The sequence below is a fragment of the Streptomyces ureilyticus genome (assembly GCF_011045025.1).
Lineage (GTDB): Bacteria > Actinomycetota > Actinomycetes > Streptomycetales > Streptomycetaceae > Streptomyces > Streptomyces ureilyticus.
This window is the reverse complement of the sequence record NZ_JAAKZX010000072.1, coordinates 1-42,023: the sequence shown is the minus strand read 5'-3', so window position 1 is coordinate 42,023 and position 42,023 is coordinate 1. Positions and strand designations below refer to the sequence as shown.

Sequence of the window (42,023 nt, the reverse complement as noted above, 5' to 3'; positions counted from 1 at the left end):
CCACGTGTTACTCACCCGTTCGCCACTAATCCCCACCGAAGTGGTTCATCGTTCGACTTGCATGTGTTAAGCACGCCGCCAGCGTTCGTCCTGAGCCAGGATCAAACTCTCCGTGAATGTATTCCCGACTGCGCCTAATTAAAGACTGCGGGATGACACCACGAGAGCGGAACCCCCCGCGGAATGAACGGAAGGGTTCACAGCGTCCTCGCTGTGTTTTCTTCAAAGGAACCTCCACCCACCACATTGCGTGATGGACGGGGTATCAACATATCTGGCGTTGATTTTTGGCACGCTGTTGAGTTCTCAAGGAACGGACGCTTCCTTTGTACTCACCCTCGCAGGCTTTCCTCCGGGCTTCCCTTCGGTGTTTCCAAACTCTATCAGGGTTTTACCGTCTCACTGACCATGGTACTGCGGGCATGCAGAACCAAACCCCGAGATAGGATCTGACAAGTTGGGTGCTGCCGGGCAAGGACGCTTGGCCGCGTCGCCCGCCTCAAGCAGGTGTACGACTCTACAGCGGGCTCAGGAGCGTGCGCAAATCGTTTGCGCGGTGTCCTACGGTCGCCAACCGGGACCGCTCCGGCGGACCGGGACTTCTCATGACTTAGGCTGCTGAACAGTGCGTCGGCCTGTACAAGCAGTGAAGACCCATACGAATCTCCACCCCTGGGAGGCCTCCCCATGACCACCGTGACGTCCCCGCTTGCAGGACGTGCCATCGGGCTCGCAGCCGTGCCTGATCCCGTCTTCTCGGGAGCGATGGTTGGGCCCGGCACTGCGATCGATCCCGTACGTGAGCCCTCCGAGGCCGTCGCCCCCATCGACGGCGTTGTTGTCTCGCTTCATCCGCACGCCTTCGTCGTGCTCGACGAGCAGGGCCACGGCGTACTCACGCACCTTGGTATCGACACCGTCCAGCTGAATGGCGAGGGCTTCGAGCTGTTGATCAGCAAGGGCGACACGGTGCAGCGCGGTCAGGCCATGGTCCGCTGGAACCCGGCTGCCGTCGAAGCGGCCGGCAAGTCCCCGGTCTGCCCCATCGTGGCGCTCGAAGCTGCGGCCGAGTCCCTCTCCGACCTCAACGTTGACGGCGACGTGAAGGCTGGCGACGCTCTCTTCAGCTGGCACTGACTTCAGTGCTCTCATGAACGACAGGCAGGACGACCACCGCGGTGGCGGGACCCGCCGCTCTATCGGAGACAGGTGACATGGAGACAACGCTGCGAGGGGTCGGCGTGAGCCACGGTGTGGCGATCGGCGAGGTTCGGCACATGGGGACGGCGGTTCTCGAGCCGCCTGCCAGGCAGATTCCGGCGGAGGACGCGGAGCGCGAACAGGGGCGCGCTCGTAAAGCCGTGGAGGCCGTGGCGGCCGATCTGATGGCGCGCGGCAATCTCGCGGGCGGCGAAGCCCAGGCGGTGCTCGAGGCCCAGGCCATGATGGCTCAGGACCCGGAGCTCATGGCCGATGTCGAGCGGCGTATCGCTGTCGGGAGCACGGCGGAACGCGCGGTGTACGACGCCTTCGCCGCGTATCGCGCTCTGCTTGCGGGTGCTGGTGAGTACCTCGCCGGTCGTGTGGCGGACCTCGACGATGTGCGGAACCGTATCGTCGCCCGTCTGCTCGGTGTTCCGATGCCGGGTGTCCCGGACAGTGACGAGCCGTACGTCCTTATTGCGCGTGACCTTGCGCCTGCTGACACCGCCCTGCTGGATCCGGCCCTGGTCCTCGGCTTCGTCACCGAGGAGGGCGGGCCGACCAGCCACAGCGCGATTCTTGCCCGCGCGCTCGGCGTGCCCGCCGTGGTCGCGTTGCCGGGAGCGGGTGAGCTCGCCGAGGGAACGATGATCGCGGTGGACGGCAGCACCGGTGAGATCTTCGTGAACCCGAGTGCCGAGAAGAAGGCCGCCATGGAGGCGGCGGCCGCCGGGCGCAAGGCGGCGCTTGCTGCGTCGACTGGACCTGGGGCCACCTCGGACGGGCATAAGGTGCCGCTGCTGGCCAATGTCGGTGGTCCTGCGGATGTGCCGGCGGCGGTCGCGGCCGGTGCGGAGGGTGTCGGTCTGTTCCGTACCGAGTTCCTCTTCCTTGACGACAGCAAGAATGCGCCGTCTGAGAGCAAGCAGGTAGAGGCGTATCGCAAGGTCCTTGAGGCCTTTCCTGAGGGTCGTGTCGTGGTGCGTGTGCTCGACGCGGGTGCTGACAAACCGCTCGACTTCCTGACGCCGGCCGACGAGCCGAACCCGGCGCTGGGCGTGCGTGGTCTGCGGACGCTGCTCGATCACCCGGAGGTGCTGCGGACGCAGCTGACGGCGCTTGCGAAGGCCTCCGAGGGCCTGCCGGTCTATCTCGAGGTAATGGCGCCGATGGTCGCGGACCGTATCGATGCGAAGGCGTTCGCGGATGCGTGCCGTGAGGCCGGGCTGCAGGCGAAGTTCGGTGCCATGGTCGAGATTCCGTCAGCCGCTCTGCGGGCGCGGTCGATCCTGCAGGAGGTCGAGTTCCTGTCGTTGGGGACCAACGATCTCGCTCAGTACACCTTCGCCGCCGACCGTCAGGTGGGCGCGGTGTCCCGTCTTCAGGACCCGTGGCAGCCCGCGCTGCTCGACCTGGTCGCGCTGTCCGCCGAGGCGGCGAAGGCCGAGGGCAAGAGCTGTGGTGTCTGTGGCGAGGCCGCGTCGGACCCGCTGCTCGCGTGTGTGCTGACCGGTTTGGGGGTCACCTCCCTTTCCATGGGTGCGGCGTCGATTCCGTACGTCCGGGCGACGCTGGCCAAGTACACGCTGGCGCAGTGCGAGCGTGCCGCGGCGGCGGCGCGCGCCTCGGACACTGCCGAAGAGGCGCGCAAGGCAGCTCAGGCGGTGCTGTCCGGCGAGTAGGTCGGACCGCGCCGTTGAGCAGAACGGTGATCGAGGGGTGCCCCGCCTGCGGTGGGGCGCCCCTCGCCGCGTTCAGTGCGTGTGCGCCGTCGTGGGGCCGTCGTCCCTCAGGTCCGGTGGCACGCAGTAGTCGACGCCCGACTCCGGGGAGACGAGGTCGCCGGATTCGATGTCGGTGCAGTAGGCGTCGAAGACCTCTCCGGCGGTCAGCGGTTCCAGGCCTTCGCCGCGCAGGCGCCAGCCGAAGACGCGGTCGGTGGTGTCGGGGGCGCTGGTGCGCATGACGAGGCCGCCGGCGCTCTGGGTGGCGATGCCGACGGCCAGGACGGTGGTGAATTCGAGGGCCTCGGCCTCGTCGAGCTGGGGTGTGCCCTTATCGTCGTCGTCGGCATGGAGGACGGCGATGAGTGTTTCCGGCGCGGTCGAGACGCTGCACACGAGGTGGCGCTCGCCGGGGCCCGTGCTTTCGAGGATGCGCACGAGCAGGTCAGAGGCTCGGATGAAGGCCGCACGGCCGATGTCCTCGCCGCAGGACGCGCAGTTCCCGATGCGGGACAGGAGCGTGGTCGCGTACTCCCAAGTGGCTTGTCGGACGGCCTCGTCGACGAGGTCCGGGACGAGCTCGGCGAGGTGCTGTCCCTCGTACGGGAGGGTGGCGCCTGTCGAGGCGAGCTCTGCTGTGAAGCGGGTGCGGCTCGTCGGGGCGTCGGGTTCCAGGCCGTGCTCGGCGCAGAACTCGGCATACTCCTCGGGGTCGAAGAGTGCCACTGTGGTGTGGCCGCCTTGGGAGGCCAGTGTCCTGAGCAGGGCTTCCACCTGCTGGAGGTAGCTCGCGTGGTCGGCGAAGGTGAACGTGCGATAGCGCCGCATCGCCGTGAAGTCCTGTTCGTCCGTCAGCAGGCCCATGGTGCCGGAGATTTCGCGACGCAGTACGCGTCGCATGCTGTGGTGCTGGATGTGCGCCATTCTTTCCCCCTGAGTGAGTCGATCAATGCTCACTCACCGTAACCGGCGGCACTGACAACGGCCGTCGGGCGAGGGGTTCACGCACCGGGTTGTGGGATAAATGCGCTGGTCAGTGCCTTGATCAGGCGCGTTTGCGGGCCAAGTCCTGATAGAAGCGCAGCAGCTCCACACTGTCCACCGAGCCCACGTTGACGGCCTTTTCGAGCGGAGCGCCTTGGAGCAGGCGCTTGACCGGAACCTCGATGCGCTTGCCGGTGAGGGTGTGCGGAATGCCGGGCACCTCGATGACCTCGTCGGGGACGTGGCGGGGCGAGAGCTGTTCGCGGATGGTCTGCTTGATACGTCCGAGGAGGGCTTGGTCGAGTACGGCGCCCGGCGCGAGGTGGACGAACAGCGGCATCCAGTAACCGCCGTCGGGCTGTTCGACGCCGATGACCAGGGATTCGCGGATCTCGGGGAGGCGCTCGACGGCTTCGTAGATGTCGGCCGAACCCATGCGCACGCCCTGGCGGTTGAGCGTGGAGTCGGAGCGTCCGTGGATGATCACCGAGCCATGTGAGGTGACGGTGATCCAGTCTCCGTGGCGCCAGGCTCCGGGGTACACGTCGAAGTAACTGTCGTGGTAGCGGCTGCCGTCGGGGTCGTTCCAGAAGTGGATGGGCATGGACGGCATCGGGTTGCTGACGACCAGCTCGCCGACTTCGTCGGTCAGGGGTTTGCCGCTGGGGTCCCAGGACTTGAGGTCGGTGCCGAGGCACGGTGCCTGGAGTTCGCCGATGTACACGGGGAGCGTGGGTACGCAGCCTGCAAAGCAGGAGCAGACGTCGGTGCCGCCGCTGACGGAGGCGACCCACAGGTCGGCCCCGCTCTCCGCGAACTCGTCGTGCAGCCAGCGGAATCCGTCGGGCGGGAGGGGCGAGCCGGTGGTTGCGACGCACTGCACACGGGAGAGGTCGAAGTCGCGGGCGGGGTGCACACCCGCCTTGTTGCAGGCCATGACGTACGCGGCCGAGGTGCCGAAGAGCGTGGTTCCCGTGAGTTCGGCGATGCGCCACTGGGCGGCCGTGCCCGGGTAGCCGGGGCTGCCGTCGTACAGAACGATCGTGGTGCCCGTCAGGAGGCCCGAGACGAGGAAATTCCACATCATCCAGCCGGTGGACGTGTACCAGAAGAAGCGGTCCTCCGGGCCCAAGTCGCAGTGCAGGCCGAGCTGTTTGAGGTGCTCGACGAGGATGCCGCCCTGGGACTGGACGATGGCCTTCGGGAGGCCGGTCGTGCCGGAGGAGTAGAGCACCCACAGGGGATGGTCGAAGGGGACCGCTTCGAAGACGGGTTCCACGTCCGCGGAGGTGAGCGCGGACCACTCCAGTGCGCCTTCGGGAGCCTCAGTGCCGAGTAGCGGGACATGGATCACTGCGCGCAGCGTGGGCAGTTCGCGGCGCAACTCGGCGACGGTGTCGCGGCGGTCGTGTTCCTTGCCGCCATAGCGGTAGCCGTCGACGGTGAACAGGACGACCGGCTCGACCTGTTGGAAGCGGTCGAGCACGCTGCGGGCGCCGAAGTCGGGCGCGCAGGACGTCCAGACGCCGCCCACGGCGGCTGTGGCGAGGAGGGCGACGACGGCCTGCGGAATGTTCGGGAGGTAGCCGCTGACGCGGTCTCCGGGGCGTACGCCGAGGGTGCGCAGCTCGGCGGCCAGGGAGCCGACTTGGCGGCGCAGTTCGGACCAGCTGACGGGGCGCGGTTCGTGGGTTTCGTCGACGTGGAGCAGGGCCGGGGCGTCGGCGCGGGCCTCGGCCGCGCGCAGGGCGTGCTCGGCGTAGTTGAGCGTGGCACCGGGGTACCACTGCGCACCCGGCATCGAGCGGTCGCCGAGCACGCGCGCGTAGGGGGTCGAAAACCGTACGTCGAACCAGTCGGTGACGGCTTTCCAGAAGGTGTCCAGTTCGTCCACGGACCAGCGGTGCAGGGCCGCGTAGCCGCCTTCGGCCGGGGCTCCGTGATACTCGGCCGCCCAGGCCTGGAACTTGGTGATCTGTGCCCGGGCGATGCGTTCTGGGTCGGGTTGCCAGAGCGGTGAGGGGTTCGCGGAGGACATAGGGCGGCTCCCGGACTGTGCGCGTCGTATACGTGTATCACGCACGGGCTGGGGTGTGCGCGTCACGCGGCTGACACGGACGATGCCATGTGATCGACTTCTGCACCAGGGCGCGCCACACATGATCCGGGTCGTGAAGATGTGGTCCCGTCGTGGGTGAACGGCAGTTGAACGACTCACACATGTGGACAGGTCAATGGCAGGCTGATCAGCATGGACGGTCGTGACCTGGTGCGCTCGGTGAAGGCGGTCGGTTCCAACGGGGCGGCCCAGGGGTGGCGTACCGTGCGGGCCGCGTGGCGCAGAAGGCGCGCCGACGCCTCCGGGCTTGTGCCCCGTGGTGCCGAGCGCGCGCGAGTGCCCGGGCCGGTGCTCGACGTGGAGCCGGGGCCCGGCGGCGGACTGGTCCGGTTCACCCGCTCGGAGCTGCGCATCACCGTCGCCGTGAACGGCGCTGTCTTCTGGGGCTGGGACGGGGCCGCTCCCGAGCCCTCGTACGCGCTCGCGGGCCGCTCCCCCAAGCCGGACCCGAGGGCCGTTCTGGAGCCGGACAAGGACGGCGGCTGGCGGGTGGTGGCCGAGCGCGTGACAGTCGTCGTCTCGCGGAACGGCGCCGTGGAGGTGCGTACGCCGGGCGGGGTGACCCTGCGGCGCGATCTGCCGCCCCGGTGGTGGGAGCCGGTCGGCGGGGGCGCTGCGCGGTGGATGCAGCGGTCCGAAGTGGCCGCGGACGCGCGGTTCTTCGGACTGGGCGGGCGCGCGTCGGGACCGCGGCTGCGGGACGGCACGTACCGGCTGTGGAACACCGACCCCGGCCTCTCCTTCGGTCCGGGCGACGATCCGCTGTACATCACCATGCCGGTGCAGATGGTGGTGGCCGATGCCGCCACACATCTCGTGTTCCACGACAGCACGTGGGACGGCACCGTGACCTTGCGCGAAGGTGAGGAGGGCGCGGGATCCGGGCACGACCGGGCCGGGACGAGCGAGCTGCGGATGGACGGCGGGCCGCTGCGCTGCTGGGTGATGGTGGGCACGCCCGCGCGCGTGCTGCGTACCTGGGCGTCGCTCACCGGGGCCGCCGCGCTGCCGCCCACGTGGGCGCTGGGGCACCATCACGCGCGGTGGGGCTTCGGCAGCGAGCAGGAGGTGCGGCGGATCGTCGCCGGATATCAGGAGCGCGGGCTGCCGCTGGACGCGGTCCACCTGGACATCGACCACTTCGACGCGCACCAGGTGTTCACGGTCGACCGGGAGCGCTTCCCCAAGCTGCCGATGCTCGCCAAGGAGCTGCGCCGGGACGGGATCCGGCTGGTGTCGATCGTGGATCCGGCGGTCAAGGCCGAACGGGGCAACGCGGTGTACGACAGCGGGTCCGCGGTGGACGCCTTCGTGCGGGACTCCGCGAGGCGGCCGGTGCACGGTGTCGTCTGGCCCGGCGAGTCGGTGTATCCGGACTTCACGCGCGCGCGGGTGCGCCGGTGGTGGGGCGAGCTCTACGAGGAGCGGCTGGCGCAGGGCTTCGCGGGCTTCTGGCATGACATGAACGAGCCGGTGTCGTTCGCGGCCTTCGGGGAGAACACCCTGCCTCGTTCGGCACGGCACGACCTGGAGGGACGCGGCGGCGACCATCGCGAGGCGCACAACGTGTACGCGCTCTGCATGGCGCAGGCCGGCTACGAAGGGCTGCGTGAACTGACGCCCGAAGAGCGGCCGTTCACGTTCTCGCGCTCCGGGTGGGCCGGAATGCAGCGTTATGGAGGGACCTGGTCCGGGGACGTGGCCACCGGCTGGCCGGGGCTACGGGCGTCGTTGTCGCTGGTGGTGGGGCTCGGGCTGTGCGGGGTGCCGTATTCGGGCCCCGATGTGGGCGGGTTCGAGGGGAGTCCGTCGCCCGAGCTGTATCTGCGCTGGTTCCAACTGGGTGCGTATCTGCCGCTGTTCCGTACTCACGCGAGTCTGCGGGCCGGGCGCCGGGAGCCCTGGGAGTTCGGCGACCAGATCCTGGAGCACGCGCGCGTGGCGCTCGTCGAGCGGCAGCGGCTGCTGCCGTACTTCGTGACGCTGGCGCATCTGGCGCACCGTACAGGGGCGCCGTATGTGCGGCCGGTCTGGTGGGGCGCGCCCGAGGACAGGGCGCTGCGCGACTGCGACGACGCCTTCCTGCTGGGCGACTGCCTCCTGGTGGCGCCGGTGCTGGATCCGGGCACGGACCGGCGCGCGGTGCAGTTGCCGCGGGGGCACTGGTACGACACGGTGACCGAGGAGTGCTACGAAGGGCCCGCTCAGGTGCTGCTCGATGCCCCCTTGTCACGCATTCCGGTCCTCGCGCGCGCGGGTGCGGTGATTCCCGTACGTGGCGCCGACGGCGGCCTGCAGCTGGAGGTGTGGGCGCCCGCCCCTGGGGGTACCGGGGGCGGGCTCGTGGTTCCAGACGCGGGCGATGGCTGGGACGAGCCGGAGATCGAGCGGTATGTGACGCGCTGGGAAGGCAAGCGGGTGATCGTCGAGCGGGACGGGGAGGACGGCGCGAGCGCGCTGTCGTACCCCGTACGGGTTCGCGGGCTGGGTGTCCTGTGACGCAGGCTCCTGAGTGGCCTTCAGGCTCCGTGGACAACGCATCCGCCTGGACGACGCGTCAGACGTACCGACCTTCGAAGAACGCCCGAGCCGCCAAGGTGTGCAGAGGGAAGGCGAGTTCGGTCGCCGTGCGGATCAAGTGCCGGCCCTCGGTCTCGTCCGTCGCGGAGGGCGGCGGCAGTGTGGCGGCCGGGCGCTCCGGAAGCAGGCCGAAGAGGAGGAGGTGGCCGTCGGGAGAGCTCATCGCGTCGGCGAGCCGTACGTCGTGGGCCGCCGCGTCGATGCCCGTCTCCTCCTTGAGTTCGCGGACGACGGCGTGCCGCCAGTCTTCCCGGTGGTCGATGAACCCTCCAGGCAGGGCGATGCCCCCGCGCGCGGGGGCGATGGCTCGGGTGATGACGACCAGGGCGGTACCCCTGACGTCGTACACGGGCTGAAGGGCCACCGCGACGGGCAGCGGATTGCGGTAGGCCGCGGCGCCACAGGAGGCGCAGGTGCGGGGCCAGCCGGAGACGCCCTCTCCGTAGGGCGCTCCGCAGCTCGAACAGTGGGAGTCCGGCGCGGAGTCGGCGGGCGGGTTCTGGGTCGGGGACACGCCGCGGACTGTAGCCGATCACCACATGGGCGACTCCGGAGGGGCGTCTCGGTGCGGTGAGACGAGAGACGGCCGGAACCACCCCCGTAGGCCCCGGCCGCCCCCACCGATACACCGACGCCCAGGAGGGCCGAGCGGTTCTCCCGACGCACAGGCCTGTCCGCCGACGCCCTGCCCAATCGACGCGCCCCGTGCCACACTTCTGACGAGCCGTCAGATAAGCAGCACTGGAGGGATCTTGTCCCGCACCCGCACACCCGTGGTCCCGGGCTGGTTCGCCGGCGAGGGAGACGACTTCCGGCTTCTGGGCACGCGCTGTTCCGCCTGCGCATCGGTGTTCTTCCCCCGTGAGGACGCCTTCTGCCGCAACCCGGGTTGCCCGGGCGGCGAGCTGGCCGAGATCCCGCTGTCCCGGAGGGGTCGCATCTGGTCGTACACCGACAGCCGGTACCGGCCACCGTCACCGTATGTGTCCGACCCGGAACTCGAATGGCAGCCGTACGCGTTGATCGCTGTGGAGCTGGAATCCGAGCGGATCGTGGTGCTCGGACAGACGGTTCCGGGGGTCACCGTCGCCGATCTGACGGTGGGCATGGAGGTGGAGGTCGTCCCGGGCGTGCTGAACGAGGACGCGGAGACGACCTGGACGACCTGGCACTGGCAGCCGACGGGGGTGGGGGCATGACGGGTGAGGTGGCGGTGCTCGGCGCGGGCATGCATCCCTGGGGCAAGTGGGGACGCGGCTTCGTCGAGTACGGGGTGGCGGCGGCGCGCGCGGCACTGGCCGATGCGGGGGTCGACTGGCGGGACGTCGGCTCGATCGTCGGCGCGGACACGGTCCGTGGCGGCTATCCGGGATACGTGGTGGGGGCGACGTTCGCGAAGGCGCTGGGCTGGCAGGGCGCCCGGGTGGCGAGTGTGTACGCGGCGTGCGCGTCGGGTGCGCAGGCCGTCAACACGGCGCGGGCGCAGATCCTTTCGGGTCTCGCTGACGTGGTCCTGGTGGTGGGTGCGGACGCGGCTCCGAAGGGGTTCTTCCGGCCCGCGGGCGGGAATCGGCCCGACGATCCGGACTGGCTGCGGTTCCGTGTCCTGGGGGCGACGAATCCGACGTACTTCGGGCTGTACGCGCGGCGGCGGATGGCCGTGCACGGGGACACTCTGGAGGACTTCGCGCAGGTCAAGGTGAAGAACGCCGCCCTAGGGGCGATGAATCCGAACGCGCGGTACCGCAAGCGGGTCACCGCCGAGGAGGTCGCCGCCTCGGCGGTCGTCGCCGATCCACTGCGGCTGCTCGACATCTGCGCGACCTCGGACGGGGCCGCGGCACTCGTGCTGTCCAGCATGGAGTTCGCGCGGCGTCATGGTGCCGTGGATCCGGTGCGAATCCGTGCGGTGTCCACGGTGACACCGCGCTTCCCGAACACGGTGCTCGATCTGCCGGACATCGCGACGGACTCGGCGGTCGCGGTGGAGCCGGCGCCCGAGACGTTCCGCACGTCGATCGCGCGAGCGGCGTACGAGGAGGCGGGCATCGGCCCGGAGGACCTCTCGATCGCCGAGGTCTACGACCTGTCCACGGCCCTGGAGTTGCAGTGGTACGAGGACCTGGGGCTGTGCGGGGAGGGTGAGGCCGCCAAACTGCTCAGAGAGGGCGCGACGGCCCTTGGCGGGCGCATACCCGTGAACGTCAGCGGCGGACTCGCCTCCTTCGGAGAGGCCGTTCCGGCCCAGGCCATCGCCCAAGTCTGTGAGCTCACCTGGCAGTTGCGCGGTACGGCGGGCGAACGGCAGGTCACCGGCGCGCGGGTGGGGATCACCGCGAACCAGGGGCTGTTCGGGCACGGGTCGTCCGTGATAGCCGTCCGGTGAGGACAGGGTGCCCGTACGGCCGGAGCTGAAGTGGCCTTCCGTACGCTGAGTGATCAGACCGGAATCCTGCGTGAACAGCTCGTGAACTGGGATTGGGCGCACCCCGGAAGCGTCATTATGCTTCCGTGCGCTCCTGGACGGATACTCTCCGCTTCGCCTTCCAGCCGATCGTCAACCTGACGACCGGAGGGGTGGCAGCACTGGAGATACTCGCCCGCCCGGAGGCCGGTGACGTCCTCGCACAGGCCCGCCGCGACCCCGAACTCGACGGTCGGCTGGCCGCGTTGGCGATCCGGGCGGCGGCCCGTCAGGAGACGTTGCTCCCGCTCCACGTCAACGTGTTCGCGGGCACCCTCGCCGACCTGGGAGGGCTCGCCGCGCTGCGGGAGGCCGTGCGCGAGGCGGGGCGCATGCCGTGGGAGGTGACGGTCGATGTCGGACCGCCCTTCACGCATGTGCCGCACCGGGCGCTCATCGAGGCGGTTTCGGCGCTGCGCGGCGAGGGCTTCCGGATCTGCGCGGACGGCATCGGCGACGGCGACGTACCTCTTCGGGTGCTCGCGGATCTCGTGCCCGACCTGGTCAAGCTCGATGCTTCCCTGCTGACGCGTCCCGCGGTCGTGCGGGCGATGCGGACCCTGTGCGAGCAGCTCGGCGCGCTGCTTTCCGTCGAGGGAGTCGAGACGGAACTGCAGTGTTCGGCGGCACTGTCCGCGGGCGCGCAACTCGCTCAGGGCGAGCTGTTCGGTCCCCCGGCACGCCGTCCGGCAGCGGACGTATACGTTCCGGCGCTCTCCCAGGCCACCGCGGCGACACCCTCGTACGGGCCGTCGGTGCGGCAGTTCGTACGCCCTGCGGCGCTGTTGCCCGCAGGCGCGTCCGCGGGGCAGGTGCGGGCGCTGCTGACCGGGTCGCCGGAGGTGTCCGGGGTGCTGCTCGTGGACGCGGCCGGGGTCCCGGTGCGGTCGGTGCACCGTTCCCGGTTCCTGCTCTCGCTGTCGGGCCCCTACGGGCATGCGCTATATGCCGACCGGCCGGCCGCCAAGCTCGGCGATCCGCCGCGTACGGTCGGCGTGGACGCCACCGCGTGGGAGGTCCTCGACGTGGTGGCGGACGGGGACCGTGACCGTACGTCCGACGACGTCGCGGTCGTCGACCGGCTCGGGCGGTGCGTGGGAGTCGTACGACTGGCCGATCTGGTACGGGCGCTGGCCGAGAGCCGCGTCGAGGAGGCGGCCGGGCTGAACCCGCTGACGCGGCTGCCGGGTTCCGACGCGATCACCGCAGAGGTGGACCGGCGGATCGCGCACGGGCGGATCTTCGCGCTGAGCTGGCTGGATGTCGACGGCTTCAAGCAGGTCAATGACGGTGCGGGGTTCGCGGCGGGCGACGAGCTGATCCGCGGAGTGGGGCGTGCGCTGCAGGCGACGGCGTCCGAAGCCACGCGCGTGGGGCACATCGGCGGCGACGACTTTCTCGTACTGACAGATCCGGAGGGGCTCGATCCGCTGGCCATGTCGGTGCTCGACACGCCGTGGTCGGCCGGTGGCCTCGCCGTCACGCTGTCCCTGGCCACAGTGCTGTGTGCCCCGGGAAGCTTGACCGACCACCGCCAGGCGGCCGCGTGTCTGGCGCCGCTCAAACAGGCCGCGAAGTCGCTGCGGGGCGCGAGCTGGGTGCTGGGCCATGCGGGCCTGCCTGGCCACGAGATCCGCCGCGGCTCGGGAGCGGCGCCCGCGCAGGCGGGATGCGGGGCGGGCGGGCCGAGCCTGGGCTGAGCGGCTTTGCGGCACCATGCCCGCGGCCCGGCAGTGACGTGTGCGGCACCGCCGTACAGCGGTTGCGGAACCCGGCCGTCCCGGTTCAGGCAGTTTTGCGGGCAAGAACCATTGCCGTCCGCGACCTTGACGGTCGTTGACCTCCGGTGAACACTTCCGGATGTCAGTCGGCGTCGCCGCATTCCCGGCGTATCACGCACTGCGCTGCGCGGGCCCTCGCCTGCGCCAACGGGTCATCCCCCATGGGCGATTCGGCTGCGACGGCACGCTCGTCACGGACGCCGGGCGGGGCGCGGGACCCTCCCTGCCTTCGGCTGAAGTAGCCATGGGAAACGCACCCTGCACGGTGGACCGGGGCCGATCGCCCCGGGCGAGGGCCTAGGAGCCGCCATGAGCAATGGAGACATCTTCGTCGGTGAGATCATCGGCACAGCGATCCTGATTCTGTTCGGCGCCGGAGTCGTCGCCGCGGTGGTACTGAACGACTCCAAAGCGAAGGACGCGGGCTGGGTCGTCATCGCGTTCGGCTGGGGCTTCGGTGTGATGGCCGGGGCGTACACCGCGGCACCGCTGTCCGGCGGGCACCTCAACCCGGCGGTGACACTCGGCATCGCGATCGACACCGGGAACTGGGACAAGGTCCACCTCTACGTCGCCGGGCAGATGATCGGCGCGATGCTCGGCGCGGTCCTGTGCTGGCTGGTCTACCTCGCGCAGTTCCAGGCCAACGCCGAGGAGAAGAAGGCGCAACCGACGCTGGGGATCTTCTCCACGGCACCCGCGATCCGCAATCCCGTGGCGAACCTCATCACGGAGATCATCGCCACCATCGCTCTGGTTCTGCCGATCCTGGCCTTCGGCCTGACCAAGGGTCTCGGCGAGTCCGGCACCGCGATTCTGATCGTCTCCTTCCTGGTGGTCGGCATCGGCCTGTCGCTCGGCGGTCCCACCGGATACGCCATCAATCCGGCCCGTGACCTGGGGCCGCGCATCACCCACGCCCTGCTCCCGATACCCAACAAGGGCACCTCGGACTGGGGTTACGCGTGGATCCCGGTGGTGGGGCCGCTGATCGGCGGGGCACTTTCGGGGCTCATTTTCAACGTGGCCTTCTGAAGAATCCGACGAAGGGGACGTCATGACAGACAAGTTCGTCGCCGCAATCGACCAGGGCACCACTTCCAGCCGCTGCATCATCTTCAACCAGGACGGCGCGATCGTCGCCGTCGACCAGCGCGAGCACCGTCAGATCTTCCCGAAGCCGGGCTGGGTGGAGCACGACGCCACCGAGATCTGGTCGAAGGTGCAGGCCGTCGTGGCCGGGGCCATCGCGAAGGCCGGGCTCCGCGCCGACCAGCTCAGCGCGCTGGGGATCACCAACCAGCGGGAGACGACGGTCCTTTGGGACCGGGCCACGGGCAAGCCCGTGCACAACGCGATCGTCTGGCAGGACACCCGTACCTCGGCGCTCTGCAACGAGCTGGGCGGCTCGGACGGGCAGGACCGTTTCCGCGAGCAGACCGGCCTGCCGCTGGCCAGCTACTTCTCCGGGCCGAAGGCGGCCTGGCTGCTGGACAACGTGCCGGGGCTGCGGGCTCGCGCCGAGCGGGGCGAGATCGCCTTCGGCACGATCGACTCCTGGCTGATCTGGAACCTCACCGGCGGCACGGACGGCGGCCGTCACGTCACCGACGTGACCAACGCCGGGCGCACCATGCTGATGAACCTCGAGACCCTCCAGTGGGACGCCTCGATCCTCTCCGCGATGAACGTCCCGGAAGCGATGCTCCCGGAGATCAAGTCCTCCTCCGAGGTGTACGGGACTGCCGTGGGCCAACTCGGCGGGGTGCCGGTCGCCTCGGCGCTCGGCGACCAGCAGGCGGCGGTCTTCGGGCAGGCCTGCTACGACGTGGGCACGGCCAAGAACACCTACGGCACCGGCAGCTTCCTGCTGCTCAACACCGGGAACCGGCCGGTTCCTTCGAAGAGCGGGCTGCTCACCACCATGGGCTACAAAATCGGCTCCGAGGCGCCCGTGTACTGCCTGGAGGGGTCGATCGCGATCACCGGCGCCCTGGTGCAGTGGTTCCGCGACCAGCTCGGCATCATCCGTACGGCGGACGAGATCGAGACGCTGGCGGCGAGCGTCGACGACAACGGCGGGGCGTACATCGTGCCCGCTTTCTCCGGCCTGTTCGCGCCCTACTGGCGCTCCGACGCGCGCGGAGTCGTCACCGGTCTCACGCGGTACGTCACGAAGGGGCACCTCGCGCGCGCGGTGCTCGAAGCGACGAGCTGGCAGACCCGGGAGGTCGTCGACGCCATGTTCCAGGACTCCGGGGTGCACATCACGACCCTGAAGGTGGACGGCGGCATGACCAAGAACAACCTTTTGATGCAGCACCAGGCGGATGTGCTCGGGGTACCGGTGATCCGTCCGAAGGTGTCCGAGACGACCTGCCTGGGCGCCGCTTACGCGGCGGGCCTCGCGACCGGTGTCTGGAACGACCTCGACGAGCTGAAGTCGCACTGGGCGAAGGACGTCGAGTGGACCCCGTCGATGGAGGACGCGGTGCGCGACCGCGAGTACCACAACTGGCGCAAGGCGGTGGAGAAGAGCTTCGGCTGGCACGAGGACGGTCCGAGCTAAGGATCGTTTTCGCGGTGCACGCGCGCGTGCGGCGTTTTTGGGGTGCACGCGCGTGCGTCGCGCGTGTCGCGCCCAAGGACTACGGCCCGTACCCCAGTCGGCGGGGGTACGGGCCGTACACGTGGCAGGCCGGGTTGAGGGCGAGCGCTTCAGGTGGTGACGGTCTGGCGGCGCTCGGCCGCGTACGCCATCGCGTGCTGGACGACGCCGATGAGGACCTCTTTGACCGACTCCCGGTCGCGCGCGTCGCACAGCACGACGGGCACCTCGGGGTCGAGGTCGAGGGCCTGGCGGACATCTTCTGTGGGATAGCGGGCGGCGCCCTCGAAGCAGTTGACGCCCACCACGAAGGGAATGGAGCGCCGCTCGAAGTAGTCGACCGCGGCGAAGCAGTCCTCCAGGCGGCGGGTGTCGGCGAGTACGACGGCCCCCAGGGCGCCGGTGGAGAGTTCGTCCCACAGGAACCAGAAGCGGTCCTGTCCGGGCGTCCCGAAGAGGTACAGGACCAGATCCTCGCGGAGGGTGATGCGGCCGAAGTCCATGGCAACCGTGGTGGTGTGCTTGCCCTCCACACCGCTGGTGTCGTCGACGGGGCGGCCGGCCTCGGTGAGCACTTCCTCGGTCCGCAACGGCTTGATCTCGCTGACCGCGCCGACCATCGTCGTTTTGCCCACGCCGAAGCCGCCCGCCACGAGGATCTTGAGCGTGACGGGCTCGACGGGGGCCTTGCCGCGCTCAGAGCGCCCGAAGATCATCGATCTCTTCCTTCTGCTTCAGTGGTGTCGTACGGGGATGGGGCGGGGAGTGGACCGTATCCGCCGCCTCCGGGTGTTTCGATGACCAGTACGTCGCCGGGGCCGACGTCCGCCGCGTCGCTTCCGCCGAGTTCGGTGACCGTACCGTCCGCGCGTTCCACGCGGTTGGCGCCCAGTGCTCCGGGCTCGCCGCCCGCCATGCCGTAGGGCGGGACCCTGCGGTGCTGGGAAAGCGTGGAGACGGTCATGGGCTCGTGGAACCGGATGCGGCGTACGGCGCCGTCTCCACCACGCCACCGTCCGGCCCCACCGCTGCCGCGTCGTACGGCGAACTCGTCGAGCTGGACGGGCAGTCGCCACTCGAGCACCTCGGGGTCCGTGAGCCGCGAGTTGGTCATGTGGGTCTGGACGACGGATGCGCCGGCGAAGCCGTCACCGGCGCCGGAGCCGGAAGCCACGGTCTCGTAGTACTGGTGGCGTTCGTTGCCGAAGGTGACGTTGTTCATGGTGCCGGAGCCCTCCGCCTGCATTCCGAGAGCTCCGTAGAGGGCACCCGTGACGGCCTGCGAGGTCTCGACGTTGCCGGCGACCACGGCGGCAGGGGGTTCGGGGGCGAGCATCGAGCCGGGTGGCACGATGATGTCCAGGGGGCGCAGACAGCCGTCGTTGAGCGGGATGTCGTCGGCGACCAGGGTGCGGAAGACGTAAAGGACGGCGGCGTTGACCACCGAGAAGGGTGCGTTGAAGTTGGTGCCGAGCTGCGGCGACGTACCGGTGAAGTCGACGGTGGCGGAGCGTTTTTCGCGGTCTACGGAGATGCGCACCCGGATGACGGCGCCGGAGTCGGTCTCGTAGGTGAACTCACCGTCTTCCAGGGCGTCGATGACGCGGCGTACGGATTCCTCGGCGTTGTCCTGGACGTGCTTCATGTACGCCTGGACGACGTCGAGGCCGAAGTTCTCGATCATGCGGGCGACTTCGTCGACGCCCTTCTGGTTGGCGGCGATCTGGGCGCGCAGGTCGGCGAGGTTGGTCTTCGGGTTGCGCGAGGGGTAGGGCGCCTCGGTGAGCAGCCGAAGTGTCTCCGCCTCCCGGAGACGGCCGCCTTCCACGAGCAGCCAGTTGTTGAAGAGGACGCCCTCCTCCTCGATGGCGCGGCTGTTCGCGGGCATCGAGCCGGGGGCGATACCGCCGATCTCGGCGTGATGGCCGCGGGAAGCGACATAGAAGAGAATCTGGTCACCGTCCGTGTCGAAGACCGGAGTGACCACCGTGACGTCGGGGAGGTGGGTACCGCCGTGGTACGGATCGTTGACGGCGTACGCGTCCCCGGGGCGCATCCCTGAGCCCCGGCGGCGGATGACCTCCTTGACGCTGGTACCCATCGATCCCAAGTGCACAGGGATGTGAGGGGCGTTGGCGACCAGGTTGCCTTCGGGGTCGAAGAGCGCGCAGGAGAAGTCGAGGCGCTCCTTGATGTTGACCGACTGGGCGGTCGACTCCAGGCGGGCGCCCATCTGCTCGGCGATCGACATGAAGAGGTTGTTGAAGACCTCGAGGAGAACAGGGTCCGCTTCCGTGCCGAGATCGGAACTCTCTGTGACCGCCGCGCGTTCCATGATCAGATGCCCGTCGTCGGTCATGGCCGCCTGCCAGCCGTCGTCGACGACGGTCGTCGCGCTGGCCTCGGTGATGATCGCGGGACCGGTGACGGTTTCGCCGGGGGGCAGTTCCTCGCGACGGTGCAGGGGTACGTCGCGCCAGGCGCCGCCCGTGTGGAGGCTGACGGTCTCCGGGGTGCCGGGGGCCGAGTAAGGGGCGGCGAGGGCGGAGAGATCGGGGGGCTCGGTGAGACCGGTGGCTTCCACGGAGAGGGCTTCGACCACGACCGGACGGTCGAGGGTGAAGGAGTAGGTGGCGCGATGGCGGTCTTCGAAGGTGCGGATCATGGTGTCGGGCTCGGTCAGCTCGACGACGAGTGCCGTGTCCGTGCCGTCATAGCGCAGCTGGGCCCGGCGGGTGACCCGGATGCGGTCCTCGGGCACGTCCTCGGCGAGGAGCTCGGCGCGGGCAGCTCCCTCCAGGTCGTCCGCGGTCTTCTGGACACCGGGCATCGAGGACGCCTCCAGGGGCGCCTCGACGGACTGTTCGCGCATGGCTGTCGTGTCGGCGAGCCCGATGCCGAGGGCGGAGAGCACGCCGGCCATGGGGGGCACGAGGACGGTGCGGATCCCGAGCGAGTCGGCGACCATGCATGCGTGCTGCCCTCCCGCGCCACCGAAGGTGGTGAGGGCGTACCGGGTGACGTCGTGGCCCTTCTGCACCGAGATCCGCTTGACGGCGTTGGCGATATTGGCGACCGCGATCTGCAGGTACCCCTCGGCGACCTGCTCGGGAGTGCGGTCGTCGCCGGTCGTTTCCCGGATCTCGTGTGCGAGGACGACGAACCGGTCGCGGACCAGGGCGTCGTCGAGCGGCTGGTCGCCGTCCGGGCCGAAGACCCTTGGGAAGTGGGCGGGTTGGATGCGGCCGAGAGCCACATTGGCGTCGGTGACGGTGAGTGGGCCGCCGTTCCGGTAACAGGCGGGCCCCGGGTCCGCGCCCGCCGAGTCCGGCCCTACGCGGTAGCGGGAGCCGTCGAAGTGGAGCACGGAACCGCCGCCTGCCGCGACGGTGTGAATGTCGAGCATGGGCGCGCGCAGCCGTACGCCGGCGATCTGGGTGGTGAAGACGCGTTCGTACTCGCCGGCGAAGTGCGAGACGTCCGTGGAGGTGCCACCCATGTCGAAGCCGATGACCCGGTCGAAGCCGGCGAGCTGCGACATCCGTGCCATGCCGACGATGCCGCCTGCGGGCCCGGAGAGGATGGCGTCCTTGCCGCGGAACTGTCCGGCCTCGGCGAGCCCTCCGTTGGACTGCATGAACATCAGCCGCACCCCGTGCAGCTCATCGGCGACGTGCTGGACGTAGCGGCGCAGCACGGGCGAGAGGTAGGCGTCGACGACGGCCGTGTCGCCGCGCGGGACGAGCTTCATCAGCGGGCTGACCTCGCTGGACAGCGAGATCTGCGGGAAGCCGATGCGTGCGGCCAGCCCGCCGATGGCCTGCTCATGGGCGGGATGGAGGTGGCTGTGCATGCAGACGACGGCCAGGGCATGGATTCCGTCGTCGTACGCCTCCTGGAGCGGCCCGGCAAGGGCGTCCAGATCGGGGGCATGCAGGACGGTTCCGTCGGCGGCGATGCGCTCGTCGACCTCGACGACCCGCTCGTAGAGCAGCTCGGGCAGCTCGATCGCGCGGGCGAAGATCCGCGGACGGTTCTGGTAGGCGATGCGCAGCGCGTCCCTGAAGCCGCGTGTGACGACGAGGAGGGTGCGCTCGCCCTTGCGCTCCAGAAGGGCGTTCGTGGCGACGGTGGTGCCCATGCGGACGGCGTCGATGGGGCCGTCGTCGCGGAGGAGTTCCCGTACGCCCGCGACGGCGGCGTCGGCGTACCGCGCCGGGTTGTCGGAGAGGAGCTTGTGGGTGAGCAGGCGGCCGTCGGGGCGACGCGCGACGATGTCGGTGAACGTGCCACCTCGGTCGACCCAGAACTGCCAGCCTGTCACGTCTGTTTCCCGCTTCCGCGCTGCTCAGAGCGCCCGGAGCCCGCTGATCACGTCGCGCAGAATACTCTCGTCCGGCAGCTCGGCGGGGGGTACCGGACGAGTCACATGGACCATTTCGTCAGCCACGAGATCTCCTATGAGGACACGCACCACTCCGATGGGGAGGTCAAGTTCGGCGGCGAGTTCGGCGACCGACTGCGGGGCGTCGCGACAGAGTCCGACGATGTCCTCGTGCTCCGGGGACAGCGTCTGGGCGGCCCCCGCGTCGTCGGCATGCGGTTCCGTCACGACGACCGCGATCAGGTCGAGGCGGTGCTGGGCCGCGCTGGTGGTGCGGCCGCGTGTCATGGCATACGGACGGACCACCGGCCCGGCCTCGTCGTCGAACCAGTGGGACATCCCCTGCCCGTCTCCGCTCATGCCATCCCACTACCCGCCTGCGGGCAGATCGGTGCGCGGAGCCTGTGCCAGATGTGCGCCGACCCTCTTGACCAGCAACGTCATCTCGTAGGCCACCTGCCCGACATCCGAGTCAGCGTCCGAGAGGACGGCGAGACAGCTACCGTCGCCGGCCGCTGTGACAAACAGGAACGCATCGTCGAGTTCGACGATCGTCTGCCGGACACTGCCCGCCTCGAAGTGGCGGCCGACGCCCTTGGCGAGGCTGTGGAATCCGGAGGCCACGGCGGCGAGGTGCTCGCTGTCCTCCCTGGTCAGGTCCTTGGAGACGCCGGTCGGCAGACCGTCGCTGGAGAGCACGAGTGCCTTGCGGATGCTGGCGACGCGGTCCACCAGGTCGTCGAGGAGCCAGTTGAGCTCGCCGGACACCTTGTTGGTCCTGATGTGGCCGGCGTCCTTTGGTGCGGTCATCGACCGTCCCCCTTAGTCGTTCCTTGTGCTGTGCCGCCCTGGGCCCCGTCGCCCGCGGCGTTCTCCTCACGGCCGCGCTGCCAGCCGCGCTGGAGCGAAGCCATGCGGTTGCGTACCTGGTCGGCGTCGCGCTCGGTGCCTTCCGTGCCGCTCCCGGTGCGGGACACGTCGCGCTCGGCACGCCGGTCGGGTCCGTCCTTCAACTGCGGGGCCAGATTGGCCTGCCGTACGCGTCGGGGCAGTGGGCCGGTGCCGCCGCCTGAGGGCGGGGCGCCGGTGCGGCTGCCGCCCGTCGCGGTGCCGCGCCGCGACTCCCGCTTGGGGAGGGCCGGGGCTTCGCCGGGCTCACTGCCTCGGGCCGAGGCTTCGGGGCGTTCGGCTCCGCGGGTGGACGCATCACCAGGCTCTGGGCGGCGGCCTCCCGGTTCAAGGCCGCGGCCGGCCGGCCGGGTACTGCCCGAGGACCCGGTGTCACGGTCCGAGGTTCTTCCGAGTTCGGCGTCGCGGTCCGGTGTCCTGCTGAGCCCGGCCCCACGGTCCGCCGGCTCTGTGTCGGCGTCCGGCGCGGCCTCGGGCTCGCGTCGGCGGCGGGGAAGCGGATCCGCCGGTTCCCTACGCGCCGGCAGCCGATCGGCTTTGGCGGCTCGCGTGCGCTTCGGCAGCTCCTCCAGTGCGCCTGGTCGTGCGGGCGCCCCCTCGGCCGATTCCGCCGCCTGCGTCAGCTGCTCGGCGTCCGCGCGTTCCAACGGCTCCACGCGCCGCGGCTTCGTCTGGGAGACGGGGCGGCCGTGGGAGCTGACGAGTTTCGGGGCCCGGCGGCGCGGGAGCGGCACGGGTTCGCCGGGGTGGTCCCCATCACCCGGGCGAGACGACTCGCTCGGGGCCTCGCGTGCCTGCTGGTGCTGCTCCACGGGCACTCCGGCGATAGAGCGGCGCGGACGGAAGATGCCGCCACGCTCGCTGTCCTCGTCATCGAGACCGTCCGGGAAGTCGTCGAGAGCGTCCAGATCGACGGGAGACTCCAGCTCGATGGGCCCGTCCAGAATGGAGGCCGGCAGGCCCGGAAGCTGGACCGGTACCTGGGAGAGCGCGGCCTTGCGGTTGTCGTCGCCCTCCTTCGGCTGGAGCGCCCGGTCGAGCCGGAAGCCCACGCCGTTGGTGTCGGGCACGTCGTCCGTGAGCAACGCGTCGGGGATGAACACCACGGCGGTGGTCCCGCCGTACGGGGACGGCTGCAAGGAGACGCGTACGTTCTGCCGCTGGGCGAGGCGGCTGACGACGAAGAGCCCGAGCCGGTCGGTGTCCGACAGCTCGAACTCCGGGGTCTCGGCGAGCCGCAGGTTGGCGTCGAGGAGGGCTTCAGGAGCCATACCCAGACCGCGGTCGTGGATCTCCAGCGTGAAGCCGTTGGCGACGCGTTCGCCGAGCACCTGGACCGCGGTGTGCGGGGGCGAGAACACCGTGGCGTTCTCCAGGAGTTCGGCCACGAGGTGGGTGAGGTCGGCGACCGCGGGACCGGTGACGGCCATGCGTGGCAGTCGGCGTACCTCGATACGTTCGTAGTCCTCGACCTCTGCGACGGCGGCGCGGACGACGTCCATCAGCTGGATGGGCTTGCGCCACTGCCGGGAGGGGGCCGCGCCGGAGAGGATCACCAGGCCCTCGGCGTGGCGGCGCATGCGGGTGGTCAGATGGTCGAGACGGAAGAGATCGGCGAGTTCGTCGGTGTCCTCGGTCCTGCGCTCCATGCTGTCGAGCAGGGTGAGCTGCTTGTGCAGCAGGACCTGGCTGCGGCGGGCGAGGTTCACAAAGACCTCGGAGACGCCGTCGCGCAGTTCGGCCTGCTTGACGGCGGCCTCGACCGCGGCGCGCTGGAGGGTGTTGAGTGCCTGGCCGACCTCGCCGATCTCGTTCTTGTCGTACTCCAGGCGTGGCACCTCAGTCTCGACGTCGACCTGTTCGCCCGCGGACAGCCGGCGCATCACGCTGGGCAGTCGCACCCCGGACGCCTCGTGGGCATCCAGGCGCAGCCCGCGCAGGTCGCGGATGAGGCCGCGGCCGATGCGTACGGACAGGAAGAGCGAGACCAGTAGGGCGATCAGGCCGAGGACGCCGGCGACGGCCGCCCTGACGATGACGTCGACAGCGATCGGGCGGACACGGTCCTGGTAGCGGTCGCTCGCCTCGTCGTTGAGGGTGCCCAGCTCGTCGAGGACATTGGCGGCCTCGGTGTCCCAGCTCTTCGCGGTGACGCCACGGGGCTTGCCTGCCTCGGAGGACATGACGGCCTGTTCGGCCGCCCGCAGTGGAGCGGGCGCGGCATTCTTCCAGAACAGCTCGTAGCGTTCGCGGTCCGCGGAGGGGAGCTGCGGCAGGTTGGTGTCGTACAACAGCTCGCGCTGTGCCACGAGGTCGGAGATGTCGCGGACCTCGCCGGCGGAAAGCCTGCCGACGACCAGCGCCGAGCCCAGCAGGGCGTCCTCTCGGGAGAGCAGTTCCCGCGCGAGGGCGATGTTGACGAGGGCGCGGGCCTGCTTGTCCATCTCCACGTCGTCGACCACATGAAGGTTTGAAAGCACGTCGAAGCAGGGCTCGACGAGGCTGTTGTAGCGCTCCAGGGCCTGGGACCGGGTGACTGTGCCCTGTTCGACGCTGCGGCGCAGTGACTCGACGCCCTCCAGGGAATCCAGCATCGCCGTCAGCCGACCGCCGGTGCCCTCGCCCACCGCGTCCCGTACGTCGGAGTTCCTGGCGTTTCCGCGGATCTCAGCGATGGCGTCGTCGGTGGCCGCCCGGCTGCGGCGGAGTGCGGCGAGCCCGTCGGAGGCGCGGGGGTCGGCAAGATAGACGAGGGTCTGACGGCGTTCCTGCTGCAGGACGCGGACGGTGTCCTCGGTGGGATAGGTGACCTTCTCCACGACGGACGAAGCGTCGAACAGCTCACCTGCCTCGCGCCCGGTGAGTACCGTGGCGAAGCCCCAGATAGCGGTCAGAGACACCAGCGGCACGATCAGCAGCGCCACGATCTTCCGGCGGATGGACTTCCCGCGAAAGCGCATGGCCTCCCCCAGCTCGACCCCCTCCGGACGGGGGTACACATGTGCGTCAACAAACGGCGCGAGCCTACTACCGACACACGGGGAACTCGAAGGCCCGTCCGGACGGACTCCTTCCGTTTCATCGACGCGACAGGAACAAGACATCCGCAGTTGTCCGTTCATTGGGGGAGATTGCCTCCCCGAATCCGGCACAGAACGCCGGACGCCAACCTCTCGAGACGCTTGGTCAGTTGGCTGAAATTTTTCGCGGGTTGGGAATCTTCGGGGTACGTCGATCGTCTTTCTGTATGGGAGTTGGGGACGGAATCGGCTCAGGCGCCGCATGCCGCACCCAGGTGGCATAAAACGGCGCAAGCCGAGCAGCCGTGGGGTGTTGATGTCTCGTGACACGGAGCGAGGGGCTGCTGAGCGGTGGGGAGTGACAAGTTGATGGGCACGGCAGAGCAGCGCGAGGCGCCCGAGCTGAGCGTCGGGGCAACGGCGGTGGCGGAGCGGTACGCCCAGGCAGAGGCGCCGGATCGCGACATTCCGGCGCAGCAGGAGCAGGAGCAGGAGGCGGAAGAGCGGGCGTACTACCGGCCGCTGTGGGTCGAGGAGCCCGCGCACAAACCACGGCTGCCCGATCCGGTGCGTACGTCCGCGGTGCGAGCCGTCATCATCATCGCCCTCACACTCATCCAGGCGATGGTGGCCTTCCTGTGCACACTGGCCGGTTCCTGGCTCGCGTTCCCCATGGTTCTGAGCAGTGTGGCGAGCACGGTGGTCGCCACGTGGGGCGCGCTGGACGTGTGGGTGACCCGACAGGTGTGGCTCCAGCGGAACGGCGTGGTGTCGACACCGAGCAGCACAGCGCGTGCCTTGCGGCGCGAGCGACGCAAGGCACGGCGCCAGGAGCGGGCGTCCGAGCGCGCCAAGGAGCGGATACGTCGTCGGGGCGGCGCGGGGCAGTTGTCGCACTCCTGATGAGGTCCCGATGAGCTGGTCCGGAACTCAAGACCGGCTCATCGGGAGGCGGCTGCCGCCTTCACCGCGCTTGCCCCGCGCGCCAGTTCGCGCCTGGCCCGCATGAAGGGAGGCGGGCGGTCCACGGAGAGCACCGCCGCCGCGCGACCGTCGCGCTCATACAGCGCGAGGAAGCCGCCTTTGTCCGGCGCGCCCTTGGTGATCGAGGCGTCCGCGATGCGGACGGTCTAGGTAGCGAGCCGCCGCTCCACGAACTCGATCCGCGCACCCTACTGGTTGGGCCATAAGTCGCGCTGCACCTGGGCACGGTGTGGGTCACGACTGCCCCCCGTACGTCCCCAGGCAGAGTGGGCCGGCTTCAAGCAGTGCTGGTTGGGGCGGGAACTCGGATCGGCCGGTCTCGCCGAGATCGCGAGGCGAAGCACCTCTGGAGGCCGACGAATCGCAGCCCACAGGGCTGGTTCGGGTAGCCACGCATGAGATCCAGGGCTCGTACGTCCGTATGATTCAAGCCGCGTACATCACCAACAAGATCCAGGGCCCAGAGGACAACGATCACGTAGAACACCGACCACGCACGGCCACCTCCCCCCACGAGCCGCGCTCCCTCCCGCACGGGACAGCTCCCCCCACTCCCCAGGAGTCCGCGCATGTCAGCCACCACTCAGCCACCCGAGCAGCACAAGCACGACGATTCCGAGCTCGCCGAGTTCGGGTACAAGCCCGAGCTCAAGCGCACGCTCGGGAACTTCCACACTTTCGCCGCGGGTATCAGTTACATATCGATCCTGACCGGCACCTTCCAGCTCTTCTACTTCGGTTTCGCGAGCGGCGGTCCCGCCTACTGGTGGTCCTGGCCGATGGTGTTCGGGGGCCAGTTCATGGTCGCCCTGTGCTTCGCCGAGCTGGCCGCCCGCTATCCCGTGGCCGGTTCCGTCTACAACTGGTCGAAGAAGGTGGGTAATCCGCACATCGGCTGGCTCGCCGGCTGGATGATGCTGCTCGCCTCGATTGTGTCGATCGCCGCCGTGGCGCTCGCCTATCAGTTGACGCTTCCGCAGATCTCCTCGTTCTTCCAGTTCGTGGGCGACGGCACGGGTACGTATGACGTGGCGACGAACGCGGTGATCCTTGCCGCTGTGCTCATCCTGTTCACGACGCTGGTCAACGCCTTCGGCGTGAAGCTGATGGCCACCATCAACACGGCGGGCGTGTTCATCGAGCTCCTCGCCACGGTCGTCCTGATCGTGCTGCTGGCCGTCAACATCACGCGCGGTCCGCAGGTGGTGACCGAGACTCAAGGCACCGGATCGGGCCAGTCGTTCGGCTACCTCGGCGCGTTCCTCGTGGCCTCGCTGGCGTCCGCGTATGTGATGTACGGCTTCGACACGGCCGCGTCGCTCGGCGAGGAGTCCCTCGACCCCTCGCGCAACGCGCCGCGTGCGATCATCCGCGCCATCGTCGCCTCGTTCGCCCTCGGCGGGCTCATCCTGCTGCTCGCGCTGATGAGCGTCTCCAGTCTGCGAGGCGAGCAGTTGACCACGGACGGCCTGCAGTACGTCGTCCTCGACGTGCTCGGCTCGACAGCCGGCAAGGCGATGCTGTGGTGCGTGCTGATCGCGGTCACCGTCTGCGCCCTCGCCGTACACACGGCGGCGATCCGGCTGGCCTTCGCGATGGCCCGCGACAACAACCTGCCCGCCGCGTCCCTGCTGGCCAAGGTCCATCCGCGGTTCCAGACGCCGGTACTCCCGGCCGTCATCATCGGGATCCTCGCGCTGGCGATCCTGGTGGTCAACATCCGGCAGCCGCAGATCTTCACGGTGGTGACCAGCATCGGCATCATCATGATCTACCTCGCGTATCTGATGGTCACCGGGCCGATGCTGGTGGCCAGGCTGCGCGGCAAGTGGCAGCCTGCGGGCGACGGCAAGTTCTCGCTCGGCCGCTGGGGGCTGCTCGTCAACATCCTCGCCGTGGTGTGGGGTACGGCCATGACGGTCAACCTGATCTGGCCGCGCCCGGAGGTCTACAACGCGACCGCCCCGTACCACTGGTATCTGCGCTGGGGCGCCGTCCTCTTCGTCGGCATCGTCGCCGCGGGCGGCTTCGCCTACTACTGGTTCGTGCAGCGGCACCGCACCGGGGTGCTCGCCGAGCACCAGTTGCAGCAGTCGGCACCCGTGGAGTCCGCCGCGTCGCCCGCGTCCGAGTAGGCGCAGGCCGACCTCGCACCTACGGGGCGCTTGTCGGCGCCGGGCGCTTGAACATCCGTGTCGCCGTGATCTCGCTGTGTACCGACTCGCCCTCACCGGCCGGTGGCTGTTGCGGCAGCCCCGGCCGGAGGTGTTCCTCGACGCTGATGTACTTGAGACCGGCGCGGAGGTCTGCGTCATTCCGCAGCCGGATCACCAGCGGGAACTCCGCCAGCGCGGTCGTGTCGAACAGGCCGGTGGTGTAGAGGAGTTGGACGCCCAGCGCGTCCGAGACCGCCCGTTGCAGTTCCAGCAGGTAGGTCGCGTTGGCGCGGCCGATGGGGTTGTCGAGGAAGAGCGTGCCGGCGTGGCGGTGCTTGTCGCGGCCCCGGTCGTTCGAGCGGAGGGCGGCCATCGTGCAGTACAGGGCGATGGCGGCGGTGAGCAGTTGGCCGCCGGAGAACACGTCGCCCATCTGTCCGACGGGGACGCGCTCTGCGCGCAGTACGGCGTCCGGCTTGAGGATCTCGACGGCGACGCCCTTCGGCTGGAGTGCCGCGCCGACGCCGCGCAGGAGCAGCGACATGCCGTCGCGGCGGAGGTCGGAGTTCTTCTTGACGGCCGCGCGGGTCGCCTCGTCGACGACCTCGCCGAGCCGTTCGGTGAGCGTGGCCTGGTCGGGTTCCTCGAAGCGGATGCGCAGGAACTCCTGGCCGGACCACTCGCCGAGCCCTTCGGGGAGTCGGGACAGCCGCTGGGCGGATCGGAGTGTGGCGAGCGCGGACTCCACAAGGCCCCGCAGCCGGTCCACGATCGAGTCCCGGTTGCGCTCCAGCTGCGCCAACTCGTCGGTGAGGACCCGGAGCCGGGGCGCGAAAGCGTCCGCCCACTTCTGGGCGTGCTCGGGCAGCGCGGCGGCGGGCAGCTCGCGGATCTGCTGGCGGGCCGGGGTACGGACCTGCTCGTAACGCGTCGAGTTGGCGTGCCGTACGAGGACATCGCTTGCGTCGCGTACGGCTGCCTCGGCAGCGGAGAGATCGGCGGCGCAGCCCCGCAGAGAGCGGCGGGTCTCGGCGGCGGACTGCCGGGCCTCGTCGAGGGTCCCCGGGTACGGCTCGGGCTCCTCGTGCTCCTCTTCCGTGGTGTGCTCGCGCAGGAGGTCCCGTAGGAGGGCTGCTGTCTCGTCGAAGCCGCCGGCCGCTTCCTGTGCGGCTCGGTGGGCGTCGAGGAGTTCGGCGTGGGCCTCGCCTGCCTGGCTCAACGCCTCGGTTCGGGAGGCGAGTTCGGCCGTGGCGGTACGCAGCAGGCTCTGCGCGTGCTCGGCGTCGCGCGGGACCAGTTCTTCGGGCAGCTCGGTGTGGGCCTCGCCGTCCTCGGGTGCGTGCCGCTCGGCCTCGCCGCGGAGCCGGCCGAGCTGCTCGCTCGCGGTCGACATACGGGTCTCCAGCAGCTGAACGAGCTCCTCGGCGCGGGCGGCGGCGGCCTGCCGGGACGGCCCGTCGGAACCGTCCGGGGACTCCAGAAGCTGGGCCGCGCGCGTACGCACCTTGTTGCTGAGCCGGTCCAGTTCGGCGAGCGCGGCGCTCTCGTCGCTCTCGGCCCGAGCCTGCTCGGCACGCAGATCGGCACCGACGCCGACCTTCTCGTAGAGCTGCGACGCGGCGCGGTAGGCCTCGCGGAGGGCGGGGAGCGAGGGCTTGGGGTCGGCGCGGCCGAGGGCCTTGTCGCCTGGTTTGTCGCCCGGCTTGTCTCCCGTTGTGTCTGCCCTGGGAGCGCCCTCGGCCTCCGCAGCGCTGTGTTCTGCCGTGCCGTCTTGCGTCACGTCGTCGGGGACGCCCGCGATCTCCGCGCGCTCGGCGCGCAGGGTGCGGGCCGTGCGGCGGGCGTCGTCGGCGGCGCGCTGGGCGGCGCGCCTGTCCTCGTCGGCGGCGCGGGCCCGCTCCAGGCAGGACTGGGCGCGGGCCTCCGACTCGGCTGCCTCGTCGGCGAGTTCGCGCAGTCTGGCCTGCCAGCCGGCCCGTTCACGCAGCCGGAAGGCGAGTCCGGCGAGCGCGTCGGCGGCTCGTCGGGCCCGCTGCGCGGCGTCCTGACGTTCGTCCCGCACCCGGGCCGCGTCCGATGCGGCCTCGTCGGCCTCGGCCCGTACGGTGCGCGCCTCGGCGAGTTCGGCCTCGGCCTCCTCGGCGAACGCACGCGCATCGCCGGCCGCCGCGGCGAGTTCGGCGAGCCGGCCCGCCGGGCACCCGGTGCGCCAGGAGGCGAGGCGCGCCGCCAGCTCGCGGTCCTTGGCCAGCCGGGCCGCCAGTTCCCGGATCTCCTCGTCCCGTTCGGTCGCGCGCGTGCGCAGCGCCTGCCGCTCCTCGTCGGCGGCGTGCTCGTCGTGCATGGCCGGGTTCGGCGGTACGAGGAATACGTCGCTGCGGCCGCCGTCGCCCGCGTCGTGGGCCGGCGTCGGGGCGAGCAGCGCGGCGGCCGTACCGACGGCCACGGCGGACCGGGGCAGCAGCGCGGCATCGGCGAGGGCTTCGCGGGCGCGGGCGTGGGTTTCCGGATCCGTGATGATGACGCCGTCCACCAGCTCGGGCCGAGCGATCAGCACGCGCGCGTGGTCGACGGGATCGACGGCCTGCGCGAGATAGCGCCAGCCGGGGAGCGCGGGGATCCCGCGCTCCCCCAGGTACTCCACGGTGGCCAGGACGTCCGGCCCCGGTGGCAGCAGCCCGCCGTCACCGAGGGCGCCGAGAATCCGCGCATCGTCGGCAGCCGCGGTGCGCAGCTCGAAGAGCTGCCGCTCGGCCGAGGCGACCCCGTCGTCGAGCAACTCCCGCAGTTCATCGGCGTAACGGTCCAACTCCTCGGCGGTGAGGGGCCCTTCGGCCATCGGTCGGGCGGCGGTACTCCGGCCGTGGGCGGCCGCCGCGTCCCGGCCGGCGCCGGGCGCGCCCGCGCTGTCGACCGGGCCCTGCGCGGAAGCCACACCCCGCGCGGGCTCTCCGGAGCCGTCCGCCCCCGCTCGGGGCATCGGCACCGCGGCGCGGCCCGGACCGGAGGCACCCGCACCTGGCAGGCTCAGCAGTTCCGCCAGCCGTTCCTCGCTCGCCAGGGATTCGGCGGTTCGCCGCTCCGCGTCGTACGCGCGCTCGGCGGCCGTCGCGGCATCCGCCGCACGGGCCGCCGTGAGTTCGGCGCGGGACTCGGTCGTCGCGGCCTCGCGGGCGCGCTCCGAGGCGCGGCGGGATGCCTCGCGTGCGGTGTCCCAGGCGGCGACGGCGGACTTCTCGGCGTCGCTGGCCTCCAGGGCCGCGCGCGCGGGGTCGGCGTCGGGTGCGGTGTTGTCGAGCCATCCGGCGCGTACCGCCTCGGCGGTCTCCTGCTCGACCTCGCCGAGCCGCTCCCGCAGGTGACCGGTCTCGCTGCGGGCGCGCTGCGCCTCGGTGGCGGCGGCCGTCGCGTCGCGGTGGGCGGCCTCGCCGGTCTCCTGGAGCGCGGCGGAGCGCTCCTCCTCCTCGACCGCGACCGTCTCGGCCCCTTCGGCCGCGGTGTGCAGCGCGCGGACGAGGTCGACGGCGGCCTTGGCGCGCGCGGCGAGCGCCGGTGCGGCATCCCGCTCGGCCTCGCGGATCGCGGCCGCCACGCGCGCGGAGCGGTCCGCGGCGGCCCGGTGGCGCAGCACCGCTTCGGCGGCCTGCCAGGCGGAGTGCAGCGTGCGCGCGTCGGCGAGCTCGCGCTTCTGCGCCGCAGCCGCCTTCTCGGCGCCGGCGAGTGCCAAGGAGGCGTGCCGGTAGGCGAGTTCGGCCGCGATCAGCGCGCTCCTGGAGCGGGCGCCCTCGGCCTCGGTGACCGTGTGCGCGGCGTCGGTGACCCGCTGGGCGAGCTCGGCGGCCCGGGCCCGCTCCTGTACGGCGCGCGCGGTCAGCCGCCGGGCCAGCGTGCGCGTACGCCGCTCGGCAGCCGTGTGGATGTCCCGCGCGCGCGAACGCGTCTCGGCCGCCTCCACGATCCGCCCGAGCAGGTCCACAGACCCCGCCGTGAACTCCCGCTCGGCGATCAGCTCGGCCCGCCGCCCCAGCTTGTTGCCGAACCCGCCGACCAGGTCCGCGAGCCCGTCGGTGTCCCGGGTGTCGGTGACCGCGCGCAGCAGCAGGTCGGTGAAGTCGGAGTCCTTCTTGACCGCGAAAAGCCCGGCCGCCTCGCCTTCGTCGGCGTTCATCTCCCGCTGGTAGCGGAAGAGTTCGGGATCCAGACCGAGATCCCCGAGATGCTCGTTCCAGCGGTCGTGGATCTCCTCCCAGTGCACCTCCAGATGCGGGTACGCCTTCCCCGCCTCCGTGATCGCGTCCCGGAAACCCTTCATCGTGCGGCGCCGCCCCTGCGCCCCGGACACACCCTCCACGTGCGGCCGTACGGCGGTGGCCTCGGCGACCGGCAGATTGTCCAGGCTCAGCCCCGGGCCGGGCCGGAACGAGTACCACGCCTCCGCGAACTTCCGCGGATCGTTGGACACCTGACGCCCGCGCCACTCGCTCGCCTTGCCGACCACGACGCACTCACCGGTCAGCGTGTGCTGCCACTCCAGCGCCACATGCCCGCAGTCGTCGGCGAGCAGGAACTTCCGCAGCACACCCGAACTGGCCCCGCCCAGCGTGTTCCGGTGCCCCGGCAGCATCACCGAGAAGATCAGCTTGAGCAGTACGGACTTGCCGCCGCCGTTCTCCAGGAAGAGCACGCCCGCAGGCGCGGGACGGCGCGGCGGCCCGGTCGGCTCCTCCTCAAAGAACTCCGCCTGGGTGGGCGCGGGGTCGGGCACGGGCTCGCCGACACCCCGCAGGTCCAGCACGGTGTCGGCGTAGCGCGCACCGGCCGGCCCGATGGAGTAGAGGCGGACCCGGGACAGCTCGTACATGGCGGCGGACTCTCGTGATCGGACGTGGTCGGAAGGGGGTTGGGCTCAGTCGGGGTCGGAGGTGGTCGAGGTCAGGGGTCGTCGAGGTCGGGAGGCGGCGTCATGGTCAGGAGTGGAACGGCAGCCCCGCGTCGGCCGCCAGTTCGAGGTCGTCGGTGTCCTCGGCGGGCAGCAGGGTCGCGGTGCCGTCGGTGACCGGCACGATGCCCAGCTCGAGCAGCTCGGCCATGGCGGCGCTGCCCGCCATGTCGCGCACCTGGAGCTGGTAGCGGGCGGTCGTACGGTATGTCCCTCCGCCGTCGTCCCCGGTGCGTTGCAGAAACCCGGAGTCGGTGAGGAACGCAACGGCCTTGCCCACTATGCCGGTGGTCGAACCGGCAAGGCGGCGCGCGTCCTTGGTCGCCCCGGTCGCGCTGCGTCTGGCCCAGATCCGCCAGGCCGCCTCGAGGCCGGGCGCGTCGGTGGCCGGGTCGGTGTTCTCCCCGTGCTCCTCAGCCCGCTCCTCCAGGCGCCTGCAGGCCTGCCGTACGAACGTGTCCACGCCATTGACCGAAACCCGCCCGATGTACCCGTCGTCGGCGAGGTCCTCGGGCCGCGGAAACGCCATCGCGGCCACTGCGAGATGGGCGAGCCCGTGCAGGAATCGGTCCCCGGCGTCCGCGGACGCCCGTCGCGCGTAGTCCCCCATGCGCACGGCGAACACCGAGTCCTCGGCCGCCGTCACCGCCATCCCCGCGCGCGGGGACACCTCCAGCACGACCAACCCGAGCCCCGCGGCCACGGCATCGGCGAGCCGCGCGAACGCCGGGTCCTCGCGATAGCGCCGCAGCAGTTCGGCGTACTCCTGGTCGCGGGCGGGCTGCAGCTTGGGCTGCAGCCCGAAGGCGACGAGCCGCGCCGCGTCGGCGGCGTCGGCGGGAGTGACGGCGACGGACGCCGGGGCGGCGACGGCCTCCGGCTCACTCCACTCGACATGCTCGGTCACGACTGAGGCTCCTCGGGGACCTGATGAGCGGGTGTGGGGATCAGCGCCCCTCCAGGGGCGCGGGGCTGTGACATATGCGGCTCCTCCCCCACTCTCGGCTCCTCCCCCACTCTCGACTTCGCTCGAGCGGGGGGACCCCCATGAGCGGGGGGACCCCCATCGTGGGCGCGAGCAACCACTGCCGACCCACAGTCAAACGACAACGCGCGCTTCACCGGCCCTCCAAGCGGAGCGTCGCCGTCCCCACGATCAAATCGGCCCCGCCGAACTCCGAGTCATCCAGCTCGGTCCCGTCGTCCACCGAGAACAACAGCTTCTCCTCCCCCTGCCGATAGGCGGTCCCCACCGGCGGACTGGCCGCGTGCACGGCCAACAGCGCGACGAGGTACGGCAGTTCGGGATCCTGACGCCGGGCTTCATGAAGCAGCCCGGACAAGCGCCGCGGCGCATCCGCAGGCAGGTCCAGCAACTCCATGGCGGCAGCCAGCTGCTCTTCGCTGAACCGGCTGTCATCCGGAGTGGCGATCAGATCCGGCTCCGGCATCTCCGCCCCGAGGTGCTCCCGCTCCATGGGGGGCGTCAGCAGTATGTCGACCAGATCTCCGACCCGTACGGACACCGGAGTGCGCAGTCCCGTTCCGCGCGCGAAGAACGCGTCCGTCACGCGCAGCGCCTGCTCCACGGGCAGGGGCAGCACCGGCGCGACAAGGTGCCCGTAGAGGTCGATCCCCGAAGTCGCCATGGGCGCGGCGAAGGCCTGTCGGTCCTGCTCGGCGCGGAACAGCGGGCCGGCCTCCAGGAGGCGGGACTGCAGCTGCGTATGGCGGCGAATGCAGTCCTTGACGATGTCGACGAGCTCGGCGGCGCGGCGCTTGTGGTCGGGGCCCTCGGACTCGTCGCGCGCCTTCCGGATGTTGGTGAGGATCGCGTTCTCGTGGCGATAGCGGTCGGCCACGTGGTCGAGCGCCTCGGCGATCATGTCGGGCACGGCCTGCAGCCAGTCCACCGCGCGGACGTTGCGCCGCGTCGCGTCCAGGGCCCTGCGGAGCGTCTCGGAGTACTGCACAGTCCGGTAGCGGGCCTGCTCGGCGGCGAGTTGTGCGTCGGCGAGCCTGCCTCGGCTGATCAGCACCTCCAGCTTGACCTCGGCGGCGATCTGCGCGCTGGTGACGTCCGTGTCGAGGGCGCCCACGAGGACGTTGACCGCCTCGTCCGTCGTACGGAGATACACGCTCCCGCCGTAGCCCGGCACCTCCTCGATCAGCTTGAAGTCGTAGTCGCGGCGCACATAGGAGCCGTCGGGCGCGAACGTGCCGTATACGGCACGGAAGCCGCGGTCGACGCTGCCGACATTGATCAGGTTCTCCAGGACCCAGTGGGCCACCCGCTCGTGCTCGGCGACGGGGCGGCGCGGGGCCTGCGCGGCGATGCGCGGGATGAGCCTGGCCACGATCTGGTCGTGGTCGGCGCCCGTGTCGAAGTCCATGTTCAGTGTGACGAGATCGATGGCGGCGAGGGCGACCTCCGCCATGCCGTACACGGAGTACTCACCCGCGAGGTTCGCCTTGCGCACGTCGAGGTCGTGCAGGGGTGCGGTGCAGGCGAGCGCGCGCAGGCGCCGCGCCAGCCCCTCGTCGGCGGCCGGGCCCGGTGCGGGGCGCGGCCCCGCGATGAGCTGGGGCGGAACACGGTCCGTCGAGGCAGGCGAAGTCACGATGCAAAGACTAGGTCCTGGGTCTGACAACGCCCCAAACGCCCAAGAAGGGCGCCCGCGTCACCCGAGCTTCTTCTCCGCCACCCGTCGCCCATAGACCTCCACGACCCGCCTGCGCGAGTCGACGAGGTAGGTCGCGAGCAGTTGCTCGGCCTCGTCCCGGTCGCCGCCCTGAAGGGCCTTGAGGATCTGGCCGTTGCGGGCGAGGTACGGCTCGTGCAGCCGTCGTGGGTCGTCCACCAGGTGGAAGGTGAGCCGGAGTTCGGCGAAGACCCTGCTCATCAGCTCGTCGGTGCGGACGCTGCCGGCCAGCTCCACCAGCTCGCGGTGAAAGCGGATGTTGGCCGTGCCCAGGCCCTTCCAGTCCTTCTCGCTCATCGCCTGCTGCCCGTCCGCGACAGCCCGGGCGAGACCGTCCACCGGGTACGGCGGCTCGCCGAGACCTCGGACGACGGCGCACTCGACGAGGCCCCTGGTGCGGTAGATGTCCTCGACGTCCTCGACGGTCGGGACCCGTACGAACACGCCGCGGTTGAGCTCGTGCACCAGCAGCCGTTCGTGCGTGAGCAGCCGGAACGCCTCGCGCAGTGTGTTGCGCGAGACACCGAGCGCACCACCGATGCTGTCCTCGGACAGCCGCGTGCCGGGCGGGAAGAACCCCTCGGCGATCCGGCTCCTGAGGATGTCCGAGACCCGCTCCGCGGTGCTGGTGCGTCCCAACAGTGCGCGATCGTCCGCCAGTCCGTTCAGTTCAGCCACGCTCGAATTCAACCGCAGATACAAGAACGAAACAACATAGGTATTGAGGGATCGTTCAACGATCCTCTACCTTGCTGGGACAGGCACCGGCCGCTCGTCCCGGTGCCGACGGCTTCCGCACGCCGATTCAGTACCTCAGCGCTTCCGCACGGCACGGCTCATCAGTCCTGAAGCACCCTCCGTCCTCAACTGCGAGGTGCACCATGAGCACGACCCCTCCACCGCAGGCCCTGCCCACCGAGATCCGCACCGATTCGGGCGAACTCGCCGCCCACGAGGGCGCGTTCGCCTGGCTGCGGGCCCTGGGTCCGCGGGGCCGCCGCGCCTTCGGCGGCGCGTTCGGCGGCTATGCCCTCGACTCGTACGACTACTTCACGCTGCCGCTGAGCATGGTGGCCCTGGCGGCGTACTTCGGCCTCAACAGCGGCCAGACCGGGCTGTTCACGACCGTCACGCTGGTCGTCTCCGCGATCGGCGGCGCCATCGCGGGTGTGCTCGCTGACCGGATCGGGCGCGTCAAGGCCCTGATGATCACGGTGATCACGTACGCGGTCTTCACCGTGGCCTGCGGCTTCGCGCCCAACTACGAGACCCTGCTGGTGTTCCGTGCCCTTCAGGGGCTCGGTTTCGGCGGCGAGTGGGCGGTCGGCGCGATCCTGGTCGCCGAGTACGCGAGCCCGAAGCACCGGGGGCGCACGCTCGGCGCGATCCAGAGTTCCTGGGCCGTCGGCTGGGGACTCGCCGTGCTCGTCTACACGCTGGTCTTCCAGTTCATGGACGACGACATCGCCTGGCGGGTGATGTTCTGGACCGGCGCGCTGCCCGCACTGCTCGTCATCTGGGTCCGCCGTCACGTGAAGGACGCCCCCAAGGCGACCGAACGCCGCAAGGAGAGCCCCGAGAAGGGCTCGTTCGCGGCCATCTTCAAGCCGGGCACGGCCGAATCACCCGGACTGCTCCGGACGACGATTTTCGCGGTCCTGCTGTCCACCGGTGTCCAGGGCGGCTACTACACATTGGCCACCTGGGTGCCCACGTACCTGAAGACGGAGCGCGAACTGTCCGTCGTCAACACCGGCGGCTATCTCACGTTCCTGATCAGCGGAGCCTTCCTCGGCTATCTGACCGGTGGTTATCTCACCGACAAGCTGGGCCGCCGGCGGAACATCTGGCTCTTCGCGGTGCTCTCGGCGATCTGCATCATGGCCTACGCGAACATCCCCACCGGCGCCAACGGCCTTCTCCTTGTGCTCGGTTTCCCGCTCGGCTTCTGTATGTCGGCGATTTTCAGCGGCTTCGGTTCGTTCCTGAGCGAGCTGTACCCGACGGCGGTGCGCGGCACGGGGCAGGGCTTCACGTACAACACCGGCCGCGCCGTGGGGGCCGTCTTCCCGACCTGCGTCGGATTCCTGGCCGACAGCTGGGGTGTCGGCGGCGCGCTGGTCTTCGGCGCGATCGGCTACGGTCTCGCGGCGCTGGCCCTGTTCGGGCTGCCCGAGACGCGGGGGAAGGAGATCCTGTGAACCGCACTCAACTCCGGCACCAGGACGTGCTCGACGAGCACGCGCACGCGTGGAGCCCCGACGAGGCGCGCACCCGCTTCCGTTCGGGCATGTCGGGCCCCACCGCGGGCTGCGCGGCGGGCCACACCCAGGCGAACCTGATCTCGGTGCCCGCCGACTGGGCGTACGAGATGCTGCTGTTCTGCCAGCGCAACCCGAAGCCCTGCCCGGTCCTCGACGTCACCGACGCCGGCTCCTGGACCACCGTCCTCGCTCCGGGCGCCGATCTGCGCACCGATCTGCCGCGCTACCGGGTATGGGAGCACGGCGAGTTGGTGGAGGAACCCACGGACGTACTGGCCCACTGGCGCGACGACCTCGTGTCGTTCCTCATCGGGTGCAGCTTCACCTTCGAGTGGGCGCTGACCGAGGCCGGCGTGCCGCTGCGCCACCTCGAGCAGGGACGCAACGTCTCCATGTACGTGACGAGCCGTCAGTGCCGTCCCGCGGGGCGGCTGCACGGCCCCATGGTGGTGTCGATGCGCCCGGTCCCGCCCGAGCACCTGGCGGCGGCGATCCGGGAGACCAGCCTGCTGCCCGCGGTGCACGGCAGCCCGGTGCACTGCGGCGAACCGGGCGGGCTCGGCATCGAGGACCTGGCGCGCCCCGACTTCGGCGATCCTGTGGACGCCGGTCCCGACGACATCCCGGTGTTCTGGGCCTGCGGGGTGACGCCGCAGGCCGCGGTGATGGCCTCGCGCCCGCCGTTCGCGATCACCCACGCACCGGGACAGATGTTCATCACCGACGCCCGCGACGAGCAGTACCGCGTGGCCTGAAACGAGGAATCGACATCTCCATGACCTCGATCGATCTGAACGCCGACCTGGGCGAGGGCTTCGGCCGCTGGCGCCTCACCGACGACGAACAGCTGCTGTCCATCGTCACCAGCGCCAATGTGGCCTGCGGCTTCCACGCCGGGGACGCGGCCACCATGCGGCGGGTGTGCGAGCTGGCGGCCGAGCGCGGCGTACGGATCGGCGCCCAGGTCTCCTACCGCGACCTGGCGGGCTTCGGACGGCGCGCGATGGATGTGCCGTCCGACGAACTGGCAGCCGAAGTGGCGTACCAGATCGGCGCCTTGGAGGTCTTCACGCGCGCGGCGGGCGCGCGCGTGGCGTACGTCAAACCGCACGGCGCGCTCTACAACCGTGTGGTGCACGACGAGGAGCAGGCCGGGGCCGTGGTCGACGGAGTGCTGCTCGCGGACGCCACGCTCCCCGTGCTCGGGCTGCCCGGATCCCGCTTCCTCGACGTGGCGGAGAAGGCCGGACTCCCGGTCGTCACCGAGGCGTTCGCGGACCGGGCCTACACGGACGAGGGCACGCTCGTGCCGCGCGGTCAGGACGGCGCCGTGATCACCGACCCCGGTGTCGTCGTGGAGCGCAGTGTGCGCCTCGCCGGCTCCGGAGTGGTCATGTCCCGCTCCGGGCGGGACATCGGGGTGCGTGCCCGCTCCCTGTGTGTGCACGGCGATACGCCCGGCGCGGTGGACCTGGCCCGTCGGGTACGTACGCGGCTGGAGGCGTCCGGCGTCCGCGTGGAGGCCTTCGCATGAGGGCACTGCCGGTCGGCGACCGTGCCCTGCTCGTCGAGGTCTCGACGGACGGGGAGGCGCAGGCTCTGCACGCGGATCTGCTGCGCCGTCGCGCGGAGGGCTCCCTCTCGGTACAGGAGATCGTCCCCGCGGCCCGTACGGTCCTCCTGGACGGCCTCGACGACCCCGTACGCCTGGCGCAGCAGCTGGCCGCCTCACAGGTGCCGCCCGCGCCGCCGAGCTCCGGGGAGATCGTCGAGATCCCCGTCCGCTACGACGGCCCCGACCTCGCGGAGGTCGCGGCGCTCTGGGATGTGCCCGTGCACGAGGTGGCGCGGATTCACGCGGCGGCCGAATTCCGGGTCGCCTTCTGCGGGTTCGCGCCGGGCTTCGGCTATCTGACAGGCCTTCCGGCGCGCTATGGCGTGCCGCGCCGCGCGACACCTCGTACGACCGTCCCGGCCGGTGCCGTGGGACTCGCGGGCCCGTACACGGGCGTGTACCCGCGGCCGTCGCCGGGCGGCTGGCAGTTGATCGGCACGACGGACGCCGTTCTGTGGGACCACGCGCGCGTGCCCGCCGCGTTGCTGTCACCGGGAACCCAAGTCCGCTTCGTCCCTGCGGGGACCGTCCCGGTGGGGTCGTCATGACGGACCGTGCTCTCGCCGTCGTACGGGCCGGGGCGCTCACCACCGTGCAAGACCTGGGGCGTCCCGGTCACGCGCACCTGGGGGTACCGCGTTCCGGTGCGCTGGACGGTCCTGCCGCCGCCCTGGTGAACCGTCTGGTCGGCAATCCACCCGAGGCGGCGGTCCTGGAGACGACGCTCAACGGCTGTGCCGTACGGCCGCGTTCGGCGGTCACGGTCGCGGTCGGCGGGGCCCCGTGCCCGGTCTCCGTGGACGGACGCCCGGTGCCCTGGGGAGCGCCGGTGCGCGTACCCGGCGGGGCCCTGCTGTCGGTGGGGACGGCGGTCTCCGGAGTACGCAGTTATGTCGGCGTGTCGGGTGGGGTGGCCGTCGAGCCGGTGCTCGGCAGCCGGTCGACGGACCTGCTCTCCGGCCTCGGCCCACCGCCTCTGACCGACGGGACGGTGCTCCCCCTGGGGAGGCCCAACGGCCCCCACGCGCGCGTGGACGTCGCCGCGCACCCGGGCCCGCCCGCCGAACTCGTACTCCGCGTGACCCTCGGCCCCCGCGACGACTGGTTCACGGGAACGGCCGTACGCACCCTCACGACGCACACGTACCGGGTCTCCTCAGCGAGCAACCGCATCGGCCTGCGCACGGAGGGGCCTGCCCTGGAGCGCGCACGCCCCGGCGAACTCCCCAGCGAGGGCATGGTCCTCGGCGCGATCCAAGTCCCCCCGGACGGCAGGCCCGTGGTGTTCCTGGCCGATCACCCGACCACCGGCGGCTACCCGGTCATCGCCGTCGTCCGGGCCACGGACCTCCCCGCCGCGGCCCAGGCCGCGCCGGGCACGCCGATACGGTTCGTGGCCGTGCGGCGCCGTTGACCAGGTTTACGCCGCATCTGGCTGCTCCGTGACCGACAGCGCCGCCAGTGCCGCCGCCACCGCATGCGACGCACTCAGGTCGAGCCGGGCGCTGGTGCCGCGGGCGCGGTGGCGGATCTCGTCGGCGGCGAGGGTGAGGAGTTGGGGCAGGAGGTCGGTGCAGCGGCGGGCCACCCAGCCGGTGCCCGCGGTGGCCATCCACCACAGGCTCGCCGAGCGGGTGGGCGCGGGGAACTCCGGCTTCTCAGAAGGCGCGCACCCCGTCGCGATGCCCGCCTGCGCGAGCAGCGCGTGAAAGCGTACGGCGAGTTGCCGGTGCCCCCGCTCGCCCGGATGCAGCCGGTCCGCGCTCCACATGGCACGGTCCGTGAGCCACGCCCCCTCCGCGGCGTGCAGATGGACGGCGCCGTACCGCGCGGAGAGCGCGTGCACGACCGTGTTCACGGCCCGCTGGCGCCGTGCGAGCGGCCGGGCCAGCGCCCCGGGCAGCCCCAGCATCCCGCCGGGGTCGGGCAGGCAGGCGGTGAGCAGCACCGCCCCCTGCCGGGTGAACGCCGCGTACACCTCGTCGAGCCGCGCGGCCACCGCGTGGATGTCGAAGGTGCACCTCAGGGTGTCGTTGACTCCGATGACGACCGAGGCGATGTCCGGCCGTACGGCCAGCGCGGCAGATGTCTGGCGCTCCAGGACGTCACGCGTCTGGGCGCCGCTGACCGCGAAGTTGACGAACTGCGCGGGAGTGTCGGCGGGGGCGAGCCCGTGGGCGAGCAGCGCGGCCCAGCCACGCCACCCTTCACCGACGGGATCGCCCACTCCTTCCGTGAGGGAGTCCCCGAGCGCCACGAACCGCAGGGGTCTCATGCCACGCCCTCCCGGGCCCTTCGCACGGAAGAGGTGCTTCCCGCCCGTGACGAGGGCCGGTCGACCCGTACGGCCGCGTCGTGCGCCGTGAGGAACGCCTCCACGGCGGCCGGCCAGCCGAAACAGGCGGCACGCGCGCGTGCCGCCTCCCTGCGCTCGTTCTCGGGACGGTCCAGCAGCAGCCGCACCTTGTCCGCGAACGACTCGCCGTTGTCCGCGGCGGTGGCTCCGGCGGAGCCGATGACCTCCGGGAGTGCGGAGGAGGCGCTGGCGACGACGGGCGTGCCGCAGGCCATCGCCTCCAGGGCCGCGAGCCCGAAGGTCTCGGCGGGCCCGGGGGCCAGGCATACGTCGGCGGAGGCCTGCAGACCGCCCAGGAGCGCACGGTCGCCCACATGCCCCAGGAAGGTGACCGGCAACCGCCGCTCGCGCGCCCGCTGTTCGAGCCGGGCCCGCAGCGGCCCGTCTCCGGCGACGACGAGCACCGCGCGCTCCCCACGGCGCAGCAGCGCCTCCAGGGCGTCCAGCGCCGTGCCGGGACGCTTCTCGACCGACAACCGGGAGCACATCACCAGCAAGGTCTCGTCCACGCGCGCATGCCGGGCGCGCAGCCCCATGTCCCGCAGCGAGGGGTGCCGGCCCTCCAGGTCGACGCCCAGCGGGGCGCGTACGACATTGCGGGCGCCGATGCGGACGAACTCGCGCTCCGCGAACTCCGTGGTGCACACCACGCGTGAATAGTGGTGCGCGGTACGGAGGTTGAGGGCGTCGGAGGCCCGCCGGGCCATGCCTTCGGACAGGCCCCAGGTGCGCAGTACGCCGTCGGCGGTCTCATGGGACACCATCACGGCCGGCACCCGGGCGCGCCGCGCCCAGACACCGGTCCAGCGCAGCGTCGTACGGTCGGAGACCTCGAGCCGGTCGGGCGTCAGCTCCTCCAGGAGGGCGGACACACGCTTCTTGTCGGTGAGCACGCGGTAGCCGCCGGTCCCGGGCAGCAGCGGTCCCGGCAGGGTGATCACCCGGCCCTGCTCGGTCTCGCGGTCCGTGGCGCGCTCTCCGGGCACGATCAGCACCGGCTCGTGCCCGGCCTCCCGGTAACCGGCGCCCAGCTCCCGCAGCGCGGTCCGCAGGCCGCCCGAGGCGGGGGCGACGAAGTTGGCCAGCCGGACGATCCGCAGCGACTCGCTCATTAGAGGACCATCCCTTCTGCAGCCCTCACGGGTAGGGTTGTGACCTCTCGGTCCCGGCGGGTGCACGGCCGCGCTCGCGTGCTACGCGATGGCCAGCATGAGTTATGCCGGCCCCGCCG

At 70.7% G+C, this 42,023-nt stretch carries 29 protein-coding genes, 1 rRNA gene and 2 pseudogenes; 16 read left to right on the top strand and 16 right to left on the bottom strand.

The annotated features are described in order from the left end of the window. Positions 1-117: ribosomal RNA gene (locus G6048_RS22670) — 16S ribosomal RNA — on the bottom strand; the annotation flags it as partial. A 570-nt stretch (positions 118-687) separates the two neighbouring features. On the opposite strand from G6048_RS22670, the gene G6048_RS22665 reads away from it, so the two are divergent. Beyond that, the gene (locus G6048_RS22665) at positions 688-1,137 is read left to right on the top strand and encodes a PTS sugar transporter subunit IIA (RefSeq protein ID WP_165341424.1); all 450 of its coding nucleotides are present in this window, start codon (positions 688-690) and stop codon (positions 1,135-1,137) included. 77 nt (positions 1,138-1,214) lie between these two features. Continuing rightward, the gene (ptsP, locus tag G6048_RS22660) at positions 1,215-2,885 is read left to right on the top strand and encodes a phosphoenolpyruvate--protein phosphotransferase (protein WP_165341423.1); all 1,671 of its coding nucleotides are present in this window, start codon (positions 1,215-1,217) and stop codon (positions 2,883-2,885) included. 72 nt (positions 2,886-2,957) lie between these two features. Here the strand turns inward: ptsP and G6048_RS22655 are convergent, their stop codons facing one another. Beyond that, on the bottom strand, positions 2,958-3,851 hold the full coding sequence (locus G6048_RS22655) for a hypothetical protein (protein ID WP_165341422.1): 894 nt from the start codon (positions 3,849-3,851) through the stop codon (positions 2,958-2,960). Positions 3,852-3,972: 121 nt separating this feature from the next. Then, positions 3,973-5,949, bottom strand: a complete 1,977-nt coding sequence (locus G6048_RS22650) for an acetoacetate--CoA ligase (protein ID WP_165341421.1) — start codon at positions 5,947-5,949, stop codon at positions 3,973-3,975. A 213-nt stretch (positions 5,950-6,162) separates the two neighbouring features. Between G6048_RS22650 and G6048_RS22645 the strand changes: the two genes are divergently transcribed. Next, positions 6,163-8,529 (top strand): glycoside hydrolase family 31 protein, encoded by a 2,367-nt coding sequence (locus G6048_RS22645; RefSeq protein WP_165341420.1) that lies wholly within the window; start codon positions 6,163-6,165, stop codon positions 8,527-8,529. Positions 8,530-8,587: 58 nt separating this feature from the next. Here the strand turns inward: G6048_RS22645 and G6048_RS22640 are convergent, their stop codons facing one another. Further along, complete coding sequence (locus G6048_RS22640) at positions 8,588-9,124, bottom strand: NUDIX domain-containing protein (protein WP_165341419.1); 537 nt, start codon at positions 9,122-9,124, stop codon at positions 8,588-8,590. 259 nt (positions 9,125-9,383) lie between these two features. Between G6048_RS22640 and G6048_RS22635 the strand changes: the two genes are divergently transcribed. The 5 genes from G6048_RS22635 (at position 9,384) to glpK (ending at position 15,424) form a co-directional block, all read left to right on the top strand. Next, on the top strand, positions 9,384-9,809 hold the full coding sequence (locus G6048_RS22635; protein WP_165341426.1) for a Zn-ribbon domain-containing OB-fold protein: 426 nt from the start codon (positions 9,384-9,386) through the stop codon (positions 9,807-9,809). Next, entirely contained in the window at positions 9,806-10,996 is a 1,191-nt protein-coding gene (locus G6048_RS22630; RefSeq protein WP_165341418.1) for a lipid-transfer protein, read from the top strand. Before G6048_RS22635 ends, G6048_RS22630 begins: the two co-directional genes overlap by 4 nt. A 125-nt stretch (positions 10,997-11,121) precedes the next feature. Then, positions 11,122-12,774 carry an EAL domain-containing protein gene (locus tag G6048_RS22625; protein WP_165341417.1) on the top strand — a complete coding sequence of 551 codons (1,653 nt, stop codon included), beginning with the start codon at positions 11,122-11,124 and terminating at the stop codon, positions 12,772-12,774. A gap of 390 nt (positions 12,775-13,164) precedes the next feature. Next, positions 13,165-13,890: an MIP/aquaporin family protein gene (locus G6048_RS22620; protein WP_165341416.1), complete on the top strand. Its 726-nt coding sequence runs from the start codon at positions 13,165-13,167 to the stop codon at positions 13,888-13,890. A 22-nt stretch (positions 13,891-13,912) separates the two neighbouring features. Continuing rightward, a complete protein-coding gene (gene glpK / locus G6048_RS22615) occupies positions 13,913-15,424 on the top strand; it encodes a glycerol kinase GlpK (protein ID WP_165341415.1) in 1,512 nt (503 codons plus the stop codon). Between the two features lie 149 nt (positions 15,425-15,573). On the opposite strand, the gene G6048_RS22610 is transcribed toward glpK, so the two are convergent. From G6048_RS22610 to G6048_RS22590, 5 genes and pseudogenes are all read right to left on the bottom strand, one after another. Then, positions 15,574-16,179: a GTP-binding protein gene (locus G6048_RS22610; protein ID WP_165341414.1), complete on the bottom strand. Its 606-nt coding sequence runs from the start codon at positions 16,177-16,179 to the stop codon at positions 15,574-15,576. Further along, positions 16,160-19,787: pseudogene (locus tag G6048_RS22605) on the bottom strand (hydantoinase B/oxoprolinase family protein). Before G6048_RS22605 ends, G6048_RS22610 begins: the two are co-directional and overlap by 20 nt. Before the next feature lie 24 nt (positions 19,788-19,811). After that, positions 19,812-20,207, bottom strand: coding sequence for a DUF742 domain-containing protein (locus tag G6048_RS22600; protein ID WP_165341413.1), 396 nt, complete (start codon positions 20,205-20,207; stop codon positions 19,812-19,814). 9 nt (positions 20,208-20,216) lie between these two features. Next, positions 20,217-20,657, bottom strand: coding sequence for a roadblock/LC7 domain-containing protein (locus G6048_RS22595; RefSeq protein ID WP_165341412.1), 441 nt, complete (start codon positions 20,655-20,657; stop codon positions 20,217-20,219). Next, positions 20,654-23,716 carry a sensor histidine kinase gene (locus G6048_RS22590; protein WP_165341411.1) on the bottom strand — a complete coding sequence of 1,021 codons (3,063 nt, stop codon included), beginning with the start codon at positions 23,714-23,716 and terminating at the stop codon, positions 20,654-20,656. Before G6048_RS22590 ends, G6048_RS22595 begins: the two co-directional genes overlap by 4 nt. 429 nt (positions 23,717-24,145) lie before the next feature. On the opposite strand from G6048_RS22590, the gene G6048_RS22585 reads away from it, so the two are divergent. Further along, on the top strand, positions 24,146-24,679 hold the full coding sequence (locus G6048_RS22585; protein ID WP_165341410.1) for a hypothetical protein: 534 nt from the start codon (positions 24,146-24,148) through the stop codon (positions 24,677-24,679). Between the two features lie 38 nt (positions 24,680-24,717). Here the strand turns inward: G6048_RS22585 and G6048_RS49730 are convergent, their stop codons facing one another. Next, positions 24,718-24,843 (bottom strand): hypothetical protein, encoded by a 126-nt coding sequence (locus G6048_RS49730; protein ID WP_235990201.1) that lies wholly within the window; start codon positions 24,841-24,843, stop codon positions 24,718-24,720. Between the two features lie 129 nt (positions 24,844-24,972). Between G6048_RS49730 and G6048_RS51890 the strand changes: the two are divergent. Beyond that, positions 24,973-25,149 (top strand): annotated as a pseudogene (locus tag G6048_RS51890) (aldehyde dehydrogenase family protein); the annotation flags it as partial. Positions 25,150-25,329: 180 nt separating this feature from the next. Beyond that, the gene (locus G6048_RS22575) at positions 25,330-26,895 is read left to right on the top strand and encodes an APC family permease (RefSeq protein ID WP_165341409.1); all 1,566 of its coding nucleotides are present in this window, start codon (positions 25,330-25,332) and stop codon (positions 26,893-26,895) included. Positions 26,896-26,914: 19 nt separating this feature from the next. On the opposite strand, the gene G6048_RS22570 is transcribed toward G6048_RS22575, so the two are convergent. The 4 genes from G6048_RS22570 to G6048_RS22555 all read right to left on the bottom strand — a co-directional run bounded on the left by G6048_RS22570 (position 26,915) and on the right by G6048_RS22555 (position 35,235). Then, a complete protein-coding gene (locus G6048_RS22570) occupies positions 26,915-31,777 on the bottom strand; it encodes a hypothetical protein (protein WP_165341408.1) in 4,863 nt (1,620 codons plus the stop codon). Between the two features lie 106 nt (positions 31,778-31,883). Further along, positions 31,884-32,762, bottom strand: a complete 879-nt coding sequence (locus G6048_RS22565) for a hypothetical protein (protein WP_165341407.1) — start codon at positions 32,760-32,762, stop codon at positions 31,884-31,886. 211 nt (positions 32,763-32,973) lie between these two features. Then, positions 32,974-34,476 (bottom strand): hypothetical protein, encoded by a 1,503-nt coding sequence (locus tag G6048_RS22560; RefSeq protein WP_165341406.1) that lies wholly within the window; start codon positions 34,474-34,476, stop codon positions 32,974-32,976. A 60-nt stretch (positions 34,477-34,536) separates the two neighbouring features. After that, positions 34,537-35,235 carry a GntR family transcriptional regulator gene (locus G6048_RS22555; RefSeq protein ID WP_165341405.1) on the bottom strand — a complete coding sequence of 233 codons (699 nt, stop codon included), beginning with the start codon at positions 35,233-35,235 and terminating at the stop codon, positions 34,537-34,539. A 203-nt stretch (positions 35,236-35,438) separates the two neighbouring features. Here G6048_RS22555 and G6048_RS22550 point away from each other — a divergent pair, with 203 nt between their 5' ends. Genes G6048_RS22550 through G6048_RS22530 form a run of 5 tightly spaced genes read left to right on the top strand, consistent with a single transcriptional unit; the run spans position 35,439 to position 39,850 of the window. Further along, a complete protein-coding gene (locus G6048_RS22550; protein WP_165341404.1) occupies positions 35,439-36,758 on the top strand; it encodes an MFS transporter in 1,320 nt (439 codons plus the stop codon). Continuing rightward, entirely contained in the window at positions 36,755-37,576 is an 822-nt protein-coding gene (locus G6048_RS22545) for a putative hydro-lyase (RefSeq protein WP_165341403.1), read from the top strand. The genes G6048_RS22550 and G6048_RS22545 overlap by 4 nt, the downstream gene beginning before the upstream one ends. 20 nt (positions 37,577-37,596) lie before the next feature. Further along, on the top strand, positions 37,597-38,355 hold the full coding sequence (locus tag G6048_RS22540; protein ID WP_165341402.1) for a LamB/YcsF family protein: 759 nt from the start codon (positions 37,597-37,599) through the stop codon (positions 38,353-38,355). After that, entirely contained in the window at positions 38,352-38,984 is a 633-nt protein-coding gene (locus G6048_RS22535) for a 5-oxoprolinase subunit B family protein (RefSeq protein WP_165341401.1), read from the top strand. The genes G6048_RS22540 and G6048_RS22535 overlap by 4 nt, the downstream gene beginning before the upstream one ends. Then, positions 38,981-39,850, top strand: coding sequence for a 5-oxoprolinase subunit C family protein (locus G6048_RS22530; protein ID WP_165341400.1), 870 nt, complete (start codon positions 38,981-38,983; stop codon positions 39,848-39,850). The genes G6048_RS22535 and G6048_RS22530 overlap by 4 nt, the downstream gene beginning before the upstream one ends. A 6-nt stretch (positions 39,851-39,856) precedes the next feature. On the opposite strand, the gene G6048_RS22525 is transcribed toward G6048_RS22530, so the two are convergent. Both G6048_RS22525 and G6048_RS22520 read right to left on the bottom strand, forming a co-directional pair. After that, complete coding sequence (locus tag G6048_RS22525; RefSeq protein WP_165341399.1) at positions 39,857-40,711, bottom strand: SGNH/GDSL hydrolase family protein; 855 nt, start codon at positions 40,709-40,711, stop codon at positions 39,857-39,859. Next, positions 40,708-41,904, bottom strand: a complete 1,197-nt coding sequence (locus tag G6048_RS22520; protein ID WP_165341398.1) for a glycosyltransferase — start codon at positions 41,902-41,904, stop codon at positions 40,708-40,710. The genes G6048_RS22525 and G6048_RS22520 overlap by 4 nt, the downstream gene beginning before the upstream one ends. Between the last annotated feature and the right edge of the window lie 119 nt (positions 41,905-42,023).

What these genes read in the sequence shown, in the direction of transcription:
- G6048_RS22610 (WP_165341414.1), bottom strand. Translation starts at nt 16,179, where the DNA reads ATGATCTTCGGGCGCTCTGAGCGCGGCAAGGCCCCCGTCGAGCCCGTC.
- G6048_RS22570 (WP_165341408.1), bottom strand. Translation starts at nt 31,777, where the DNA reads ATGTACGAGCTGTCCCGGGTCCGCCTCTACTCCATCGGGCCGGCCGGT.
- ptsP (WP_165341423.1), top strand. Translation starts at nt 1,215, where the DNA reads ATGGAGACAACGCTGCGAGGGGTCGGCGTGAGCCACGGTGTGGCGATC.
- G6048_RS22600 (WP_165341413.1), bottom strand. Translation starts at nt 20,207, where the DNA reads ATGAGCGGAGACGGGCAGGGGATGTCCCACTGGTTCGACGACGAGGCC.
- G6048_RS22630 (WP_165341418.1), top strand. Translation starts at nt 9,806, where the DNA reads ATGACGGGTGAGGTGGCGGTGCTCGGCGCGGGCATGCATCCCTGGGGC.
- G6048_RS22595 (WP_165341412.1), bottom strand. Translation starts at nt 20,657, where the DNA reads ATGACCGCACCAAAGGACGCCGGCCACATCAGGACCAACAAGGTGTCC.
- G6048_RS22650 (WP_165341421.1), bottom strand. Translation starts at nt 5,949, where the DNA reads ATGTCCTCCGCGAACCCCTCACCGCTCTGGCAACCCGACCCAGAACGC.
- G6048_RS22530 (WP_165341400.1), top strand. Translation starts at nt 38,981, where the DNA reads ATGACGGACCGTGCTCTCGCCGTCGTACGGGCCGGGGCGCTCACCACC.
- G6048_RS22535 (WP_165341401.1), top strand. Translation starts at nt 38,352, where the DNA reads ATGAGGGCACTGCCGGTCGGCGACCGTGCCCTGCTCGTCGAGGTCTCG.
- G6048_RS22520 (WP_165341398.1), bottom strand. Translation starts at nt 41,904, where the DNA reads ATGAGCGAGTCGCTGCGGATCGTCCGGCTGGCCAACTTCGTCGCCCCC.
- G6048_RS22665 (WP_165341424.1), top strand. Translation starts at nt 688, where the DNA reads ATGACCACCGTGACGTCCCCGCTTGCAGGACGTGCCATCGGGCTCGCA.
- G6048_RS22550 (WP_165341404.1), top strand. Translation starts at nt 35,439, where the DNA reads ATGAGCACGACCCCTCCACCGCAGGCCCTGCCCACCGAGATCCGCACC.
- G6048_RS22645 (WP_165341420.1), top strand. Translation starts at nt 6,163, where the DNA reads ATGGACGGTCGTGACCTGGTGCGCTCGGTGAAGGCGGTCGGTTCCAAC.
- G6048_RS22655 (WP_165341422.1), bottom strand. Translation starts at nt 3,851, where the DNA reads ATGGCGCACATCCAGCACCACAGCATGCGACGCGTACTGCGTCGCGAA.
- G6048_RS22525 (WP_165341399.1), bottom strand. Translation starts at nt 40,711, where the DNA reads ATGAGACCCCTGCGGTTCGTGGCGCTCGGGGACTCCCTCACGGAAGGA.
- glpK (WP_165341415.1), top strand. Translation starts at nt 13,913, where the DNA reads ATGACAGACAAGTTCGTCGCCGCAATCGACCAGGGCACCACTTCCAGC.
- G6048_RS22575 (WP_165341409.1), top strand. Translation starts at nt 25,330, where the DNA reads ATGTCAGCCACCACTCAGCCACCCGAGCAGCACAAGCACGACGATTCC.
- G6048_RS22590 (WP_165341411.1), bottom strand. Translation starts at nt 23,716, where the DNA reads ATGCGCTTTCGCGGGAAGTCCATCCGCCGGAAGATCGTGGCGCTGCTG.
- G6048_RS22540 (WP_165341402.1), top strand. Translation starts at nt 37,597, where the DNA reads ATGACCTCGATCGATCTGAACGCCGACCTGGGCGAGGGCTTCGGCCGC.
- G6048_RS22620 (WP_165341416.1), top strand. Translation starts at nt 13,165, where the DNA reads ATGAGCAATGGAGACATCTTCGTCGGTGAGATCATCGGCACAGCGATC.
- G6048_RS22585 (WP_165341410.1), top strand. Translation starts at nt 24,146, where the DNA reads ATGGGCACGGCAGAGCAGCGCGAGGCGCCCGAGCTGAGCGTCGGGGCA.